The 57671-nt window shown below is 43.7% G+C and carries 43 protein-coding genes, 1 tRNA gene and 2 pseudogenes (1 of these 46 running past the window's edge); 23 read left to right on the top strand and 23 right to left on the bottom strand.

Annotated elements, in window-relative coordinates:
- Positions 1-5717, bottom strand: a 5717-nt coding sequence (locus C8N29_RS10480) for a YDG domain-containing protein (RefSeq protein WP_107866018.1), incomplete at its 3' end; no start/stop codon positions are given.
- Positions 5718-6217: 500 nt separating this feature from the next.
- On the opposite strand from C8N29_RS10480, the gene C8N29_RS10485 reads away from it, so the two are divergent.
- The 4 genes from C8N29_RS10485 (at position 6218) to C8N29_RS10500 (ending at position 10415) form a co-directional block, all read left to right on the top strand.
- Positions 6218-7945 (top strand): thiamine pyrophosphate-binding protein, encoded by a 1728-nt coding sequence (locus C8N29_RS10485; RefSeq protein WP_204509327.1) that lies wholly within the window; start codon positions 6218-6220, stop codon positions 7943-7945.
- The gene (locus tag C8N29_RS10490) at positions 7945-8766 is read left to right on the top strand and encodes a citrate synthase family protein (RefSeq protein WP_107866019.1); all 822 of its coding nucleotides are present in this window, start codon (positions 7945-7947) and stop codon (positions 8764-8766) included. The genes C8N29_RS10485 and C8N29_RS10490 overlap by 1 nt, the downstream gene beginning before the upstream one ends.
- Positions 8763-9563, top strand: a complete 801-nt coding sequence (locus tag C8N29_RS10495; RefSeq protein ID WP_107866020.1) for a citrate synthase family protein — start codon at positions 8763-8765, stop codon at positions 9561-9563. Before C8N29_RS10490 ends, C8N29_RS10495 begins: the two co-directional genes overlap by 4 nt.
- 96 nt (positions 9564-9659) lie before the next feature.
- On the top strand, positions 9660-10415 hold the full coding sequence (locus C8N29_RS10500; protein ID WP_107866021.1) for a glucose 1-dehydrogenase: 756 nt from the start codon (positions 9660-9662) through the stop codon (positions 10413-10415).
- Positions 10416-10457: 42 nt separating this feature from the next.
- Here the strand turns inward: C8N29_RS10500 and C8N29_RS10505 are convergent, their stop codons facing one another.
- The 3 genes from C8N29_RS10505 to C8N29_RS10520 all read right to left on the bottom strand — a co-directional run bounded on the left by C8N29_RS10505 (position 10458) and on the right by C8N29_RS10520 (position 13664).
- Positions 10458-12617: a TonB-dependent receptor plug domain-containing protein gene (locus C8N29_RS10505; RefSeq protein ID WP_204509328.1), complete on the bottom strand. Its 2160-nt coding sequence runs from the start codon at positions 12615-12617 to the stop codon at positions 10458-10460.
- Between the two features lie 481 nt (positions 12618-13098).
- Positions 13099-13174 (bottom strand) — tRNA-Phe (locus tag C8N29_RS10515).
- Between the two features lie 100 nt (positions 13175-13274).
- The gene (locus tag C8N29_RS10520; protein WP_107866023.1) at positions 13275-13664 is read right to left on the bottom strand and encodes a GNAT family N-acetyltransferase; all 390 of its coding nucleotides are present in this window, start codon (positions 13662-13664) and stop codon (positions 13275-13277) included.
- An 85-nt stretch (positions 13665-13749) separates the two neighbouring features.
- Here C8N29_RS10520 and hisB point away from each other — a divergent pair, with 85 nt between their 5' ends.
- The 5 genes from hisB to C8N29_RS10545 all read left to right on the top strand — a co-directional run bounded on the left by hisB (position 13750) and on the right by C8N29_RS10545 (position 18747).
- Entirely contained in the window at positions 13750-14343 is a 594-nt protein-coding gene (gene hisB, locus C8N29_RS10525) for an imidazoleglycerol-phosphate dehydratase HisB (RefSeq protein ID WP_107866024.1), read from the top strand.
- Positions 14343-14975, top strand: a complete 633-nt coding sequence (hisH, locus tag C8N29_RS10530; protein WP_107866025.1) for an imidazole glycerol phosphate synthase subunit HisH — start codon at positions 14343-14345, stop codon at positions 14973-14975. The genes hisB and hisH overlap by 1 nt, the downstream gene beginning before the upstream one ends.
- Before the next feature lie 87 nt (positions 14976-15062).
- On the top strand, positions 15063-15794 hold the full coding sequence (hisA, locus tag C8N29_RS10535) for a 1-(5-phosphoribosyl)-5-[(5-phosphoribosylamino)methylideneamino]imidazole-4-carboxamide isomerase (protein ID WP_107866026.1): 732 nt from the start codon (positions 15063-15065) through the stop codon (positions 15792-15794).
- Between the two features lie 143 nt (positions 15795-15937).
- Positions 15938-16702: an imidazole glycerol phosphate synthase subunit HisF gene (gene hisF, locus C8N29_RS10540; protein WP_107866027.1), complete on the top strand. Its 765-nt coding sequence runs from the start codon at positions 15938-15940 to the stop codon at positions 16700-16702.
- 62 nt (positions 16703-16764) lie between these two features.
- On the top strand, positions 16765-18747 hold the full coding sequence (locus C8N29_RS10545) for a DUF4116 domain-containing protein (RefSeq protein WP_107866028.1): 1983 nt from the start codon (positions 16765-16767) through the stop codon (positions 18745-18747).
- Between the two features lie 52 nt (positions 18748-18799).
- Here the strand turns inward: C8N29_RS10545 and C8N29_RS10550 are convergent, their stop codons facing one another.
- The 5 genes from C8N29_RS10550 to C8N29_RS10570 all read right to left on the bottom strand — a co-directional run bounded on the left by C8N29_RS10550 (position 18800) and on the right by C8N29_RS10570 (position 23532).
- Positions 18800-19951: a hypothetical protein gene (locus C8N29_RS10550; RefSeq protein ID WP_107866029.1), complete on the bottom strand. Its 1152-nt coding sequence runs from the start codon at positions 19949-19951 to the stop codon at positions 18800-18802.
- Between the two features lie 156 nt (positions 19952-20107).
- Positions 20108-20563 carry a type II toxin-antitoxin system VapC family toxin gene (locus tag C8N29_RS10555; RefSeq protein WP_170106961.1) on the bottom strand — a complete coding sequence of 152 codons (456 nt, stop codon included), beginning with the start codon at positions 20561-20563 and terminating at the stop codon, positions 20108-20110.
- Positions 20560-21279 (bottom strand): hypothetical protein, encoded by a 720-nt coding sequence (locus C8N29_RS10560; protein WP_107866031.1) that lies wholly within the window; start codon positions 21277-21279, stop codon positions 20560-20562. The genes C8N29_RS10555 and C8N29_RS10560 overlap by 4 nt, the downstream gene beginning before the upstream one ends.
- A 109-nt stretch (positions 21280-21388) precedes the next feature.
- On the bottom strand, positions 21389-22027 hold the full coding sequence (locus tag C8N29_RS10565) for a GNAT family N-acetyltransferase (RefSeq protein WP_146164452.1): 639 nt from the start codon (positions 22025-22027) through the stop codon (positions 21389-21391).
- Complete coding sequence (locus C8N29_RS10570; protein WP_107866033.1) at positions 22009-23532, bottom strand: S41 family peptidase; 1524 nt, start codon at positions 23530-23532, stop codon at positions 22009-22011. The genes C8N29_RS10565 and C8N29_RS10570 overlap by 19 nt, the downstream gene beginning before the upstream one ends.
- Before the next feature lie 272 nt (positions 23533-23804).
- On the opposite strand from C8N29_RS10570, the gene C8N29_RS10575 reads away from it, so the two are divergent.
- Both C8N29_RS10575 and C8N29_RS10580 read left to right on the top strand, forming a co-directional pair.
- Entirely contained in the window at positions 23805-24326 is a 522-nt protein-coding gene (locus tag C8N29_RS10575; RefSeq protein ID WP_107866034.1) for an adenine phosphoribosyltransferase, read from the top strand.
- 2 nt (positions 24327-24328) lie between these two features.
- Positions 24329-24913, top strand: coding sequence for a 5'-methylthioadenosine/S-adenosylhomocysteine nucleosidase family protein (locus C8N29_RS10580; protein ID WP_107866035.1), 585 nt, complete (start codon positions 24329-24331; stop codon positions 24911-24913).
- Between the two features lie 134 nt (positions 24914-25047).
- Here the strand turns inward: C8N29_RS10580 and gpmI are convergent, their stop codons facing one another.
- Both gpmI and C8N29_RS10590 read right to left on the bottom strand, forming a co-directional pair.
- Positions 25048-26583 (bottom strand): 2,3-bisphosphoglycerate-independent phosphoglycerate mutase, encoded by a 1536-nt coding sequence (gpmI, locus tag C8N29_RS10585; RefSeq protein WP_107866036.1) that lies wholly within the window; start codon positions 26581-26583, stop codon positions 25048-25050.
- Between the two features lie 338 nt (positions 26584-26921).
- A complete protein-coding gene (locus C8N29_RS10590; RefSeq protein WP_107866037.1) occupies positions 26922-27461 on the bottom strand; it encodes a PadR family transcriptional regulator in 540 nt (179 codons plus the stop codon).
- Between the two features lie 116 nt (positions 27462-27577).
- Between C8N29_RS10590 and C8N29_RS10595 the strand changes: the two genes are divergently transcribed.
- From C8N29_RS10595 to C8N29_RS10605, 3 genes are all read left to right on the top strand, one after another.
- Positions 27578-29605 carry an NADPH-dependent 2,4-dienoyl-CoA reductase gene (locus tag C8N29_RS10595; RefSeq protein ID WP_107866122.1) on the top strand — a complete coding sequence of 676 codons (2028 nt, stop codon included), beginning with the start codon at positions 27578-27580 and terminating at the stop codon, positions 29603-29605.
- A gap of 8 nt (positions 29606-29613) precedes the next feature.
- Complete coding sequence (locus tag C8N29_RS10600; RefSeq protein WP_239987090.1) at positions 29614-30039, top strand: nuclear transport factor 2 family protein; 426 nt, start codon at positions 29614-29616, stop codon at positions 30037-30039.
- 166 nt (positions 30040-30205) lie between these two features.
- Positions 30206-31276, top strand: a complete 1071-nt coding sequence (locus C8N29_RS10605) for a YheT family hydrolase (RefSeq protein WP_107866039.1) — start codon at positions 30206-30208, stop codon at positions 31274-31276.
- Positions 31277-31334: 58 nt separating this feature from the next.
- Here the strand turns inward: C8N29_RS10605 and C8N29_RS10610 are convergent, their stop codons facing one another.
- The 3 genes from C8N29_RS10610 to C8N29_RS10620 all read right to left on the bottom strand — a co-directional run bounded on the left by C8N29_RS10610 (position 31335) and on the right by C8N29_RS10620 (position 34495).
- On the bottom strand, positions 31335-31697 hold the full coding sequence (locus tag C8N29_RS10610) for a hypothetical protein (RefSeq protein ID WP_204509329.1): 363 nt from the start codon (positions 31695-31697) through the stop codon (positions 31335-31337).
- Positions 31698-32143: 446 nt separating this feature from the next.
- On the bottom strand, positions 32144-33301 hold the full coding sequence (locus C8N29_RS10615) for a fatty acid desaturase family protein (RefSeq protein ID WP_107866040.1): 1158 nt from the start codon (positions 33299-33301) through the stop codon (positions 32144-32146).
- A 126-nt stretch (positions 33302-33427) separates the two neighbouring features.
- Positions 33428-34495 carry a ferredoxin reductase gene (locus C8N29_RS10620; protein WP_107866041.1) on the bottom strand — a complete coding sequence of 356 codons (1068 nt, stop codon included), beginning with the start codon at positions 34493-34495 and terminating at the stop codon, positions 33428-33430.
- Positions 34496-34840: 345 nt separating this feature from the next.
- On the opposite strand from C8N29_RS10620, the gene fabR reads away from it, so the two are divergent.
- The 3 genes from fabR to C8N29_RS10635 all read left to right on the top strand — a co-directional run bounded on the left by fabR (position 34841) and on the right by C8N29_RS10635 (position 39555).
- Positions 34841-35500 carry an HTH-type transcriptional repressor FabR gene (gene fabR, locus C8N29_RS10625; RefSeq protein WP_107866042.1) on the top strand — a complete coding sequence of 220 codons (660 nt, stop codon included), beginning with the start codon at positions 34841-34843 and terminating at the stop codon, positions 35498-35500.
- Between the two features lie 253 nt (positions 35501-35753).
- Entirely contained in the window at positions 35754-37076 is a 1323-nt protein-coding gene (locus tag C8N29_RS10630; protein ID WP_107866043.1) for a porin family protein, read from the top strand.
- Positions 37077-37092: 16 nt separating this feature from the next.
- Positions 37093-39555 (top strand): FecR domain-containing protein, encoded by a 2463-nt coding sequence (locus C8N29_RS10635; protein WP_170106962.1) that lies wholly within the window; start codon positions 37093-37095, stop codon positions 39553-39555.
- 52 nt (positions 39556-39607) lie between these two features.
- On the opposite strand, the gene C8N29_RS10640 is transcribed toward C8N29_RS10635, so the two are convergent.
- The 4 genes from C8N29_RS10640 to C8N29_RS10655 all read right to left on the bottom strand — a co-directional run bounded on the left by C8N29_RS10640 (position 39608) and on the right by C8N29_RS10655 (position 42092).
- A complete protein-coding gene (locus tag C8N29_RS10640; protein ID WP_107866045.1) occupies positions 39608-40216 on the bottom strand; it encodes a glutathione S-transferase N-terminal domain-containing protein in 609 nt (202 codons plus the stop codon).
- Between the two features lie 135 nt (positions 40217-40351).
- Positions 40352-40963, bottom strand: a complete 612-nt coding sequence (locus C8N29_RS10645) for a thiol:disulfide interchange protein DsbA/DsbL (RefSeq protein ID WP_107866046.1) — start codon at positions 40961-40963, stop codon at positions 40352-40354.
- 167 nt (positions 40964-41130) lie between these two features.
- Positions 41131-41781, bottom strand: coding sequence for a c-type cytochrome (locus C8N29_RS10650; protein ID WP_107866047.1), 651 nt, complete (start codon positions 41779-41781; stop codon positions 41131-41133).
- A gap of 17 nt (positions 41782-41798) precedes the next feature.
- Positions 41799-42092, bottom strand: a complete 294-nt coding sequence (locus C8N29_RS10655; protein ID WP_107866048.1) for a c-type cytochrome — start codon at positions 42090-42092, stop codon at positions 41799-41801.
- A 225-nt stretch (positions 42093-42317) separates the two neighbouring features.
- Here C8N29_RS10655 and yihA point away from each other — a divergent pair.
- Positions 42318-42992: pseudogene (yihA, locus tag C8N29_RS10660) on the top strand (ribosome biogenesis GTP-binding protein YihA/YsxC); the annotation flags it as partial.
- A gap of 110 nt (positions 42993-43102) precedes the next feature.
- Here the strand turns inward: yihA and C8N29_RS10665 are convergent.
- A complete protein-coding gene (locus C8N29_RS10665; RefSeq protein WP_107866050.1) occupies positions 43103-44083 on the bottom strand; it encodes a DUF5666 domain-containing protein in 981 nt (326 codons plus the stop codon).
- A 6-nt stretch (positions 44084-44089) separates the two neighbouring features.
- Positions 44090-44968, bottom strand: a complete 879-nt coding sequence (locus tag C8N29_RS10670; protein WP_107866051.1) for a DUF6502 family protein — start codon at positions 44966-44968, stop codon at positions 44090-44092.
- Positions 44969-45133: 165 nt separating this feature from the next.
- On the opposite strand from C8N29_RS10670, the gene C8N29_RS10675 reads away from it, so the two are divergent.
- Both C8N29_RS10675 and C8N29_RS10680 read left to right on the top strand, forming a co-directional pair.
- Complete coding sequence (locus C8N29_RS10675) at positions 45134-46714, top strand: hypothetical protein (RefSeq protein WP_107866052.1); 1581 nt, start codon at positions 45134-45136, stop codon at positions 46712-46714.
- Between the two features lie 281 nt (positions 46715-46995).
- A pseudogene (locus C8N29_RS10680) lies at positions 46996-48079 on the top strand (RNA-guided endonuclease InsQ/TnpB family protein).
- A 52-nt stretch (positions 48080-48131) separates the two neighbouring features.
- Here the strand turns inward: C8N29_RS10680 and C8N29_RS10685 are convergent.
- Positions 48132-48374: a hypothetical protein gene (locus tag C8N29_RS10685; protein WP_107866053.1), complete on the bottom strand. Its 243-nt coding sequence runs from the start codon at positions 48372-48374 to the stop codon at positions 48132-48134.
- 238 nt (positions 48375-48612) lie between these two features.
- The gene (locus C8N29_RS10690; RefSeq protein ID WP_107866054.1) at positions 48613-50430 is read right to left on the bottom strand and encodes an acyl-CoA dehydrogenase C-terminal domain-containing protein; all 1818 of its coding nucleotides are present in this window, start codon (positions 50428-50430) and stop codon (positions 48613-48615) included.
- Positions 50431-50833: 403 nt separating this feature from the next.
- Here C8N29_RS10690 and C8N29_RS10695 point away from each other — a divergent pair, with 403 nt between their 5' ends.
- Positions 50834-51487 carry a class I SAM-dependent methyltransferase gene (locus C8N29_RS10695; protein WP_107866055.1) on the top strand — a complete coding sequence of 218 codons (654 nt, stop codon included), beginning with the start codon at positions 50834-50836 and terminating at the stop codon, positions 51485-51487.
- Positions 51488-51522: 35 nt separating this feature from the next.
- Complete coding sequence (locus C8N29_RS10700) at positions 51523-52665, top strand: acyl-CoA dehydrogenase family protein (protein ID WP_107866056.1); 1143 nt, start codon at positions 51523-51525, stop codon at positions 52663-52665.
- 104 nt (positions 52666-52769) lie between these two features.
- Here C8N29_RS10700 and C8N29_RS10705 read toward each other — a convergent pair whose 3' ends face one another.
- Entirely contained in the window at positions 52770-56765 is a 3996-nt protein-coding gene (locus C8N29_RS10705) for a calcium-binding protein (protein ID WP_107866057.1), read from the bottom strand.
- Positions 56766-57441: 676 nt separating this feature from the next.
- On the opposite strand from C8N29_RS10705, the gene C8N29_RS10710 reads away from it, so the two are divergent.
- Positions 57442-57671: the beginning of an SRPBCC family protein gene (locus C8N29_RS10710; protein ID WP_146164453.1), read on the top strand. It continues 487 nt past the right edge of the window; the window shows 230 of its 717 coding nt (coding positions 1-230); its start codon is at positions 57442-57444; its stop codon lies beyond the right edge, outside the window.

Genomic DNA, 57671 nt, shown 5'->3' on the forward strand with positions numbered 1-57671 from the left:
TTATCACTGAACTGACCTGTGCTGCTTAGCTGTACGTCATCGCCCGCAATCACATCCAATAAACTGCCGCTGACCGTGGCATTCGTTTTTCCGTCATAGACTTTGTTGTCTGCCGTCACCGTGCCGCTAATCGTTTTCACCGTGATGTCGGCCGTTGCCGTATCATTTAGCTGGATGCTGTAGTTACCGAGGTCATTGCCCGATAAACTGTTCGTGAGTGTTACGAGCTTGTCGTTACCCACGTGTTTATCACTGAACTGACCCGTACTGCTTAGCTGTACGTCATCGCCCGCAATCACATCCAATAAACTGCTGCTGACCGTGGCATTCGTTTTTCCGTCGTAGACTTTGTTTTCTGCCGTCACCGTCCCGCTAATCGTTTTTACCGTGATGTCGGCCGTTGCCGTGTCATTTAACTGGATGCTGTAGTTTTGTGCATCTATCCCTGAAATGGTATTGCTTAAGGTAACGATTTTATTGCTTCCGACATCCTTCGTGGCAAACTGACCTGTGCTGCTTAACAACACCTCATCACCCGCAATCACATCCAATAAACTGCCACTGACCGTGGCATTCGTTTTTCCGTCATAGACTTTGTTTTCTGCCGTCACCGTCCCGCTAATCGTTTTCACCGTGATGTCGGCTGTTGCCGTGTCATTTAACTGGATGCTGTAGTTTTGTGCATCTATCCCTGAAATGCTGTTGCTTAACGTGACCGTTTTTCCTTGACCAACCTGTTTATCACTGAACTGACCTGTGCTGCTTAGCTGTACGTCATCACCCGCAATCACATCCAATAAGCTGCCGCTGACCGTGGCATTCGTTTTTCCATCGTAGACTTTGTTTTCTGCCGTCACCGTCCCGCTAATCGTTTTCACCGTGATGTCGGCCGTTGCCGTGTCATTTAACTGGATGCTGTAGTTACCGAGGTCATTGCCCGATAAACTATTCGTGAGTGTTACGAGCTTGTCGTTACCCACGTGTTTATCACTGAACTGACCTGTGCTGCTTAGCTGTACGTCATCACCTGCAATCACATCCAATAAACTGCCGCTGACCGTGGCATTCGTTTTTCCGTCATAGACTTTGTTGTCTGCCGTCACCGTCCCGCTAATCGTTTTTACCGTGATGTCGGCCGTTGCCGTGTCATTTAACTGGATGCTGTAGTTATTCAAGTCGGCACCGCTGAGTTGATTCGTCAACGTGACCGTTTTATTGCTTCCGACATCCTTCGTGGCAAACTGACCCGTACTGCTTAGCTGTACGTCATCACCTACAATCACATCCAATAAACTGCCGCTGACCGTGGCATTCGTTTTGCCGTCGTAGACTTTGTTTTCTGCCGTCACCGTCCGGCTAATCGTTTTCACCGTGATGTCGGCCGTTGCCGTGTCATTTAACTGGATGCTGTAGTTACCGAGGTCATTGCCCGATAAACTATTCGTGAGTGTTACGAGCTTGTCGTTACCCACGTGTTTATCACTGAACTGACCCGTACTGCTTAGCTGTACGTCATCACCCGCAATCACATCCAATAAGCTGCCGCTGACCGTGGCATTCGTTTTTCCGTCGTAGACTTTGTTGTCCGCCGTCACCGTCCCGCTAATCGTTTTTACCGTGATGTCGGCAAATAAGGTCTCATCAACAACGTCATAATTCAGACTGTCTGTGCCATCCAAACGATAATCAGCCGCCACTGCTTTGCCAGTACCCACCTGTTTGCTGTCGAATGTACCCGTCGCACTGAGGCTAATATCATCGCCAACAATGACGCCATTTACACTGCCAAGATTAATTTGAGCTTGCGTATTAGCATCATAAACTTTGTCAACCGCGCTACTGCCTTTAACAATGAGGGCTTTAGGGGTAATAGCCGCATGTAGCGTGTCCGTGTTCGCTGCTAAGACATAATTTGTTTGGTCATTACCCGTGAGGACATAATTCACGCTGATATTTTTATCTGCACCCACGTGTTTATCGGCAAAGACCGCAGTATGACTTAAGCTAATATCGTCGCCTTTAATCACATCTAAGAGTTCGGCGGTGATACTGGCAGTCACATTCCCATCATAGACTTTGTCAAATGCAATACTGTTGGCTACCGTTAGCGTTTTGGGGTCAATGGTTAACTGTCCAGCCTGATATTCAATATCATAGCCTTGCTGACTCGAATAAAACCCTCCCGCATCAATACGATAAACACCTGCATTGCGAGCACCTTGTGCACTGCCGCCATAACTTACTGTCCCTAAAAGTAAGTCTGAACTGGGGTCAGTGATAGAATAATTCACACCATTTCCGCCACTAAACTGGCTACCATCGTAGGTTTGTTGCTGATTATTTGCCGTGACGACTATGCGTGTTAAAAAGTTGCGTAATAAGGGGGCGGTTTCACCTTCATAAATGCGCCAAATATCGGCACTCCCGCCTTTGCTAGCAATCTGCCAACCCGCCTTTTCAAAGGTAGACGCGTTAAAAAAATCGGCTTTAGCCATACCGTATGCCGAACCGTTATCGGTTAAGCTCAAGTCATAAAAACTGCCGACCACACTAGAGCCACTGTCTTCTAAGCCAATCAAACCACCTACAAGGTCGAATCCTACGACCTCATTACGCGCATAACTGTTCTCAACCAAACCATAACTGTGTCCAACCAGACCACCCACCCGCTGGCCACCAGTTACTGTTCCTTCCGCATAGGTGTTAGCTATTTTAGCAGAACTATTATTTAGCCCGACTAAACCACCTGTTGCCACATTGCTATTGCCACTGTCCGCCCCTTCAACTGCGCCTGCAAAGTAACTGAGGGAAATCACCCCATCATTTTGCCCAACCAATCCACCGACAATCGCAGGATTACTGTTTGAATTATCACTGTGTTGTACAAAGGCATAGGAATAACTTTCACTAATCGTACCAGCAGCCGTGTTATAACCGACTAACCCCCCAACATAATTTGAACCTTGAATCCATCCTGTCGATGCACTTTGTGTGACTTTACCATTGTTATAGCCCACCACACCGCCAATATACGACGCGTTAGCCAATACCCCATTGGCATCATTCAAACTGACTGTTGCATCAGCCTGTTGAATTGAGCCGCTATTACTCCCCGCAACACCACCAATAGAAGAAATAAAACCACCTAACAGGCTATCGCCAAATACAGAAACACTGCCATAGACATTAGTGAGCTGCCCTAGTGACGCATTACTGCCCGTAATTCCACCGACATTGCTGATAAAGCCATTGGTGGTGCGATTATCTACCGTGACCGAAGCGCTATAAATGGCATTATTTAAGGTGTAGATTTTGTAGCGGTTTTCACCCACCATACCGCCCACATTAAAAACGAAACTGCCTGAGGTACTGGATTTTTCGCTGGTGGCAACACTGACCGCACCGTTAGTCGTATTGGTATTAATGCCTTGTAGATTAAGAATGCCTGTATTCAAGCCAACTAAACCACCGATGGCATTCATGCTATAGGCGTCCACACCCGTTATGCTGACATCGCCCGATGCCATACTATCAACAATCTCACCTGCATCTGTAGCGGCGGCTGCGGCAAAGGCTGCACCACCACCGATAGTGTCGTTTCCTGCACCACGATTTTCACCGACGAGTCCGCCAACACTATACACACTCATTTGCTGCCCTAAGACAGAGACATTGACGGTACTGGTGCTCTGTGTGATTAGCGCGTTATTAAAACCGACCAAGCCACCCACACCGCTCACATTTCCCCCTTTTGTGAGGGTGATATTAAGACTACCTGTGGCACTAGACTGACTCACTGTGCCTGCATTATTACCCACCAAACCACCCACGCTGGTAAAGTAACTCGTGACCGATGGCGCATTGGCATGAAGGACAATGGCCGATTGACTATCACTGATATGGCCTTGGTTATAACCCACCAAACCACCCACATTCAGCAAGTCAAAATTCACATCATCCGTCACTAAGGTGAGCGTACCATCGACGGTAGTTTGGTTTATTTTTCCTGTGTTAGTCGCCGATAACAAACCGACATGGCTTGCACCGGTGATATTGGCTTTAGTCAGTGTGAGATGTTGGATTGAACCTGCGGACTGCGCAAACAGACCAATCTGATTATTACTGGGTCGGTCAATCGTTAAGCCACTGACGGTATGTCCTAAGCCATCCAATATCCCTGTAAACGCCACATCCGACCCGATGGGATTAAAGCCTAGTCCTCTATTCCATGTACTGGTACTGCTGGCATCAATAGACTGTGCTAAAGCATAGAATCCCGTGAGATTCTTTGCGATATTTTGTAGGTCATCTGCGTTATAAATCAGGGTATACAGATTGCCATTTATTTTTAACAGGGCACTCGTACCCGTTAAGCTAATTGCTGTACCACTTTTTAAGGTATAGTTGCCGTCTGTGCCCGTGGTTAAAATCAGCCCTGCGCTAGTACCTGTCGCTGTGATATTGGCATTGATGTTGATATTACGGTCAGCCATTAATTCGAGCTGGGTATTTGCCCCCCATGACACATCATCGTCGACATGAATGTCGCCATTACCCGCTGTTTTACCTAAACTATTTTGAATGATGATATCTGTTTTTTCTAAGGCTGCTGACAAGGTCGCGCCCGTGACGTCACCCCCACTAGAAGCAATCGTAAAATCAGTAGGGTCAATTAACCATGTTCCCGTCTTGCCTTGTGTGGCTTGTGTAGAAACCGATACCTCATCAGCGATATCAATATACGCGCCCGATGTTTCGATAAAACCGCCGTCACCCGTTGCGGCTGAGGCGTCTAACTGACCTGCAACCTTTACCGTCCCTACCGACATATCCGCTAATAAACGAATTTCACCTTGATGATTTTCAACGGTTTGTGCTTCTAAGACACCTTCGTTGTTGACCACTGCTTTGGCTAAGTGGTCAACCGCGTCAGCCGTCAAGAAAATTTGCCCACCATTAGCCTGAATCACGCCTCTATTTTCGGCCAAGGCATCTAAACTGCCTTTCTCTACATGCAAGCCCACTAAAGAACCATTGGCTAACTGCACCGTTACCGCATTGGCTGCGGCTAACTGTACGCTGCCTTGAGGCGCAATGATGTGGCCTTCATTACGTACTTGTGCCGCCATCAACGCAACATAGCCGCCTTGTGGTGTCAGGATTTGTCCTTGATTGTTGACCGTCGCTTGACTCAAACCTGTAAATTGATAATGACCTGTTAAAAAATCGGCGTTACTGAGATGGAGTGTAGAGGCTACTAACCCGCCAACACTGACTTGGGCACTAGGGGCAAATAGTACGCCGTTAGGATTGAGCACAAACACTTGGCCATTGGCTTGTAAACCGCCCAAAATTTGACTGGGGTCTTGGGTAGTGACTCGATTTAGCGCAATGGATTGGGTACTGGGTTGAATAAAACTGACGGTTTCGTTAGCGGCAATATTAAAACCTTGCCAATCAATCGCTAATTTTTCCGTTTGCTGCGCAATCGTCATCTGTTGAGTATCTGGCAGAATCACACCCTCACCTGCGGTGATTTGCCCACCTGTTGGCAACGCAAGTACGCTATTTGCGCTCAGTAATAGGCTACTGGCTAAGGTTAACACGCGGCCACGCTTACCACGACAACGTACGCACTCCGCCACGGGTATCCATAATTGGCGAATTTCGTCCCATACCAAACGATAGGCACGATTTAAGCTGGCATGACGACTCATGGTCAAACTCCCTTTAACTTATAATGGTATTTTCGAGGACAATGGAACCTTGTGTAGGATACGTTGTTATCATCTACCCCAATTGTATTGTCTAACTCTGACAATCAAACTAGTCATTTAGTATAGCTTAAATTTAGGCCAGTTGATGCGTTGATTATGGACGATACACGACTTATTGTTGGGGCTGCTGGCTTGCGTTTCTTGTTTGATTCACTGCCCCATAAACAACCCACTGTCAAAGCCAAATAATGTACAAAAAATCCATTAAACAACAATAACATACTATTCTATTCAACATGTTTTACAGGTTATGCAATCGTTTTTTTTCAAAAGCCCGATTCAGTACACAAAAACGGCATGAAAGTATGTAAATGTATTGTACATTTGAAAAAAAACACGCTACAAACAGCGCACACTTTCCAGCATAGATAACCCTAAACCCTCTACTTAACCACAAGGACTGCTTCACCTTTGAGTCTTTTTAGAATTATCGGGGAACGATGATGATTGAAAATGGTGATTTGATTCTCAGCTACCTACAACGACTCGGCGTAGAGTTTGTCTTTGGCGTACCAGGCGGCAGTATTGAACCCTTCTATAATGCCCTCGCTCGCAGCGAACGCCGTGGCGGCACGCGTGCGATTATTGCGCGTCATGAAACAGGCGCTGCCTTTATGGCAGATGGTTATACCCGCGAAACAGGTAAAATTGGGGTGTGCTGTTCGACGGCGGGGCCAGGCGCAACCAATCTGATTACAGGCGTCGCCTCTGCTTATGCCGATGGTATTCCCATGTTAGTGATTTCAGCACAAACGGCCATTGAAAAATTTGGCCGTGGCGCACTTCAAGATGGCTCGTGTACAGGCATTAACACCCTAGAAATTTTTACCCACTGCACACGGTTTAATACCTTAGTCTCACACAGCGCGCAAGTTGAGCATAAACTGTTACAAGCGATTAGTTATGCCATTAGCAATCGACCTGGCCCTGTACATTTAAGTGTCCCACTCGATGTGATGCGTGACACGATTGAAGACACAGAGCAAAAAGCTACCTTACGCGCTTTCATCAATCACGAAGTCGTCCCCAGCCAAGAGGCTATGCATTTAGTGCTTAAAGAATTGGCCGACAAGAATAAAGTCACGGTTGTGATTGGCGAAGGGGCAGCAGGCGCGATTGATACGATTATTGCGCTCATTGAGTCACGTAACTGGCAATTTGTCACCACGCCACGCGCCAAAGGCCTAGTCAATAATTTTCATCCCTTATACCGTGGCGTTTTTGGTTTTGCTGGTCATGAAAGCGCCCGCGATGCCTTATTGCCCGAAAATGCTGAACGTGTCGTAGTGGTTGGTACCGCGCTAGATGAAGTATCGACCAGTGGCTGGGATAGCAGTGCGATTATGTCACGCCGCTTGATTCACCTATCGAGCAACTCCGAACACCTCAGCCGCTCATACATGGCCAAATTGTGTATTTTAGGCTCTATTGAGTTAATGCTAAAACCGTTTAGTGCTCTACTCAATCGACATCCACTGCGTAAACAAATCAGCCGTCAATTTAACACGGACGGCTTGCCTAGCAATATTCAATTTGCACACCCCGAAAAATGCTTCAGTGATGACAGTCCCATCAAACCACAAGCCTTGATGACCTATATGAGTGCGGTCTGCCCTGACGATACCCGCGTTTTAATGGATAGTGGTAACAGTTTTTTATGGGGGATTCATTATTGGAACTGCAAACGCCCACACCCTTTTAATCCACACAAAAGTCTATTTCACATTGGTATCGGTTTTTCGTCGATGGGTTGGGCGATTGGTGCGGCGGTTGGCATAGCGGCAGGAGCAAAAGGCAAACCCGTTGTTTGTTTTACGGGTGATGGCAGCATGTTAATGAGTGGTCAAGAAATTACTACCGCTTTGCAAGAACGCTTAAACGTCCTGTTTATTGTGTTGAACGACTCCGCGCTTGGTATGGTGCGTCATGGGCAACGTATTGGCGGCGCAGAACCGATTGGTAACGAGTTGCCTTCTATTAACTTTGCACAAATGGCGCAAGCGATGGGTGTGGAGGCTTATCGTATTGAACACATGAGTGACTTAAAACAACTGGATATACAGGCACTGTTAAATCGTCATGCCCCCTGTTTATTAGATGTGGTGATTGACCGCGAAGAAGTGCCTCCGATGGGTGCACGTATGAAAGTGCTGACAGGAGCCGCGTAATGACCGAGCCCGTTTATCACAGTGCTATATGGCATGAAGAAGCTGCACCAGATAATCCTTTTGTTGCCCAAGCCTGCTATTGTCATGGTTATGATGTCTATGGCGACGTGATTCAACATGCCACGTGGGCAGAATACTGGCTGTTATTGTTGACGGGTCAACAGCCCAATAAAAGACAAGCACAACTACTGGAAAAGCTCGCGCTCATTTTTGCCAATGTCGGAATACGAGATGCCAGTACCCGTGCTGCCATGAACGCAGGTGTCAGTGGTGCAACCCATGCGGCCATCTTGATGGCAGCCCTTGGTGTTGGATCTGGCCAATATGGCGGCAGCCAAGAGGTTTATCTGTTGATGCAACGTTGGCATCATTGCCAACAACTCCCCGTCGGTGACTGGCATCAGCAGTTAACCGCCCCTGCAACCATCAAAGACACTGCCGATATTTGGCCAACTATTGACCATATTATGGGTTTTGACCCGCATCAAACACAGGCCTCACTGCCAGTACAACAAAGCCTACAGTTATTATCGTCATTAAGTACAAACGCCGCATTGCCTTATTTAAGCCAACACTTACAGCAACTCGAAAATACTGTTGGTTATGGCCTAGCGTTTACCAGTCTAGCCGCGGCCACTTGCCATGATTTAGGCTTAACGCCCGACCAAGGTGCGCTGTTATATCTGATTTTACGTTTACCAGGCGCAGCTGTTCATGCCCTTGAACAACAACAACTTGGCTGGCGTAAATTCCCTTTTTTTGGCAAACATATTCATCTCTGTGATGACCCTGCCGCTTCAACAGGAGAGCAACGGTCATGAGCTTAATGGAATTATTAGCTGCCGAAAATCATCTCGACACTACGATGGGTAAAGCCTTTTTATCGGAGCGGGTCGTGGTACGCGGTCAGGACTTACACCGTGACCTTGGGCATTTAGATTGGTTTGCCTACCATATTTATGGCATTACAGGCCGTATCTATACGGGCAACCAACTGGCGATGCTCAGCTATTTATGGGCATCTACCAGCTATCCAGACCCCAGTATTTGGCCCAATAATACCGCCGCTTTAGCAGGCTCCGTGCGCACTACCGCTTGTTTAGCTCTCAATGCAGGCTTAGTGGGGTGTGAGGCTAATTTATTTGGGGTAAAACCTCTGAAAAAAGTCCATGACTTTTTACTTCGTTGCCAACAAAAACAACAACAAGGCCACGTATTGGCAGACATTATTGAGGCAGAAATTGCACAGCAAGGTCTTATTTATGGTTATGGCCGACCTTTAGCCAGCATAGATGAGCGTGTGCCACATACCCTACAAAAAGCAACAGAGTTAGGTCTTGCAGACGGTAACTACCTAAAACTCGCCTTAGCTATTGAAAACTATTTAATTCACAGTCGACAAATTCGCATGAATATTGCAGCCTTAGATGGCGCAATTGGTGCAGATTTAGGCTTTAGTAATGATGAATTTCATCTGTTTATGAATTTAATTGTCTATGCGGGTTTAGCGCCTTGTTATATGGATGCAGTCAAAAAAACCGTAGGCACATTTTTTCCCATTCGCTGTCGTAGTATCGTTAATCAAGATGTGAGCAAACGACAATGGAAAAAGACATAATCTCAGGTTTATGTCGTATGAATTGCTATCTTACATCCCCACCACAAAGCCGATAAGGTTGGATAGGTTTTGATGATTTTTCAATAGGAGCAGATTATGCGTTATCAAGATAAAGTCGTTTTAGTGACAGGTGCAAGCTCAGGGATTGGTCGTCAAACCGCCCTCGCCTTTGCCAAACAAGGAGCTAAAGTCGCGGTGGTTGCTCGCCGTGCTGAGTTAGGTCAAGAAACAGTGGCCTTAATTAAAGCGGCAGGCGGTGAAGGCTTATTTATTCAAGCCGATGTTTGCCAAGCCAACCAAGTACAACACGTCGTTGATACGGTGCTCAAACAGTTTGGACGGTTGGATTGTGCATTTAATAATGCAGGTGTGGCTGAACCGATTTCAAATACCGTAGACCTGAGCGAAGAAGACTTTGACAGAGTCATCAATACCAATCTCAAAGCCGTTTGGTTATGTATGAAGTATCAAATTCCTGCCATGCTTAAAACAGGTGGTGGCGCTATTGTCAATATGTCCTCAGTATGGGGTATCTTAGGAACAGCGATGGGTGTACCTGCGTATGTGGCCAGTAAACATGGGGTCATCGGTTTAACGAAGGCGACAGCACTCGAATTTGGCAAACAAGGGATTCGTGTCAATTGTATTAGTCCTGCATGGGTGCCGACTGAAGCAAATGCCCCTGTGTTGGATAACCCAGACTTACACGGTATGATTTTGGCGCAGCACCCAATTGGACGTTTGGGTGACACCCAAGATGTGGCACAAGCCGTGATGTGGTTATGCTCCGAAGAGGCTGCGTGGTACACCGCCCAAAACTTAGTTTTAGATGGCGGTTATTCTGTACAATAATAACAAGAACTGACGGTTACTCACGTAACCGTCAGCTTAGACTTAAAATAAATAGCTTAACTCTGCATATAGACTTCGTCCTGCCATAGGAAAGTCATTAGGGATAGACCCCGTATGCTCATTGGTGGGTAAAGATGAGCGGGGACTTGGCTCACGAATGTCGGCATTAAAAGCATTACGAATAGACAAAGACATATCAAAACCCGTCAATATATCGTGTTTGCGCAAGGTTAAATCAACCGTTGTATAATCACTGACAGGGTCACGCATATCGCCTAAGACCCGTTGTTGTTTACCTACCCACGTCAACTGTGCATCAAAAAATACACCAGAAGCAACCGTCCATTCATTACGTAGATATATTTGATGATTTGGCGCTTCACCGACATCGGCATCCGTGTTTTGGTCAATGGATTTTTGATAGGCATAATTTGCTAAGATGCGCCAATTTTCTAGGACAGAGTAGTCTAACTCCAACTCTAAACCATGCCCTTCAATATTTCCTAAATTTTGTGCTTGATTGACACCGCATGCGCAACTGGTTGGCACAAAACTAATAAAGTCGTTGATACGGTAATGATAAATATTGGCCGTATACAGCATGTCTTTAGACAATTGATGCGAAAATGCTAACTCATAGGTATCAATCGTTTCAGGCGTTAAGTTGGGGTTTCCTAGTGCAATCGGATTACTCGTGACAAACAACTCACTAAAAGCAGGTGCTCTAAATGCTTTACCATACAACAACTTCGTAGTTATTTTTTCGGTTGCCGCCCATACTAAGGCTAAACGCGGGTTAGTCGTATCGCCAAAGTCCGAAAAATGGTCATAACGTACACCCGTTGTGGCTTGCCAATTGGGTGCGAACTTCCATTCATCTTGTATAAAAAAGTAATAGTTTTTACGTTGGCTTTCAGGCAGATACACTTCGGCGGTATCACTGACATCATCTATACCATTAGGACGTGGGGGAAATACAGGTGCCCCACTAGGTAAAAATGCCACCATAAAATTTTTGGTTTCGGTGACTTCAAACATATCATCCCATGTAAAACCCGACCCAACCCTGAATAAATGGTTATCCATCCCTTTGTACAAAGCACTCAAGTCTATACGGGCATTTTCTTCTAAGTAGCCTGGGTTACCAATAAATCCTTCTGGAAAATCACCACCGAATGCACCTTTAGGGTACAGTAGAATATTTGCTTTTACTTCTTGCGTATTACGGTAATAGCTGGTGCGGATATCTACATCTAACTGCGGGGCTAATTCTTTTAAACTATAACTATAATCCACATTGTAGCGCTGGCTGTTAATATGTGAACTGGGGTCTAAGGCCTCGGCGTAACCTACACTAGACTCTACGTTATAACGGCCCTGATAGCCCAAACGTAAACGTGCATTGTCAGACGCAATATCTAGACGCGTATCCAGCATATCTTTAGCAGTATTGATTGTGTTTGGCGCCAGACTGGCCTGAGTCGCTAATAATTTATCTAACACAGTTTGTGCATCGGTATGAACTGTTTTTTTCCAACCGTCAGTACGTTGTGCTTCTATCACGAATCCAAGCTCTAAACCGGCATACTGGCCACCGTGTGCCACACTGACTGCTTGTGTATTAAAACTTCCTACCCGTACAGTTGCTTGCGTATCTTTTAAGTCTTTTCCATTTTTAGTCACAATGTTAATGACACCCGCAAAGGCATCCGCACCATATAACGCCGAACCCGGCCCACGAATGACTTCAACACGGGCAATGGCTTTAACAGGCATACCGCCCCAAATATTGCCACGATTCCCTGTAAATAAGCTGGTGACAGGCACACCATTTATCAACACTAAGGCTTGTGGATTATAGGTAGACGTAATACCACGAATAATATAACGACCTGCATAGGACTGTTGCGAACGCGTGACATGCAAACCTGGTACAGTTTCTAATACTTCATCTAAATCTGTGGCACCCATAGCCTCTATATCTGCTGCGGTAATCACCGTGGCCACCGCTGAGGCTTTGTCTAAGGGTGTAGCTGTACCCGACGCAATGGTGGTCACACGTACCTTACCTAACTCTTCTAGAGACAAATCCCAGATATTGGTTGAGGCTTGTGCCAGCGTCCCCTGTAATACACATAAAGCCAATGTCATTTTACTTAAACGATGCTGCACTACTGGCAATTTTCTCTGTGTAATCGTCATGATTATGCTGCCTGTAATAAAAGATTTATCAACCGACCGTGTACTTCAGCATAAAAAGCCGAATACAGTGCATACGAAAAATGTCATCTTCTTTCCCCTTTATTATTACTATGTGGGTACAGACCTTGGACAAAATATGGGCATCTATAAAACTGATAGACGAGACAGGAAGGGTTAAACCAGCATCCTGCATAGTATGTGTACGGTATAGCCCTTAATTAGCCGTAGCGCTTGTGTATGGCAACATGCTGCGTCAATATTACAAGCTATCGACAAGGACTACATCAAGCATAGACCGAACGTGGCAAGTTGTAACAGTTTTTTTGTGAGTTTGACAAGCAAAAAAAGACAATATGATTCAATAATATGCCGTTTTTTTTAATTATTTTTTATGCTAACTATAGGCTCTATTTCGATTAACCATCATGAGCCATAGTGCCAATAAAAAAGCCAGCTATAAAGCTGGCTTTTTATAATTTAGTGGTGGCCTGGGCCGGAATCGAACCGGCGACACAAGGATTTTCAGTCCTCTGCTCTACCGACTGAGCTACCTGGCCACGTCGGAGGCGCGTATTAAAACGAAAAGCCTCGCATTCGTCAAGACTTTATTCACGATGTATCACAAACAAATATGCATTTGATTATAAAGTAAACTATTTAGCCCGCTTTATGCTGACGCGCAGCGTCAATACGTAATAAACGTGCAATTGCCGTACAACCTGCTACCAATTGTGTACTGCCTCGCTCACGTTCTAAGCGGCATACCTCACTGACTAAACGGTCGGCAATGCCTCGCCCACGATTTGCGGGATGAACCACAATATTATGTAATAAGCGACTATTTGCCAAACCACTGGCCATGATGGCGGCAACGGGTTTGGAATTAAACCAACCTAAATATAACAGACCGTCTTGGCGGGTGATTTGCTCAACCTTATCAATCGCCTCTACACCTTGGCCAAATTCAGGGCTACTGTCGTAGAGCTTAATGATACTTTGTTGCCATTCCGTTTTAATTTGAGATTCTGCAGTCACAATTACTGGCATGATAACGCCTCTATCTTAAAAATTTAACATCCACCATAGAAGCACGTTATAATCGCTTTTTACTGATTTAGCAAAGGCAGAAAACATGACAGCGCGCCAAGCTGAAGTGGTTCGTAATACCAAAGAAACCCAAATTACCGCAAGTATCAATCTTGATGGTACAGGTCAAGGCCAACTTAACACAGGTATGCCCTTTTTAGACCATATGTTAGATCAAATTGTTCGTCACGGGCTAATTGATATTAACATAACTTGTCAGGGTGATACTGACATTGATGATCACCACAGTGCCGAAGATTGTGGCATTACCCTTGGTCAAGCCTTTGCCAAAGCGATTGGCGATAAAAAAGGCATTCGTCGTGTGGGTCATGCTTATGTGCCATTGGATGAAGCCTTATCGCGTGTTGTTATTGATATTTCTGGCCGTCCACATCTTGATTTTAATGTCGAATTTACCCGTGCCAGTGTGGGTGGTTTTGACGTTGACTTGTTTTATGAGTTTTTCCAAGGCTTTGTCAATCACGCACAAATTGGCATTCATGTCGATAATATTCGTGGTCGCAACACTCACCACCAAATTGAAAGTATTTTTAAAGCCTTTGCCCGCGCATTGCGTATGGCTGCTGAGTTAGACCCACGTATGGCTGGTCAAATGCCCTCAACCAAAGGTAGCTTATAATGACTACCGTTGCAGTTTTAGATTATGGCATGGGTAATTTGCACTCTGTCGCCAAAGCCTTAGAACACGTTGGCGCGAGTAAAGTCATTATTACCCATGACCCTGCTTTAGTGCGTGCGGCTGACCGTGTGGTTTTTCCGGGTGTGGGAGCAATGCGTGATTGTATGGCAGGCATGAAAGCGGTTGGTGTTGATGCTGAGGTACGTGAAGCAGCCAGCCAAAAACCTGTGTTAGCCATTTGTGTCGGTATGCAAGCCTTAATGGAACACTCCGAAGAAAATGGCGGTGTTGATTGTTTGGCGATGTTTAACGGGAAGGTTAAATTTTTTGGCAATGATTTGGTTGAAAATGGCCAACGCTTAAAAGTGCCACACATGGGTTGGAATGAAGTAAACCATACTATTGATCATGCGTTATGGCGAGATATTCCACAAAACAGCCGTTTTTACTTTGTTCATAGTTTTTATGTCGACGTTGCTGATAGTCAATTAATTGCTGGCCGTAGTCATTATGGTTTGGACTTTACCACCGCCATTAGCCACGACAACTTATTTGCCGTACAGTTTCACCCTGAAAAAAGCCAAAAAATGGGCTTACAGTTGTTAAAAAACTTTGTTGAATGGCGTGTTTAGCTCTTCGACTCCGCTCAGGGAACGAAGTTGGCTGAGCGGAGCGGAGTCGAAGCCATTAACCACCGCCAACATTAAATTGAGAATTTTATGTTAATTATCCCTGCAATTGACCTTAAAGATGGTAAGTGTGTACGTTTGCAACAAGGCCGTATGGAAGATAACACCGTGTTTTCCGATGATCCTGTTGGCATGGCCACACATTGGGTAGAACAAGGCGCACGTCGTTTGCACCTCGTTGATTTAAATGGTGCTTTTGCAGGCACGCCCATTCACAGCGAAGTGGTGAAAGCCATTGCTAAAAAACATCCTGCGCTGCCAATTCAAATTGGTGGGGGTATTCGCTCATTAGAAACGATTGAGACTTATATTAAAGCAGGCGTGACTTGGGTGATTATTGGCACTAAAGCCGTTAAAGAGCCTCAATTTGTGATTGATGCCTGTCGTGAGTTTCATGGCCGTATCATTGTTGGCATTGATGCCAAAGATGGTTGGGTGGCAACGGATGGTTGGGCTGAAGTTTCTCAAGTAAAAGCCGAAGACCTCGCTAAAAACTTTGCTCAAGTGGGTGTTAGCGCCATTGTTTACACCGATATTGCTCGTGACGGCATGATGCAAGGTGTTAATGTACAAGCCACTGCGGCTCTAGCACGCGCCAGTGGTTTACCTGTCATTGCGTCAGGTGGGGTGACTAACTTAGATGATATTCGTCGCTTAAAAACTGTTGCGCATGATGGTGTGATTGGTGCAATTACAGGTCGTGCTATTTATGAAGGTACGATTAACGTTGCTGAAGCCCAACAATTAGCGGATGCTGAATAATTCTACTCCTCCCCCTCATCAGGGGGAAGTCGGGAGGGGGTCAACCTCACCCCAACCCTCTCCTTATTAAGGAGAGGGAGGATACCCCACCCTAGCCCTCCCCTAATTTAAGGGAGGGAACATATTATTGACAGGTTGTTACCATGACTCTCGCCAAACGTATTATTCCTTGTTTAGATGTTGATAAAGGCCGTGTGGTCAAAGGTGTCCAATTTTTAGATATTCGTGATGCTGGTGACCCTGTTGAAGTGGCCAAACGCTATGACCAACAAGGTGCAGACGAAATTACCTTTTTGGATATTACCGCCAGCCATGAAGGCCGTGACACGACCTTAAAAACCGTTGAACGCATGGCTTCCGAAGTGTTTGTGCCGTTAACAGTGGGTGGTGGCATTCGTAAATTGGAAGATATTCGTAATTTACTCAATGCAGGTGCTGATAAGGTCAGTATTAACTCCGCAGCGGTGACTAACCCTGATTTTGTCCGTGAAGCGGCTGAGCGTTTTGGCTCACAATGTATTGTGGTTGCCATTGATGCCAAAAAAGTTGCCGATGGCCGTTGGGAAATTTTTACCCACGGTGGCCGTAAACCGACAGGCATTAATGCCGTTGAATGGGCGGTAAAAATGGCCAACTATGGGGCGGGTGAAATTTTATTAACTAGTATGGATGCTGATGGTACTAAAAATGGTTATGACTTAGGCGTTGTACGTGCAGTGAGTGATGCCGTCAATGTACCAGTCATTGCATCAGGTGGTGTGGGTAATTTGCAGCATTTGGCCGATGGTATTTTGCAAGGTTGTGCTGATGCGGTGTTAGCTGCCAGTATTTTCCACTTTGGCGAATACACCGTGCCTCAAGCAAAAGCTTTTTTGCGTGAGCAAGGGATTGTGATGAGAGAGGTTTAAATTGAAGCTTTTGCAATCAACTAGGTAGAATATTCTCTTTATTTTATAGGGACATAATAATTATGAATTATCAACATCGTCAAGAAGTGATTAACCTTGTTCTTGAAACTCCCGCACAATTTCAATTTCTTGATTCTACATGGCGAGGCGAAAAGTTAGTCGCTCTCGCTGCGGTTAGTATGTATGGTAAAGCCTTAGAATATGCCTCGCTTGATTTACAAGACGATAGAGATGTGGTCTTAGCCGCCGTAAAACAAGATGGCGAAGCATTACGCTTTGCTTCGAATAACTTACAAGATGACCGCGATTTGGTACTTGTTGCCGTAAAGCAAAACGGTGATGCCTTGAGATCTGCATCACTCCGTTTACGTGCTTATGTCCCTGTTGTCGAAGCCGCTCTAAAAAATGATGGCTATGCCCTTAATTGTGTCTGTCCTGAACTACAAGACAATTACGACATCGTGATGATGGCTCTTAAAACTGATGGTGATGCCTTACAATATGCCTCAAAACGCCTTAAAAACAATAGGCAAATTGTGCAGGCTGCGGTGAAAAAAAGTGCTTATGCCTTAGAATATGCTTCCGAACGACTGAGGGCTGATAAAGACATTGTACTATCCAGTGTTAGCCGTGACATTAGTATGATGAAATATATAGCCACGGAATTAAAAAATGATGATGACATTTTAAGAGCTGTTATTCATGCGGCAGGAAAACCACAACATGAGTACGATATTAACCATGCTATGCTTTTAGGTGAAGTATTAAACCTAGCACATGCCTCTCACACACTCCGTTGTGATACAACATTGATGATGGTTGCTATTACAAAGAATTATCATGTTTTACGCCATGTCTCTGATGAGATTAAAAACGATAGAAGCATTTTTTTTGCGGCTGTCGCACATAATACTAATGCACTATTATATGCTTCTGAACGTTTCAAAAATGACCGAGAACTTATCTTAATGGCGGTTCAACAGAAAGGTTGGTCATTAAAATATGCGTCAGAAGCTTTGCGAAACGATAAAGAGATTGTTTTAGTTGCCGTCCAACAGCATGAAGATGCTTTTAAATATGCCTCTCCCACCTTACAAAACGACCCCCAAATTATACAAGCAGCACTACAACACAATACAGGTGTTGAAGCTTTAGCCTCTGTATCTGATGCCCTTAAAAATAATTTCAACTTTATACTCGCTGTTGTTACACAACAAGGTACAGCTTTAAAATACGCCTCAGAAGACCTTAAAGCCAATATTGATATCGTCCTTGCTGCTGTAAGACAAGACGGTTGTGCCTTGCAGTTTGCAACAGCCACACTACAAGCTAATAGAGACATTGTATTAGCCGCCTTATTAAATGAGGGGGGAGCGTTACAATACGCCTCTCGTGACCTGCGTGATGACCGCGACATAGTACTGGTTGCAATAAAAAACGTGCATACAAAGCGAGCTTGGCCTATTTTAACACCATTAGCTAGCGTATCTGAACGCTTAAGTGCTGACCGAGAGTTGGTACTGATAGCAGTCAAACACGATGGGCTCAGCATATTATACGCAGATACAACATTACGTAATGATAGAGAAATCATTTTACATGCGGTTAAACAAAATGGCTATGCCTTAAGAAGTCTCTCAGAAGAGTTACAAGCAGACCGTGAAGTCGTATTAGCCGCAGTCCAGCAATTTGGTAAATCAATCCAATATGCTCATCCTTCTTTTTGTAGTGACAGAGACATGGTTCTTACTGCCGTCAAACAATATGGACGAGCATTGCTTTATGCAACAGACGAACTCAAAGCAGATCGTGAAGTGGTAGTAGCCGCGCTGACAGAAGATGGTTATGCTTTATTATATGCAGCAGAGCCCTTTCAATTTGATCGTCAAATTGTTTTATTAGCCTTAAAAACATGCCCTTATGCCTTACAATGGGCAGACTATAAATTCAGAAAAGACCCCGAAATTAGAAAATTTCTTCGTGAAAATCATGCAGATGTATTGGCAGAGTTAGACTCTCCAATTGTTACTATTAAAGGGTGTTAATGCGTAGTTTTATTCTTAAAAATTAAAGCCCGATTTAATCGGGCTTTCTTCTTTATAGCTTCGCGTTTAAATCATAACCTAAACGTCTAAATAACAAAATTGCTGCTAAGGGAATTAAGGCAATCAAAAACAAACACACTTTAGCAACTAATTGATAATTACCACGCGTCTGATTCACGTTTTCTAAAATATCTCTCACCGTGCCATCGCCAAAAGGACTAACTGTTAACACGACATTATCTAAAAATTGACTTTTTTGGTAATACACATCCAATAATTTGGAGTTGAGCGAATCTGCCAAAATCAAATTATTTTGGCCTAATTTGGTCATACTGATAGGATCAGTATTAGGCGTTTCAACGGTTTGAACACGTTTGCCTTGAGCATCATATTGGCGTAAAACGCCTTTATCTAATACTGTGCCACTTTCTAATATCCACCATGAACCATCAGCCATTTGCTCAAAAAAATAAGGCTGATTATAAAAAGTAGCTGCCAGTGCCTTCCCTATTTTTTGTGCATCTTCTGGCGTAATCACTCCCATAGGTTGAGGCATATCCATCGTTGCTGTTTTTACCACTAATTCAGGTGGAGCGGTAAAATTAGGGATATAGCTATTTTTAAGATATGGCCAACGCATTAAACGAAAACCCCCTGTATCGGCCTGAACAAAACCTTGTTCGGTAAATAATGCTCCATTAGGATGATTTAATCTTGTACCTGTAGATTGAGCCAATATTTTACCTTGGCCATCCAACACAAAAACTTGCCCTTGCCAATTATCTGTTAAAACAATATTGCCATCACCACGACTGGTCAATTTGACATATTGCATTTTATCAACGCGTGGTACAACTTCTATTTTTTGACACTGACTAAACGAGGTACATTTATATAACTGGCCTTTTATATCACGTAACCACATTTCTTCTGGTGTACGAAAAGCTAAATCAGCAACTAAATGTTTAAGCCCTAAACTATTGGTATCTAATTGTTTAATAACACTGCCTTGAGTATTAACCACGACTAATTTATCAGGCACCGCTAACCATAGCTGCTGTTTTTGATCTGTAACTACAGCACCAATTCTTGTATCAATGGCTAATTGAGAAAAATAACTACGCAGATATAAAAAGGTAGCCATTAATCCTAACATGGCAAAAATTAAGGCAAAGGCACGCGTATCTAAAGCTTTTTGTTTCATAAATCGTTCCATGTATGGAGCTTAAATGATTTTTATTAAAGTACTACTTAAGCTCTTGGTTAATGAAACGAAATTATATGGGCAACTAACACTGTTGTACAAAGATTTTATAATAATGATTATAACTTGTTGTTTCTACAATAGAACTAAGAACGACTATTGGTCAAATAAAGGAAGGGCTTTTGGCAAATCAGCAATAGTTATAACATCTAACTGCTTTAAAGCTAAGCTGCTGATAATATCGGCAATATCAGTGTCTTCAGTTAAAATCTTTTTCACTTTCATGGCTAAAGCAATCGCAACTATTTGTAAATCCACTTTCACTTTTTGCTTACTAGTGGCACTTTCTTTTGCTTTTCTTAATTTACATGCTAATTCCCCACAAATTATTGCTGATTTTTGGTCAAATGGCACAATTTGAGAACGTGAATTTTGCATCGTTGAAAAAAATTTAATATAACGTTGACTGTAATCGTAAGCCAAGAACTCTGCAAGAACAGGTGTTGGAATTAATAAACTCGTGTTTTCTTGTTGAAAATAAGCACTTAACTTATCACTTGCTGCTCTATCCGTTAATAATTGAACAAGAACATTATTATCTATCAATATCACGAATGTCGCTCCTGCAACCACTGTTCAACAGGGTTTTCAAACTGTGACCATCCAGTTTGACCATCTCCAATAAAATCTTTTAGCCATTTTCCCATGCTGACATTTTCAAGCACGATAAAATGATGAGCGTCAAAACTATCCAAATGAATCTCATCAAAATTGATATAACGATATTTAGCTTCGCCTGTGACTTCTAATAAACGGTTATTTTTCCACTCTACAGATAATTTTTTAGACAATTCCTCCGAACAATTCATGTGAATGATATTACCATTGTCTGTTATCAAACTAATATGATCCGTCTTATCTTTGCCTACTAATAATCGCGTCAAATGGCCACGTATTGTTTCAGTCTGTTTAAACACAAATCCTTTGGATTCAGCATGAAAAGTATAAATATTCTCATCATTAGCTGCGTGGCTAGTTTTAATATTTACTGTCCAATCTTGATGTTTATTAACTAATAATTGAATACCTTTAAAACCTTTTGATTTTGTACTAATAGCCTGTTGTAAATTTAGATTTTTTTCTGACCAGTATTGTTCGGGAGTTTTTAATTTGATAAGCACTGAACCTGATTCAATAATATCAAACGATAAGTCTTTTTCCCCAAGCATTTTACTAAAATGCTGCATCAATAGACCAAGCTCCAAGGGGCTGATTTGGTTTAGTTCTGTCCCTGATACTTTTAGAGCAAAAATAGCGAATTTAGACATAATTGCTCCTCCTATTTATAAACATCATTTGTACTGTTAAAATTTTAGCATGTCTTTTAAAATATAGACCATGACTTATTAGGCCATTCTCTAAACACAACGCCACAAGCTAACGCGCCTCTCTCCACATCAACCATAACTTAACATCTTTATCAACAACAACCTCTTCGGTTACTTTAAAACCAAAATGCTGATAAATTTCGATATTTTGTTCTTTAGAGTTTTCTAAATAGGCTGGCGTTTGGGTACGATCACAAATATCTAATATTGGCCTTAACAACTTGGAGCAATAACCTCTACCCTGCGCTTCAGGTGCAACCCCCACCGCCATTAAATACCAATGAGGCACATGTGGATGTTTGGCTTGAATTTTATCCACCGCTCGCCAACGAGAATACAACTGACTTAGACCTGTTACGCCTAGCCAATCAGGCAAAAAGGCTAATTGTTGCGCTAAGCCCAATTGCCAACAATTGGGTGGTGACCACAAAGCTGCTCCCAAACGGTCTTCGGTTGTCCAAATTTGCTCATACGGCCATGCAAATCTGTCCCAATAAATTTCAAAAATACGCCGAAATCTCGCCCCTAAATACGCATCTTGTTTGGCCAACCAGTTATACATCGGGTCATCCCAAAAAGCGCGGGTTAAGCTATCCACAAGAATCTCTCGGTCATCGCGCTGAGCCTGTACCACAGCACACATTTTGGGTGCAACGTCTTCATCCTCTCTCATGGTTTCGCCTGCCAAAAAGCAGCACCTTTTAACACGTTTAAGGCGGCATACAACACATAATCATCCTCAGCAAGACGTTTTTCGCTAGGAATTTCATCGGCTTTCGTTTGGTTTTTATCCTCCGCCACAGGCGGGGTGACATCGGTCACTGTTTCAGGCTCAGGTGTTTTAGGCGCATTTTTTGACGTTTTAGACTTAGATTTAGATTTTTTATCTGTTTTAGCAGGTTGTTTACTGTCAGACGTTGGCTCGACTGTTTTTTCTCCGTCCACTTGCGGGTCAGGGCTGTCAACAGGCACAAATGTATTGGTTGCCTCGGCTGCCTTTGCTTCATTAGGATTGGCCAAATGGCCTTTTAAGTCTGCTTCCTTAAAGTCCTCACCTGCTTTAGCAATTTCTAATTTAGCGGGTTCAATCGTCACATCGGGCTTAATGCCTTCAGCCTGAATAGAACGTCCATTCGGCGTATAGTAACGTGCCGTTGTTAATTTAATGGCTTTATCTTCTGCCAAGGGTAAGACTGTCTGTACCGAGCCTTTACCAAAGGTTGGCGTGCCTGCAATAATGGCACGTTTATGGTCTTGTAGTGCGCCAGCCACAATTTCGGATGCTGAAGCAGAAGCCCCATTCACCAAGACCAATAAAGGAATATTTGGCAAAATTTGGCCTTCGGTGGCTTCGTATTTTTCGATACTACCCTCTGTACGGGCTTTAGTGTAAACCACTAAGCCTTTATCCAAAAATAAGTCTGCGACACCAATCGCCCCACCCAATACACCACCTGGATTATTACGCAAATCTAAAATCACGCCTTTGATATTGGCATTTTTTTCTTTGAGCTGTAATAAGGCTTTTGTTAAATCACGGGCGGTATGATTTTGAAATTGGCTGATGCGCAATACCGCATAATCGGGTGCAATCCATCGACTTTTGACACTGGAAAATTCTATCTTGGCACGAATTAAGGTCAAATGACGCAGTGGCTCACCTTTACGTTGAATGGTCAATTTGAGCGGCTGACCAATTGAGCCACGCATAATATCGACCGCTTCACTCATGGTCATGCCTTTCACGACTTTGCCTTCGAGCTTAATAATGTAGTCACCTGCTTTAATCCCTGCTTGTGAAGCAGGCGTATCGTCAATCGGGCTAATGACACGCAAAAAGCCATCTTCCATACCAATTTCTACACCAATGCCGCCAAACTCACCTGTGGTTTGTGTTTTTAGATTTTCATAATCATTTTTGTCTAAATAAGTAGAATGTGGGTCTAAGGCCGACAACATGCCTTTAATGGCGTTTTCAAATAAGGTTTTATCGTCTACAGGGTCTACATAACTTTGTCGAATACGCTCAAACACATCAACAAAGGTACGCAAATCGGTTAATGGCAAACTCTTGACCTCTTCGACTTTGGTCTGTTTTGAATCTGTGGTAGGTGTTGAAGGCAGGTCTTCTGCCCAAACTGTGGGTTGCGCGAGCATCATCGTCCAGAGTGCAAGAGGCCAAATTTTTTTCATACCATATCCAAACCATTATTTACTTAAGTTTTTGTTGCGATGCGCGTTTATATGTTCGCTTAGCATACTCTATCTACACTATCACGCAGTTGGGTCTTTGGGCAGACTACATGTAGTGTTATCTTTGCAATAGGCGCTAAGAGTAACAATCTTCCTGTAGGCCGTCATGCGTGGATAGTCTACTGCATGGTTGCGTTATTGTTATTTTGTCTACTTCTTGAGACACCTGATTGATGTTGCCATCATACTATCTGTTGGTTAAGGAATTTATAATGTCTATTGCGACGCTTGAATCTTATATTCGTTGTGTACCCGATTTTCCCAAACAAGGCATTTTATTTAGGGATATTACCCCACTGTTAAATCAACAATTGCCAGCAACCATTGATGCGTTAGCAAACTTATTAACGGATGAAGAATGGAGTACCATTGATGCGATTGTTGGCATTGAGTCACGCGGTTTTATTTTTGCCTCGGCATTGGCCTACGCTAAAAATAAAGGCTTTTTAGTGGTACGTAAACCCAATAAATTACCCCCTCCAGTTCATCAGGTTAGCTATGACTTAGAATATGGCCAAGATCGTTTGGAAATTTCTAGTCAATTTCAACCACAACGGGTGTTGATTGTTGATGATGTTTTAGCAACAGGTGGCACATTAAATGCTGCTTGCCAACTTTGTAGCTTAGCAGGACATGATATTCAACAAACCATGACCCTCATTAATTTAGCTGATTTAAATCAATTTTTATGGCAAGGCCGCAAGCCACGTACGTTGTTTAGTTATGGAGCTTAAAAGTGTCTAGACCGATTTTATTGGTATTAGCCTTAGAACAAGAAAACCATCAACAACAACTCAATGGTTTTGCTGATGAGGTGTTATATACAGGTGTGGGTAAAGTGAATGCTACCTTAGCACTCACCCACAAATTAGCACAAATGGCTGAGAAACCCTTGGTGATTAATGTTGGCTCAGCAGGCTCGCATTTGTTTGACGCAGGTCATGTGGTTTGTGCCAATCGTTTTGTGCAACATGATATGAATGCTTCTGCCATTGGATTTGCCGTAGGGCAAACGCCTTTTGAAGCTGATATTCATTTAGAACATGGTTTAAGCGTGGCACATCTACCACAAGCCACTTGTTTTACAGGCGACAAATTTGTCACTGAAGCGCATCCGCATTTTGAGTTAGAAGTGATTGATATGGAAGCGTATGCGTTGGCCAAAGTTAGCCGTCATTTTGACACGCCGTTTTTGTGCCTAAAATTTATTACTGATGGTGCAAATGGCCAAGCCGCAACTGATTGGCAACAAGCCGTTAAGCTATCGGCTGAAAGGTTATGTGAGGCGTTAACGGTTACATTGCCAACACTAAGTTATTAAAATTGCCCTTCGACTCCGCTCAGGGCGCATTTTTGCGTTGACTGAGCGGAGTCGGGGTGGTTGAGCGAAGTCGAAACCAAGTCAGCAAAAATTGCTTAACTGGATAGCATTATGCATGACTGCAGCTTTTTTAATTACTCAAAATCAATCAACACTTTACCTGTCATTTCGGCAGGAATTGGTAGCCCCATTAAGGTTAATAACGTGGGGGCAACATCCGACAACACGCCACCTTGTTTAATCGTCGCCTTACGACCCACATAGGCAAATGGTACTAATTCACAGGTATGTGCAGTATGGGCTTGACCTGTTTGGTTATCCATCATTTGCTCAACGTTACCGTGGTCAGCGGTAATAATCATTTCGCCACCGACTTCTTTAATAGCCGCATACAAACGACCTAAACACATATCTAAGGCTTCAACCGCTTTCACTGCCGCATCAAACACGCCTGTATGCCCGACCATATCGCCATTGGCATAATTACAAATTAAGGCATCAAATTCACCCGACTTAATCGCTGCCACCAATTTGTCAGTGACTTCATAGGCACTCATTTCAGGTTGCAAATCATAAGTTGCCACTTTGGGAGATGGCACTAAAATACGTTGCTCACCAGCAAATAAGTCTTCACGGCCACCACTAAAGAAGAAGGTGACGTGGGCATATTTTTCGGTTTCAGCAATACGTAATTGGGTTTTGCCCAAGTTAGCCAAATACTCACCTAAGGTATTGTTTAAATCTTCAGGTTTATAAGCCACAGGTGCTTTGATGCTGGCAGAATATTGGGTCAACATGACAAATTCGGCTAACTGCGGACGGACACGACGTTCAAAACCTGTAAAGTCTGTATCAACAAAGGCTTTGGAAATTTCACGCGCACGGTCAGCACGGAAATTCATAAACACAATCGCATCACCATCATTAATTAAGGCAGCCTGCTCACCTTCGCCAATAATCGCGGTGGCTTTAACAAACTCATCACTCTCACCCGCTTCATAAGCCGCCGTTAATGCTGCCATTGCAGTGGGTGCAGTACGCTCAGCAACACCTTCAGTCATTAAACGATAAGCTTGTTCAACACGCTCCCAACGATTATCACGATCCATGGCATAATAACGACCAATAATCGAGGCAATACGACCTTTGCCTGTCGCACGTAAGGCAGCATCCATTTTTTCTAAGGAAGGCATTGCGCTTTTGGGTGGGGTGTCACGACCATCTAAAAAAGCATGAACATAAACCTGTTGTGCGCCACGCTCAACCGCCAATTTGACCATGGCATGTAAATGATCTTCGTGGGAATGCACACCACCTTCGGATAATAAGCCCCAAATATGCACCGCTTTTTGCTGAGCAACGGCTTTATCTACGGCAGACGTTATGACAGGGTTAGTAAAAAAATCGCCATCACGAATTGACTTGGTGACACGGGTAAAGTCTTGATAAACAATACGTCCTGCACCCAAATTCATGTGGCCGACTTCGGAGTTACCCATTTGACCATCAGGCAAACCGACGTCTTCGCCAGAACCCGAAATTAAACCATTGGCGTTTTCTTGTAAAATTTGTTGCCAGTTAGGCGTATGCGCCGCTTTAATTGCATTGGAATCGGAGGTTTCGCTGTGACCAAAACCATCCAAAATAATTAACACATAAGGCTTACGCATAACACCACTCTCATCAGATAAGACTTACGCATTTCATCGAAATTAGCGCGTTTTGTGAACATAAAGGCATTAAAAATGCCTGCAATGCGAACAAATAAGCGATAACCGCGTAAGTCATAAAAAACCAAAAAACTTGCTCGACGCATTACATCGTAATTAGCGCGTTTTACAAGCATAAAGCCGTTGGAAACGGTGAAATGCGCGTAAATAAGCGATAACCGCGTCAACCCTAAAAAAGAGGCGTATTTTAGCAGTGTTATAGGCTAAGGACTTAGGCAATTATGACAAATTTGGCTGTATTTTCAGCAAAAATCCGACTTTGTTTTGGCTTAAAGCCTTTAACTATCGAGTTTATTCAGTAACGCTAAGCCCTTTTCACATAATTCGATTTGACTCGCCTCAGCCACTAAACCCGACTGTAACACCAAATATTGCAATTGTTCTGCGCGCGACAACTCACGCCCTGCAAAATCACGTTGCTCAATTTCTTGATACAGTGCCAATTTTTGTTTGTGTGTGGCTAAACGATAGTTCAAGTCATTGACTGCGCCAGAGTTTGCCCCCAACACTGCTTCGGCACGCAAACGCACCATTAACGCATCACGTAATGGCGTGGGTTCTTCGGTGTCAGCCACCCAACGTAATAATTCTGTGCGTCCTGTGGGTAACACCTGATACACACGTTTTCTGCCTCTTGCCCCCTCCTCTGCGACTGATACAACCCAACCTAGCGACTCCAATTTGCCTAATTCTTTATAAATTAATTGATGGGAAGCAGGCCAAAAAAAGCCGATTGAGCGTTGAAAACGCCGCGCGAGGTCTAAGCCCGAACAAGGCTTCTCTAGTAAAGAGGTTAATAAGGCATGAGCTAAAGACATTGACTGTACATCTTAAAAACAATGACCAAATTATAGCTCTATTATGCAATTAGTTGCAATTTATAAAGGAGGCTGCTATAAATATGCAATTAGTTGCAAAATATAGGCAGTATCCCATGACATCAACCTTATATCCTCACCTTCTCAAACCCTTAGACCTCGGTTTTACTACCTTAGCCAATCGGGTACTGATGGGTTCTATGCACTTAAATTTGGAAGAAGCCGAACAGGGTTTTGAACGGATGGCCGCTTTTTATGCCGAACGTGCGCGGGGTGGTGTAGGTTTAATTGTCACAGGTGGCATTTCGCCCGATGATTATGGGGCTGTTTTTCAAAACGCGACCAAATTAACCACCACCGAAGAAGCCGAGCATCACCGTGTCGTCACTGAGGCGGTACATCGGGAAGGTGGCAAAATTGCGCTGCAAATTTTGCATACAGGTCGTTATAGTTATCAGCCCAATCAAATCGCGCCCAGTGCGGTTAAAGCGCCCATTAATCCTTTTACGCCACGCGCCCTCAGCCACGAAGAAATTTTACAAACCATTGATAACTTTGCACGTTGTGCCGCTTTAGCCCAATATGCAGGTTATGATGGCGTTGAAGTGATGGGTTCGGAAGGTTATCTCATCAATCAATTTATTGCCGCGCGCACCAATCACCGTGAGGATGAATGGGGTGGTAGTTATCAAAATCGTATCCGTTTTCCTGTCGAAATTGTCCGCCGTGTGCGTGAGCGTGTTGGCACAAACTTCATTATTATTTATCGTTTGTCGATGTTGGATTTGGTCGAAGGCGGTTCAACCTTTGACGAAGTGGTGCAACTGGCCAAATCGATTGAAGCGGCAGGTGCAACCATTATCAATACAGGCATTGGTTGGCATGAAGCGCGTGTGCCGACCATAGCCACCAAAGTACCGCGTGCAGGCTTTACGTGGGTGACACAACGGTTAATGGGACAGGTCAACATTCCGTTAATTACCACCAATCGTATTAACACCCCCGAAATTGCCGAACAAGTATTGGCTGAGGGTCATGCCGATATGGTGTCAATGGCGCGTCCCTTTTTGGCTGACCCTGACTTTGTACGCAAAGCTGCCGAACAACGTGCCGATGAAATCAATACCTGTATTGGCTGTAATCAAGCCTGTTTAGACCACACCTTCTCACTCAAAATTACCAGTTGTTTAGTCAATCCACGCGCTTGCCATGAGACCGAAATTATCATTCGTCCAAGCGAAGCCAAAAAACGGATTGCCGTGGTAGGTGCAGGGCCTGCGGGTCTGAGTTTTGCGGTTACTGCCGCGCAGCGTGGCCATGCAGTGAGTTTATTTGAAGCCAGCCATGAAATTGGCGGTCAATTTAATATTGCCAAACAAGTACCCGGTAAAGAAGAGTTTTACGAAACCATTCGTTATTTTAATCGCCAACTACAAGTGACAGGCGTGGATTTACATTTGAATACACGAGTTGATGCTAATTTTCTCATCAATGAAAACTATGATGAAGTGGTGTTAGCCACAGGTATTATGCCACGTACGCCACCCATTTCAGGTGCAAACCATCAAAAAGTGCTGAGTTATTTGGATGTATTACGCGATAAACAGCCTGTTGGTAAAAAAGTAGCGGTGATTGGTGCAGGTGGTATTGGTTTTGATGTTTGCGAATACTTAACCCATGAAGGCGTGAGTGGTAGCCAAGACCGTGACAAATTTAATCGTGAATGGGGGATTGATAGTTCTTACCGCCATGCAGGAGGTTTAATGCCCACCGAAGTCGAAGACTCACCACGCGAGGTGTATTTGTTACAACGCAAGACCAGTAAAGTGGGTGAAGGTTTAGGCAAAACCACAGGTTGGATACATCGTGCAGGTTTAGCAAGTCGTAATGTGAAAATGATGCCTGCCGTCACTTATGACGCAATAGATGACGCAGGTTTACATATTCGCGTTAATGGTGAACCACAGTTACTTGCGGTTGACCATGTGGTGATTTGTGCAGGCCAAGAACCACAACGTGAGTTATTTGCCGCACTTAACGAAGCTAATGTCAAGGTACATTTAATTGGTGGTGCTGATGAAGCAGCCGAGTTAGATGCCAAACGTGCGATTAACCAAGGCGTGCGTTTAGCCGCTACTATTTAAGGAAAAACATGATGAATACTCTTGCTGTCAGCCCTGCTGTTGCCACGTCACTCGCCCAATGGCACACCATGATTAGTCAAGGTGATTTTACAGGTTTGTTAGAGATGACACGACCCGATGTAGTGTTTCGTTCGCCCGCCATGCACAAACCCTATCACAGTGCGCCAGTCCTCAATTTTATTCTCAATACCGTGATGCAGGTTTTTGAGGACTTTAACTATCACCGTGAATTTGCCTCAGAAGATGGCCTGAGTGTGGTATTGGAGTTTAGTGCGCGTGTTGGTGACCGCGAACTTAAAGGCATTGATATGATTCGTTTTGATGCCGAAGGTAAAATCGCCGAGTTTGAAGTGATGATTCGTCCGCTCAGTGCCTTACAAGCATTGGCTGCCGAAATGGGCGCACGTTTTAGTGCAGCTCAAGCCCATACTTAACAGTTAAAAACAGCCTCCTCCCTTCGACTCCGCTCAGGGGGCATTTTTACGTTACTTGCCTTTCAACTCGTTCACGGAACAGAGTAGGGATAGTTGAGCGGGGGTCACTGAGCTAAGTCGAAGTGAGTCGAAACCAAATCAGCAAACCTGATAGGATAGCCAAAACATGCCTCAGCATCTTCGGTCTCATCATCATAAACCGCAAGTGATTTACCACGACACCCCACATAACCGTCACGTTATCGCTTCGTTGCCACTGTTACATAAGACCTTTAGACCGACTCCGTGGTTGTTTAATGCCCACACCCAACTGATTTTCCATAGTTTACGCAAAGGTAAACAAAAACTTGGGCGACACAGTGCATCGCTTTATGACCACCACGAACAACTGACGATGCGAGACGGCGGCTTAACCGCACTGTATTGGCTTGGTCACAAACTGCCTGCAAATACACCCACCATTGTTGTCATGCACACCATTACAGGTAGTCCAGACAGTATGGCCGAATTAATACAAGACTTACATCAGGGGACAGGTTGGCGGATTGTGCTTTGTTTGCGTCGGGGTCATGGTCATCTACCGTTAAAAACACCACGTATCAATTTAATGGGCTGCACGGAAGATTTACGTGAGCAGCTTAACGTGATTCGCGAGAGATTTCCGCAATCCTCACTTTATGCGGTTGGCTCATCGGCAGGGTCTGGTTTGTTGGTGCGTTATTTAGGGGAAGAAGGCGACAATGCGCCCTTTCGTGCCTGTTTTGCCTACTGTCCGGGTTATGATATCGACCAAAGTTTTGACGTGGTACATCCTTGGTATAGTCGAATGATGGCCAAAAAGTTGGTTAAACAATTTATTTTGCCTAATCAAAGGCATATTGCTCACTTTAAGACCGCTAAATCCCTTGTCGAAGTACAAAACTTAGCCACTCTCTATAAAACTTTGTACGAATTTGCAGGCTACTCAGATTATGCCGCTTATAATGCAGCTAATAATCCGATGTATGTTTTTGATGCCATTAAAACACCGTTAATGGTGCTCAATGCCGAAGATGATCCTGTTTGCCGTATAGACAATCTTAAACCGTGGCTACACACCATTCAAACCATGCCGAATGTGCTTTTAGTGACCACCAAACACGGTAGCCACTGCGCGCATTATGAGGGGTGGTCGGCTCGCTCTTGGTCAGCGCGCTTGATGAGTCAGTATTTTTTGCTGATGGCCGCTCAAGCCTAAACGTAAACCCCTATGTTCATGTGATTGAACATAGGAGGGTCTATGGATGAGTCTACGTTTAGACGACTTTCGATGTTGGCTCAACCGCGACAGGTGATTCAATCACTTGTTTTTCTGCATCAGCATCGCTAATATTTTTTTGAATAATGATTTGGTCTTCAATGGTTTCAAAGGCTTGGCTAGCTAACTCACCGACTTCTTGATTAACACGGCGAATCGCTTCGTAGACCTGACCAAAACTTTTATCCCACAACTCATCACGTTTATCACTATCTATATCCAACAAACCTTGTTTTTCTAAAACGGCTAGGGGTAAGGCAGCAATAGTTTTATGGATTTGCTCTACAGAGGTCGCGCCCGTATCAATGGCTTGCTGAACTAAATCTTTGAGTGCTTCTAAACGGGTTAAGGCGGTTTTCATGTCTACTTTCCTGAATGAACATGGATATTGAATTGGTACATAGTGTGATGACCATTTTTATCACAGCACACTCCTGACTGTTGTAAGATTACTTTCCAGTCTCATGGCGGATAAAAACTGACTCAGACAAGGTACAAAACATCTTTAGCCTAGCACATTTAGAAATATTGGCCAGCTCCGTGGATAACCAGATATCAACATGCTCCACTGCCCAGACTTGGTTTAAGCCCGACAAGGGCTTTCGGAAGCCAAAGCCAAGTCTGTTACTCATGTCGAATTTAGGCCTCAACCTTAGCAACAACACAGACACGTTTTGTCACTCACAACAGATAGAATTGCTGAATATCTGCTTGCCAAGACCCAAATCATCTTTTACGGTTTATCCACAACGTGCACCAAGACGACGACCACACAATAAGCACGCGAGCTAGCCAAACCTGAGTGCCTTAAGCGGCAATTCCTTCGTTCATTTTTGGCGTTGCTAATGGTACAACCGTTGCGCTAGGTACAGCCATGGGTTTCGCTTCTGCCTTTACTTTGAACGGTAAAGCGTATTTGAAAATACGACCTACAACCGTCGAAAACTGCTTAGTAAATGAGCCCGTGTTATAGTGTTGACCATAACGAGCCGCAATCTCTTGCACTTTTACTGCCATGTCTGCATAACGTACACCGGGCACATCTGGAAACATATGATGTTCAATTTGATGGCTTAAGTTACCTGTCAACAAGTTGAAAATTTTGCCGCCTTTTAAGTTACTCGAACCGCGCAATTGACGTAAATACCATTGGCCACGGGTTTCATTTTCTAACACAGACTTATCAAAGGTTTCTGCATCTTCAGTAAAGTGACCACAGAAAATAATGGCAAATGTCCAAAAGTTACGAATCAAATTGGCAACAAAATTACCAGCTAATACAGGCAAAAACATGGGACCTGCAATTAACGGGAAGAAGATATAATCTTTCGTAAATTGCTTACGCATTTTTGCTGCAATGGGTTTAAATTGTTGACGCACTTCTGCCCATGTTTTTTCGCCACTGATGACTTTTTCTAGCTCTAAAGATTGTAAAGCCAAGGTCCACTCAAAAGTAACCGCCAACATGGTCGCCATAATGGGATTGGCTAAAAAGCGAGGCTCCCACTTTTGCTCACCAAAAATACGTAGTACGCCATAACCAATATCATGATCAACTTCACGGACATTAGTGTAAGTGTGGTGCATATAGTTGTGCGTGTGACGCCAGTTATCGGCAGTACAAACGGTATCCCATTCATAACTATTACCTCTTAAAGAAGCATCATTCATCCAATCGTATTGGCCATGCATGACGTTATGGCCAAGCTCCATGTTCTCAACAATTTTAGAAACACCCAACAAAGCCGTTGCACCCAACCAAACTGGTGGCAACCAGCCTAAAAACATTAAGGCGCTACGACTGGCAATTTCGCTATAACGTACAAAGTTACGTACACCATAAATGTAATCGGCTTCTTTTTTGCCTAAAGAGGCCATTACCTCTTTGCGTAAAGCATCTAACTCTGCACCAAAGGCATTGATTTCTTCTGCGGTCAACTCACGGCTTTTGCTGATAGTACCCATAATCTTTCTCACTTAATCTGAATTTGGTTTGTATCTTCCTCCCCCTAAGTTAGGGGGAGCTTAGGAGGGGGTAATATGACAACCCCTCCCTAGCCCTCCCCTTAACAAGGAGAGGGAACAGAAAACTTAAATATCTAAGGTGACGGGCGATAATGGCTCGGTCACACAAATACGAATTTGCGTGTTGGGTTGGTCGTCAATCGCGCCAGTAATCAAGTCACGGACAACCCCCGACACTTTGGTACAGCTACAGGTTTTACACATACCAATGCGACAACCGTAAACAGGACGTGCTCCTGCTGCCTCTGCACTCTCCAACAAACTGGCTTTCGTATTGCTTAAGACTTGTTGGCTACGGCGCAAGGTAATCTCTACCTCTTTGACAGCACCCTCAGGATTCGCCACTGCAAAGCCAAACATTTCTTTAACCAGTTGCTGACTAATGCCTTTTTCTTGCCAAACTTGGCTAACAGCATTCATTAAACCTTGTGGACCACACAAATACGTCAAACGTTCACTGTAATCGGCATAGGCACTCGCTAACTGTTGTTCACTAAAACGACCACTCACACCTGTTTCTGCTAAGGCATAGGTCAATTTTAATGAAGGATATTTGACCGCTAGCTCAACTAACTCATTGGCAAACGCCAAATCTTTATCTGTATTAGCGTAGTACATCACCGCAATATCTAAGTTGGGCTGACGCTTTAAGGCTTCCACGACCAAACTATAAACAGGCGTAATACCGCTACCACCTGCAATTAATAACAACTTAGTTGGCAACCGTGCAGGCAATACAAATTCCCCGCCCACATCACCTAACTCTAAAACATCGCCTACTTTCAATTCATCATGTAACCAGTTAGACACTTTGCCATTAGGTTGACGTTTTACTGCAATTTCAATGACTTGCTCAGTTGGCGCACTGACTAAGCTATAGCAACGCTCACGATAACTACCGTCAATCATCACCTTAAAAGAAACAAATTGACCTGCTTCAAAACCGCGCCAGTGCTTGTTTGGCTTAAAAACAAAACGCTTAATATCCGCTGTTTCGTTATGAATGGTCACCACACGCGCCATCACGCGGCTCACTGTCATCATCGGATCAACATGCGAAAATACAAAATCGAGCCAATCTTCTTTTACAGCTTTACCAACAACACGACTGGCGATAGGGCTAAGTGCTGACATGACCAAACTCCAAACTCATCAAAGTGAACATCTGTACACTTAATATAGCAGTCCGCAAAAATTAGTCAACACTTGTTCACTAATTTTTTTATATATTTTCCGAACAGTCGGAGGGCATGGTGGCAATAAAATAAATAAAATATTGTTTTATAAAGAAAAAATGATTTTTTATGTGTCATAATCAAGTGTACACACCATGTTTTTTATTCTTTTACCGTAAACAGTTGCTTTTTGTTTGTCTAAAGACCTCGTTTTTTGCTAGGATTAGTGTACACATGTAACATTCTAGGCCAACGCCATTTGGCTGTCTTAATCCGTTCTGCCCTGCTATTTTGAAAGACAACTATGACTATTCGTGATGAACGCAAACAACAGACTCGCCAAACCTTATTGGATGCCGCCCTCAAGTTGATGAGTGATGGTCGTAGCTTTGTCAGTATTAGCTTACGCGAAGTGACCCGCGAAGCAGGCGTTGTACCCACAGCGTTTTATCGTCATTTTCGCGATATGGATGAATTAGGATTGGCCTTAGTCGACGAAGTGTGTCTTAGCTTACGTCGTTTATTGCGCGAAGAACGCTTAAAAGCACACGGCGCAGGTCATATTGCAATTCACAGCTCAGTGATGATGTTTTTATTATATGTACGTCAAGAAGCACGTTATTTCGACTTCTTAGCACGCGAGCGGCTGAGTGGCTCCGCCAAAATCAGAGAAAGTATTCAGCGCGAAATCAATCATTTTTCCTCTGACTTAACAGCCGACTTTCGGATGTTTCCCGACATGCAAAATCTGCCTACCGAAGATTTACAAATGATTGCTAATCTGGTCATCAATACTGCCATCAACTGGTGTGGTGAGATTTTGTCATTACCTGCCGAACAAGTACGCTTACAGTACGAATTGAGTATGCGTGCGGTCAAACAATTACGCCTTATTTTTGTCGGCGCAATGCACTGGCGCAGCGATAAGGGCGAGTTGATAAGCGCAACGACGCCTACCAGCTAATTCAAGGGTAAACTATTGACATAAGCAATTTGTCGATTACTTGGCACAAAACCGTTTATCTAGTTAATTCGCATCCTGCTATATTTTCTATACACTACAAGATAGTGTATAAATAGCGGCAGTTTTTAGGAGTATTTTACTCCGTGACCTCAACTTCAGTCACACACACCCACAAGTACTGACGATAATAGGGTTTGTTGTCATGGTCTGAAGTTATTAACTGCGATAACGATACTACTCAGGGAAAGGCTCTATGCGTTTTCAAGCTCTTTTTTTTGCGCTTATGCTGGCGACAACGCCCACACTGGCAGACGATGTTCTGCAACAAGCAGATACGCTCATTCGCCAACAACAAGCGCTACAAGCTTATAATTTACTTGCACCTCTCGAAGATGAGCGTGCAGGCGACCCTAAATATGATTATTTGTTAGGTTTGTCACTATTAGAAAGCGGCGACCCGAGCAGTGCTATTTTTGCCTTTGAGCGTTGTTTGACCATAGAACCCAATAATGGTCCTTGCCGTGTTCAAATTGCACGCACGCATTTAGCAATTGGCGAAACACCCAATGCACGTGCAGAGCTACAAACCATCCAAGAGTATAATCCGCCTGCGGAAGTACAAGCCTTAGTCAGTCAGTTCTTGGGTACTATCAATACCATCGAAAAACAACAAAAACGACAAATTACTGCCTATGTACAAGTCGGTGGGGGTTATGATAGCAACATCAACAATGCACCTGCCGATGCCGAAAAAACCGCAGCTGCACTGCCCCCGATTTTAGGGTTATTCAAAATTTCGGCCTCTTCCATTAGTACCGCCGAAGAAGCCAGCTTTGCCAATATTAACGCGGGCGCGGGCGTGCAATATAAAGTCAATCCCAAACTCACCGCCTTAGCCGATATTGCGCTACAAAATCGCAGTTATATCGACCATAATGAGTCCAATTATCAAAGTGCCGATATCAGTACGGGTGCAGCTTATAGTGTCAATCGCTCGCAATGGATTGGCAAAATCAACTACCAAAATATGTGGTTAGATAGTGAAAACTATCGGGATGTAGTTGGCTTACTCGGACAATATCAGTATGCCCTTTCCGACTTGTCACAATTAAGTGCTTATGGCCAATACAATCAAATTCGTTTTGACCAACTGAGTGCCCGTGATGCAGACCGCATGACGCTGGGTATAGCGTATTCACGCGCCTTAGAATGGCAATATACTCCCGTGTTTTACACTAGCGTGTATGGTGGTAGTGAAAACACCAAAGATAGCGCTGCTGACCAATATAGCCAAGACTTTGCAGGCTTACGTGCGGGTGGTGCCTTACAGTTTAATAAACACTGTAAACTGACTGTGGGCTTGAGTGTTGAACAACGTGACTTCCAAGCCAACTTTGGTCTATTTAATATGCCGCGCGAAGAAACTCAATACGATATTAGTATAGGCTCTGCCTATAAAATGGCGAATCGCTTTAGTTTACAACCAACTTATACCTATAGTCGTAATGACTCCAATATTGCCTTGATTGATTCTACTCGGCATGTGGTGGCTTTAGACTTGCGTATAGACCTGTAACATGGAGGAACAGTGTATGTTTAGAACCGCGTTATTATCCCCAAAAGGCTTGCTCAGCGCGATGGTGGCAGCTTTTGTTTCTGGCCATGCCCTAGCAGATGTTGCAGGACGTGTCAATTTTGTCAGTGGCGAGGTCAGTGCCGTTGCCAGCGATGGTAGCCGCCGTAGTTTGGCTAAAGGCGATTTAGTCAACAGTGGCGAGCGTTTAGAAACGGGTAAAGGCCGTTTACAAATTCGCTTTACTGACGGTAGTTTTTTATCGCTACAACCCAATACCGTTTTTGGCTTAGAAAGCTATAGTTATGCCAAAGACAAACCCGAACAAGGCTCGCTATTATTTAATTTTGTACGCGGTGGTATGCGCACGGTCAGTGGTGCTATCGGTAAAATCAATCGTGCTAACTACAAAGTCAAAACACCCGTCGCAACGATTGGTATTCGTGGAACAGGTTATGCGGGAACGATGTCAAATGGGGTATTGGTTGTCAGTGTCAACAAAGGCATTGTCAATTTAACCAATGACTTTGGTAGTAGTAATGTCAGCGCAGGTCAAACTTTCCAAACTCAAGACGGTAAAGCACCCGAGCCTGCACCATCAGGGGTGAGCGCCCAAGCACGTGCCGATAATCCTGATAACACCACGCAGGAAGATAAAAAAGAAGAGCGGCAGACTGAACGTCAAGAAAATATCGGCAATAACATTGCCAAAGATGATAGCAGCACCAATCCTAATCTAATTGCTGGGGTTGATAATCCGTTAACTGAAGACGATGTGACTGACCCCGTTGACCCAACGCCATTATCGCCCCTCTTTCCAAACTCTCAAATCAGTTTAGATGTAGGCCAAGGGACAATTTCACCTTTTTATGCGATGGCAACTCCTAAAATACGCGAAGCCACAGATACTCTCTCGACAGGCCAAGTTGGTGTGCAATTCAAAGATACCACAGGCACTGACCGTAACGCGGTGACCAAAATTGAAGAAATCAATGCCAGTAACCCAGACAGTCTAGCCACAACGACTACTATTTTTGATATAGGCACACTCAAAGCGGTCAATATTCAAACTAAAGGCGGGTTAACCTTTGGGGAATGGACAAATGGGACTGGCAAATTCGAAGGTGCTAATTTTAGCCTCACTAGCAACCAATTTTTACCGTATATTGTGGGCTTACAAGCCAATACGAATAACGAAAATACCCGCGTTGTCTTTCAGTTAGATGGAGCGAGTGCCGCACGCAATGGCAGTAACGCAGGGACATTAGACCGCTTCAATTTGGCGGTGAATTACGCTCAAGGCTTGATTGACATTGATTTACAGGTTTCTATTAACAATAACGTCTATGTTGTCAACGAAACAGGTATCCATCGTTTTAATATTGATAGCGTCGGTGGGGCGGATATCAGTAATTTACTCGCCAAAAATACTACCGATTGCCAACAAGGCTGTGCCACCTCGATTGGCTTTATGTTTGCAGGCGTCGGTGATGGTAAAGGCAATGTCTTTAGTTCACAAGTTGGTGCGGCCTATCAAATTTTGTTAGCCAACCAAACTAGCATTGAGGGTGTGGGTGCTTTACTGCTCAACCCATCACAAACTAGTACGCCCACAGTCAGAGACAGCGTTAACCAAATAAGCAGCAATAATGATGCCGTGTTTGCTGCCAGTTTTGTAGGCAACAACGATGCGCTCTTATTAAGACAAGAAACCGCTATCAGTGGCAAGTTTGACCCCACCACAGGTGAGTTGCTGACTGCGACCACAGCCGATGGGGCTAGTTATGGCCGCGTTGATGACCCCAATTCCGTTATCACAGCTAATGCAGGCAGCTACAAAAAAGTATTAGCATGGGGGCAATGGACTGCCAAAACCCCTACAGGGTCAAGCAATTTAGTCAGCTTTAACGGAGCAGCGACGAATATTGGCAACTTGGGTTTAGATGTCCATTATATTATCGGTACCCCCACCACAGACATGGCGAATACCCGTGGGGTTGTGACCTATAATATGGTAGGTGGCTCTACCCCTCAAGGACTCATTAATGGGGCTAACGATAGCTTAACCCAAACAGGCTTTGTAATCGTCAACTTTAGTGGTTCTGGTGGTTTAGGTACTGCCTCTTTACTCGCTTCTGTCACGGGCTTTGATAATAATAGTGCTGGTCTAGCTGAATTAAATTTTACTGGACAAACTGATTTAACAGGCACGAGTCAATTAAACTTTAATCAGCTCAGCGTCACAGCCGCCACAGGCAACGGCTCTGGTTTAGTTTGTACAGGCTGTAGCGGCTCAGCCAGCGGTATATTTGCAGGCAATTTGGTCACTATCAATACCGCAACCGTTGTGCCTACTGCGATTGGTTTAGGTTATCAATTGACGGGTACCGCAAATAATGTAAATGCAGGTACTGCAACGAACTTTGATGTGAGTGGGGCTATGGGCTTGGGTAATCCTGTGGTTAATCTACCTAGCTTATAAAACATCATACTATTTGATGATAAAAGCGCGGCTTAGTAAGCCGCGTTTTTATTTATAACACGGGGACAGTTGCCTGAACGCTTGCACGACTATTTGTTGCCAACATAAATGTAGCTAAATTAGGGTATAACTCCCGCCAATGGAGATGATTAAAGCGCAAATCCAAATAGCCTAAACAGCAAATAGCCGCAATATCAGCCAAACTAAAGTCCGTCCCAACCATATAACTAGCCTCACCCAACTCTTGAGCAAGCGCGGCAAGACCTAAATCAATTTTTTGTTGCTGTCGGTTAATCCATTCTTCACTTTGTAAGTTTACAGGACGTCGACGCTCAATAAAAATAGTAGCCGCCGCATCAGCAATACCGTCTGCTAAGGCTTCGACTTTTTTGACTGCAATATAGAACTCAGGTTGCGTGGGGATTAAGGCGGGTTGAGGGACTAAACATTCTAAATAATCCACAATTACCCGTGAGTCATATAGGTTCTGCGCTTGCGGTAATACGAGGACAGGCACTTTCCCTAAAGGATTGGCTAATGGCACTTGCGTCTCTGCATGCCAAGGAATATCGACCACTAACTCAAAAGGAATGGCTTTTTCTGCCAATACCATACGCACTTTACGCGCAAATGGGCTGGTTAAGGAGGCAATTAGTTTCATCGTGACACCCAAACTCTTTAGCACATCATAACAAAAAAGCCTGTCGTGAGATGCGTACAGGCTTTCGAGTCATCTTGGTAATATAGCACAATGAATGTGTGAGCTGATGGTTAAAACCACTCACGTGCTTGGCTATTATTTTTTATTACGTTCTTTATCAATTAAGAAGTTGGTGACTTCAATCACTTTTGCACCATCGCCAGATACCATGTATTTGCCATTCACAATCACAGCAGGTACACCTTCTATTTGATACTTTTGTGCCAGTTGTTTAGCCTGAGACACTTTGGCGTTCACAGGAAAGGAATTAAACAAGCTACGGAACTTCGTCGGGTCAACACCGTAACGTTGATAAAAACTGGCTAAGCTGGCTTCATCAAAAATACGTGCCTGTTTTTCATGAATCGTATTAAATAAGGGCGTATGTGTTTTTTCAACCATCCCCATCATTTCAATAGCATAGTAACCACGTGCGCTACCTTCCCAAACAGGATTTAACGCTGCGGGGGTACGTACAAAATTGACATCTTTGGGTTTAGTTTTTAACCACGTATTCAGGAAAGGGTCTAAGCGAAAACAGTGCGGGCAACCATACCAAAAGAACTCGCGTACCTCAATCACACCTGGTGTGACAGGGGTAGGAGACGCTACTAATTTATAATCTTTCCCCTCCACAAAATTAGCCGCTAAGGCTAAAACAGGCATAAATACCGTAGTCATCAAAACGACAGCTATTTTTTTTAACATAACATCCTCTACCTAGGTATGGTTATTGGCATCACGCCAGATGCCTGTACATAAGGACATAGCATAACGCAAAACATGTTAATGTTGCGTGTCTGAATGTATGGTTTATTTTTTGCCACCAAAAACAAACGCCCTGATTATCAGGGCGTTTTTATCACTGTCAGGGTTTAGTGTAAACCTGACACATAATTTGCTAAGGCATCAATTTCTTTATCTGATAACTTAGAGGCAACCATTTGCATAATACCGATATCCCCTTCTTTAGCCGCATCATTAACGCGTTTTTGGTCGGTGTTGTCGTCACGACCTGCCGCACGGAATGCAATTAACTGCGCTTTAATATAATCAGCATGTTGTCCACCTAACTTAGGAAAGGCAGCGAGGGCATTCCCCTTGCCTGCTGGCCCATGACAACCCGCACACGGCGCAACACCCGTTGCAGGATTACCGCCACGGTACAAACGCTCACCTTTGGCCAAAAGCGCAGGGTCGGCCAAACTCACACCACTTTTTTGTTGCGAGAAGTACACCGCTAAATCTGCCATTTGCTGGTCGGTTTTATCGGCCGCCATTGGCATCATTAAAGGGTTATTACGACGTCCTGATTTGAAGTCATGTAATTGCTTATAAATATATTTAGCGTTTTGTCCTGCTAAACGCGGAAACGTGGGGGCGGCACTATTTCCATCAGCACCATGACAAGCCGCACATTGTGCAGCTAAGGCTTGGCCTGCAGCAGCATCGCCTTTAGGCATACTACCCGCATGAACAGCCGACATGGACACAAGAGCAACTAAGGCAGCAAAAGACTTCTTCATAACAGCTTCCAACTAGCTTATTGAGACATGAATTTTATCAAAGCGATGTAGTCAGCATCACTACAATCGTTACACAAACCTTTGGCGGGCATATTTTTGTAGCCACTACGAATGTGAGAGAGTAAGGTATCTGTGCCTTGCTTTAAGCGTGGTGCCCACGCTGCTTGGTCGCCTGTTTTAGGTGCACCTAATGCGCCTGTACCATGACAAGTCACACAGGCTTTGTTGTACTTGTCTTCGATGCCCGCAGCATGCATATTACTGCTAATTAATACACCAAAGCAGGCGACAACAGCCGCTAACTTCTTCATAATTCTCTCCCACGGTTCAAACCGTTGCGCGATTATATCGTTATCTGTTACGAACTGTAATACCCTTATACAATATAGGATTTAACACGTTTGATGATTATGCGCTAAAGTATTTGTCTTCACTTTAGCAAATCGCATATTTTTACTTAAAAAACAAAGTGTTAAATACAACCCTTTGTCAGCAACCCTCCTTGATGACTGAATATGAGCTCGCAAAATCCTGTTTTAACTTTGCTCGAAAAAGCACAATTTATGACCAGCGCCCCACGTTTATCGGCCTGTCCACCCAATATTGGCTATGAAGTTGCCTTTGCTGGGCGCTCAAATGCAGGAAAATCCAGTGCCATTAATGCGTTAACCCGACAGCGCCAACTTGCTAGAGCGTCAAAAACACCTGGTCGCACACAGCTCCTTAATTATTTCAGTTTAGACGCAGAACGACGACTCGTCGACCTACCCGGTTATGGCTACGCGGCCGTGCCACTGGCCATGAAAGAAGCATGGCAAAAAGAATTAGAAAACTATTTAATCAAACGTGACAGTCTACAAGGCTTAATTGTGTTGATGGATGTACGCCACCCTCTACAAAAATATGATGAAATGTTACTCAATTGGGCACAGCGTCGTCAGTTACGAGTACATATTTTGTTGACTAAAGCCGATAAACTGAACCGTAGCCCTGCCCTTGCTGCGTTGCAAGCGATGAAAAAGCAATTAAAAGCCAAAAATATCATTGCTAGTGTACAACTGTTTTCAGCCTTACAACGTATGGGTTTAGAGGAGGCGGCTGATGTATTGGGACAATGGTTAAACTATCCACCCATTGCCAATACGGAAGACGCGATACAAGCGGAAATAGAGCCTTCTGAGTCTAGTAATCATCTATCGTCCAGTGTTTGATATAAGCCATAGAGGCTGTTGGCTATCCATAACACGAGACACATCCATGCTCATATCGCGTGTGCCTGAGTGATGAATAGTATCTGGCGGCTCTCAAGCCTGTGTTGCATTTAAGGCTTATCCGTTGTCAATGCTTGGATATACGTGGCTTGGATACGGCCACTACTGTCTGCTGTACCATACACTTCTATCAAAGCAGAGCTTGGCAGCTGCTCAGACTGAATGTTTTTCCATTGGGTCGCTGCTGTGGTGTATACCCTTTGGCAACCAAACATATACTCGCCTTCCGTTTTCGTGGGTATCAATATATTTTGTCCCAAAAACTCACCTTGATTGACGGTGTGCCAAAACTGCATCTGCAAGACAGGCCATGTACTACTGTTGCGTTGGCGTGCGCCTAATTGTAAACGCACACATTGGGGAGCAACTTGTGGGTTAATCTCTCCATCTGGCATATAGGTTTGGTCATTTAAGATAAAGTCTGTAAAACCCGTACTCAGTGTACGTGTTTCCGCATCATAAGTATCCATAGATACGCTAATCACACGCACTGTACTATCGGTATTGCGACGAATACGTTGTGCGATTAAATGTCCTGATGGTTGTAAATAACCATCAACGGCGACCGCTTGTGCTAATACATTATTGGCCTGTAAACCATCTAACCATTGTGTTTGTTGGTTAAATATCACTTGCGTATCGTACATGGTGAATATGTTTAAATCCTCATCGACTGCCTCAACTACCCCTTGTGCTGCCGCGCCTGCTGCATAAAAATCAATCGTATTGCTCGCTTTATGCGTTCTTAACCATAGTATCTGGCCTGTTTGTGCAGGCTGTTCTGTTAATCGTTTGCTGTGTGGCGTTATCAACCAATTTTGTTGTGCCGCTTGCAAGCTATCTAAGGTCTGCGCTTGTAGTGGTGCAATCACGGTCAACGCGCCTTTACGAACAGGGTTATAGCCCGTCCCTCCAGAACCTGGTAACTGGGCTGTTTGGGTATCCGTATTACAGGCCATTAAGGACAGACACAAGGACATTAGCCCTATAGTGGCTAAACGATATCGTTGCTTAAGAATAACGCCACGCATAAGTGATTACTCTATTTGGGATATCTTGAGCGCACTCTCACTCGCATCCTGTGGAGCGGGGTCGTCTGCTTGCGCGGTATGATAACAATAAGCGCCAACACGCAGTCGGGCTAAAGGCTGTGTGGGGTCTTGTTGAATACGCTGTTCGGTGTTGTATTCGGCTTTGGTGAGTAAATCGAGTAACTCTGCTTCTAATTTTTGCCAATATTGACGCAGTAATTGTTGTGCCTGTTCGCAATCTTCTGGACGAATTTGTGCCGAAAAAACTGCTTGTTCAAAAAAGCGTGGCATCACCCCTAATACATTTGCCGTCATCGCTTGTAAATGGTCGTGACCGTTATCGGCAGCAAAACTCATCATCCATTGTAAATCTGCACTCGGAACAAAGGCATCTTGTAATAAATACACCTCGTCCCCCTCTTCTCGGACTAATTTAAGACGCAATAATTCATTCAACACTGCACGATGATGTATTGTACCTTTACTCACCAAACGCGCCAAACCAGCAAAGCTCGGCTGATTCTCATCGGCACTGGTGAGTGGTAAACGCTGTTTGGATGCGTCTTGTCGCACCCATTGTCGCCATTGACTAAACACCTGAACAGGCCATGAGCGTTCTGTTTGTGCATCATAGGCAACAGGCATGAGTAGACGCTCTGTTAAGTCTTTTCGTTGTAAGCCTGTTTTGCTGGCCATCTGGCTAATATTGATTTTTTTGCCCTGTCTGGACTCGCGCATGGCTTCTTCAATAAATAGGCTTTTTGTCAGCTCAGTAAAATCTTGATATTTGAGGCCATAGCCTAAACACACACGCACCACTGGGCGTAACCACGCTTGGCATAAGGCACGGCAGGCATCCAGTGTCGTTGCTGGCTTGTTTAACATAAACCACGTCACTCAGCGCATTAAATGGGAGTTGTCGGTGATTCTAGTCGATATTCAGGATTTAATACCAGTCAAAAAATGTTCTTTTTGTGCATTTACATAAAAACATATTCAAGCTAAGATAAAAATGTTCTTTTTATGCATTTTTACTACAGGACGACGACAATGGTATTCAAACACGGCGTATTAGCGTTTGCGGTCAGTGCTGCTTTGGTCTTAACAGGATGTGGAGGCTCGTCTGATAACACAGACAGCAGTCAAAATACGGGTAATACGACTACGGTGGTGCAAGCGATTAATGCTCAACACTACAGTATTAGCCGTGTAGCTAATGCGTCTATTGGTTTAGATGGCTTAGTCGACCCTGCGGCGCTGGCTGTCAGTACAACAGGTGATGTGTTAGTTGCGATTGCCGAACCGATTGATGGAAATACCTACTTTAGCTTACGTCGCTGGTCTAATGGTCAATGGCAAGACATTACGACAGGTACCGATTTAGCGGCACGCAGTCTAAAAATTAGCGCAGATAATCAGGGAGGGTTTAGTATTGCCGACCTGCATCCCGCAGCGGATACGATTCGTTTACGTCATTTAACGGCCAACAGTACCAGCTTAACGACTGGCATTAGTCATAGCATGAAAGGCGTACAGCATATTGCGTTGACACATGCCAATGGTCAGGATGTTGTGCTCGCCTACAGCTTTGAAAGTGAAGCGGATAGAGCCGCTGTGCTCAGTACCGCGCGAGCCTCTGCGGTTGTAGCGCCTGCCGAACCCATTTCTTATCATGTATTAACCGCATTATCCGCGAATCGTAGTCAAACCAGCTTTACGGAGACTGAAATCTCCGCACAAGCCACGAGTTACAGCAATAGCAGTCAATTCATGCGTATGAAGGTAGTGGTAGATAATCAATCAAACATCAATGCAGCATGGATATTACGTCGTACTCTTTCGGGTGATGGGACACGTTCGGAGTTGTATGCCGCTGCGACCGCACCTAGCCAAGCACCTGTCGTACAAACCTTATTGACTAATCAATATCAATTAGAAGACCTACAACTCGCCTTAGCAGGCGATAACCAAGTCTTAGTGGCCACTCAACAAGTCGCTAATTCAGCCGATGCACGCCCAGTTGTTTATGCACAGGCGATTGCTCGCAGTAATGCCGCCACAGTTGGCTCGGCCTTTACGAGTCTACCCTCTACAGAATGGCCAAGTTTTAACATGCAGCGTTTACATAATGGGGACGTGCGCGTGGCTTTTGTCAATAACACAACGGCCTTGATAGATACGACGTCTAAAAATGTCAGCAATATTTATTTAAGTACCTATCGTCCTAACTCACCACAATTTGATGCGCCTCAGTTTGTGCCAAACTCACGTTTTGAAGGCAATATGAGCCAACAATATCAACACGTTGCCTTAAGTGTTAATCGTGCAGGAGAGCAATTAAGTTTTGCGAAAGACCAAGCCCTACAAGCAAGTTTTAGTTTGTTGGGCAGCAACACAACGCCCGCTTTAATTCCACAAACCCTAGCGACAGCCGATTTTGGTCAAGTCACACAGCCCTCTAATGTTCTTGCTGCTGCGAGTCTGGATAGTTGTACATCCGCCTTATTATGGACTCAACAGACTAGCAATGCGGCAAGCGCCGTTTCAAGCGCAAAAGCAAGTCCAACGCTAACAACCAGCTATTATGTTTCTATCTTAAAAGTCCCTAATGCTAGCCATGCAGGGTGCTAAATTCTGTCAGAGTAAATGAGGGGCGAGGGTTGTATAAACAACTCTCGCCCTTTTTATCAAACTCGCCGTAAAACCTCGCGCCTTTAGGCCGAGGATATAAGGCGGTGACACGACGGCTTATCAATACTTCGGCTTCACTCAGTAACCATGCGATTTGGCACAAATCAGTAAGGTTGATAAGTTGGCAAGTGTCACTTAGGGTTATTGAGCGAAGCCGAAATACAGAATAAGGCCTTAAGAAAGTATTTGTTTTAACGAGGAATGACTCTTAAAATCAAGGCATGAAAACACTTAAATTACGCATAAAAGACAAACATTGCAAGGTGCTAGACCAACTCGCATCCGAAGTGAACTTTGTTTTGAATTATGTCAATGACCTGTGTTTTAAACATCTTCAACGAACAGGAAAATTCTTTTCAGCTTTTGATATTGCTAAATATACCGCAGGCGCAAGCAAAGCAGGCTTAAATCTGCATAACCAAACGATTCAAGCCATTACTGAAGAATTAGTGTTAAGACGCAAACAATTCAAAAAAGCCAAACTCAAGTGGCGTGTCTCCAATCCTAACTCGGCCAAAAAATCACTCAGGCTGGATACCTTTCAAAAAAACAGCCATCAAATACCAATACGGCCAAATCAAATACGGCAATCACTGGTTTGGTTTGTGGGATAGCTACGGATTAAATCAATACAACGTTAAAACAGGGGCATTTGTACAAGATAGTCGTGGCCGTTGGTATGTGTGCTTAGTGGTTGATTGTTCGACTACGCTCACTAACCTAACACCTAACGCGGTCACTGAACGCAGTCGAAGTGTTGGCATTGACTTGGGTTTAAAAGACCTTGCCACACTCTCCAATGGTCAAAAAATAGAAGCACAGCGTACCTATAGAAAATACGAACAAAAACTAGGCATCGCCCAACGCGCCAGACATAAAAAGCGTGTTAAAGCCATTCATGCCAAAATCAAACAGATTAGAAGTAATCACTTACACCAAGAAAGTACCGCGTTAGTTAAAAATTACGCCGCAATATTTGTTGGCAACGTCAATGCAAAAAGTCTAGCCAAAACTAAACTGGCAAAGTCGGTCTTAGATGCAGGCTGGACGCTGTTTAGAACCCTACTCAAGTATAAGTGCGAGAACGCAGGGGTATGGTTTGAAGAAGTGAATGAACAATATACCACCCAAACTTGCTCGTGCTGTGGCTCACGCGACAGTAGTCCGAAAGGTAGAGCAGGACTTGGAATAAGAGAATGGACTTGTGTGCAGTGCGGTACACTGCATGACCGCGACATCAATGCCGCTAAGAACATTCTCGCGCTCGGACATGAGCGTCTTGTAGAAGGAATCCCCTTGCTTTAGCTAGGGGAGGATGTCAATCTCAATATTGATGTTCTAAAGAAGTAGGCAAGTCTCAGAATGACTCACAGGCTTGCACTTTGTCTCGTTTTTTTAATCTTTTTAATGCTTTCCATGAAGCTCTTGGACAAGCTGCTGCCCTTTTGCTCGGCATACACCATACGCTATAGATATCGATATTTTTTTCTTGCAAGCAGAGATTAAAATCTTTAATCGCTACATATTTGGGCGGTGTTGCCGCAAACGCAGGGCTGAGTGTCATCCACAACAAGATGCCTAATACCAAGGTGCGATTCATTCTATTTAGCCTCCAGTGTGAGCGACTTTGAATACTCGGATTAACATTTATCGGTATTTTTGCCTGCAACAGCAACGGTTTTAGCAAGGTCTACCTCAACCATGGGCGGTTAATATTTCCATTTCAGTCCATGAAATCTAGATTTTACTACTTAATCGTTATAGAAGTGATAAGGTTGAGAGTTATGAATACCATAAAAAAGGGGAGCTTATGCTCCCCTTTTTACTTTAGCTGGCTATTAACCAAATGCAAAAGCGTCTTTATCTAACTGCATTAACGACTTCGATGGCGACAACATGCTACCTGCATGACCCGCCGCGCGTGGTAACAAACGCTCAAAGTAGAATTCTGCCGTTTGAATTTTTGCTTGATAAAACTCGGCTTGCTCTGCGCCACCGTTAGCTAGTTTTTCATAGGCTACGGCGGCTTGTAATGCCCAGAAATAGGCCATAGTGACATAACCTGAGTACATCAAGAAGTCATTACAGGCGGCACTGACGATGTCGCGGTCTTTGCGTGCTGTTAACATAATACGGGTGGTGAGGTAGTTCCATTGTGCACACAATTTGGTTAAATCCCACACATAACGACGCATTTGTTTGTCACGGGCATGACGACCACAAAACTTGAGCACATCTGCGGTAAAGTCACGGACTGCTTTGCCTTTGCTTTGTAATAATACTTTACGACCCAATAAGTCTAAAGCCTGAATACCCGTTGTGCCTTCGTACAAGGTTGCAATACGCGCATCACGGGCAATTTGTTCCATGCCATGCTCTTTGATATAACCATGACCACCAAACACTTGCATACCGATGTTAGCAGACTCTAAGCCCAACTCGGTTAAGAAGCCTTTGAGAATGGGGGTAAAGAAGCCTAATTTATCATCCCAATATTCGTATTTCTTTTGGTCATTTTCGATGATGCCGTTGGTCATATGGTCTGCGTATTGACTGGCATAATAAATCATCGCACGGCCACCCTCAGCAATCACTTTTTGCGTTAATAACATGCGGCGCACGTCAGCATGATAAATCAACGCATCAGCGATTTGCTCAGGCTCTTTTTTGCCCGATAAAGCGCGCATAGAACGACGCTCTTTAGCATAGGCTAACGCACCTTGGTAGGATAACTCTGCATGTGCCACCCCTTGAACAGCCGTACCAATACGCGCTGTATTCATAAAGGTGAACATGGCCTCTAAGCCTTTGTTGGGTAAGCCAATCAAATAACCTATGGCATTATCAAAATTCATGACACAGGTTGCAGAGGCACGAATCCCCATTTTGTGTTCGATAGAGCCGCAACTGACGGAGTTACGCTCACCAACATTACCTTGCGCATCAGGAATAAATTTTGGCACGATAAATAACGAAATGCCGCGTGTCCCTTTAGGGGCATCGGGCAAACGTGCTAACACGATGTGTACGATGTTTTCGGTTAAATCGTGTTCGCCCGCAGAAATAAAGATTTTAGTACCTGTTAATTTATACGTACCGTCCGCTTGTGGCTCGGCTTTAGTTTTAATTTGACCCAAGTCTGTACCACATTGTGGCTCTGTCAAACACATGGTACCAGACCAGCGACCTTCAACTAAGGGTGGCATATACACATTCTTTTGCGCTTCGTCACCATACTGCATAATGGTGTTCATGCAACCCAAACTTAAACCAGGGTACATGGTGAATGACCAGTTTGCTGTGCCCATCATTTCGGCTTTGATGAGATTTAAGGACATTGGCAAACCTTGACCACCGTATTCGGTTGGGTGCGATAACCCTTGCCAACCACCTGCAACATATTGGTCATAGGCATCTTTAAAGCCTTTAGGTGTCGTCACGACAGAATTATCAAAATGACAACCCTCTAAGTCACCAGACAAATTGATAGGTGCTAAAACCTCTTCACACAGGCGTGCACATTCGCCGACAATGGCATCTACCATATCAGGCGTTGCGTCTGCACCATTACTTAACGTGGTATAGTGTGCAGGAAAATCAAACACTTCATTCATCAAAAAGCGCATATCGCGCAATGGAGCCTTATAAGTCGGCATAAAACACCTCAAAGCGTGGTTATTAAACATAAAATCATCTGATTTTATGGGATGACGCAAGGTCACCGCTTCAGCGTGATTGAATACAGCGGGCAAAACGGTTTTGCTCAGAAAATCCGTTCCGATTAGTGTAAATAGTCTAAAGACTTTTTTATAAAAACCATTGACAGAAGTTGACAATTTTAGCGGCAGTTTGGTGAATATTTCACGCCTGATTGTCTAGGTTTTGTCCCATTAAGACTGATATTGGCCTCAAATCCTCTTTTAGCCGTCAAAAAAATACGTTATATCTGTACGATTGTATTGTAAAAATAATTCCCCTATAGTCAGTAACGTATCCGCTAATCACGCAGTTTGTGCATTAATAAACTGTTTTAAGCCCCCATTCGAGACGACGTCATCTATGGCATTCCATCCCCAATCACAGGCAGGTGCTGCCATTTATACGCCCAGCATACTCAAACTGTATGATTGGTGGGTGCATGGTTTTTCTAATCATTATTTGTGGCAATACCCTACGCAACAGCTACTTGCCACCTATCAACAATATACCAGTCATAACCATCTCGAAGTGGGTGCAGGCACAGGTTTTTTTCTCAAACAAGTACCATTTAGTCTGCTAAACCCCCGTTTAGTGTTAATGGATATCAACGAGCATACCCTACAAGCCGCAACACAGGCGCTCAAACAGTATCAACCTGCGGGGGTATTACACGATATTTTGTTAGCCCCCCCCCTACAACTACCACTTTTTGATTCGATTGCCTTTAATTATGTATGGCATTGTTTACCAAATATCCCCGAAAAAGACCGTGTATTTAGACACTTAAGTCAGTTTTTGACGCCCAATGGCGTGTTATTTGGGGCTACCCTACTTGGACAAGATATATCCTTAACACTTGCCGCACGCACCACCATGCGGATGTACCAAAATAAAGGGATATTTGGTAATCAGCAAGATAATATCCGCCGTTTAGAACATGCATTAAGTCAAGGTTTTTCACGTTATCACATCAAGCAGTACGGCGCAGCAGCCATTTTTTGTGCTTGGCGCTAAGTCATTTTTTATCAACCCACTCTGAGGACTTTATAATGAGCGAATATAATTCTGAATTAGAACAATTCCGCGATATGGTACGTCGCTTTTTAGATAAAGAAATTAAACCATTTTATGAGCAATGGGAAAAAGACGGCATTATGCCGCGCGAAATTTGGCACAAACTGGGCGAAAACGGCCTATTATGTGTAGACCAGCCAGAAGAATATAATGGCATTGGCGCTTCTTATTTGTACGCTTGTGTCATTTTAGAAGAAGTCTCACGTGCTAATTTTGGCTCTTTAGCCACCGCGCTTTCTGTCAATTGTAATATTGCTGCGCCTTATGTACTGCATATTGCCAATGAAGCACAACGCCAATATTGGCTACCCAAAATGGTGACTGGCGACGTTGTCGGTGCGATTGGCATGACCGAACCTGGTGCGGGGTCGGACTTACAAGCTATCCGTACGACCGCCATTCGTAAAGATGACCATTATTTATTAAATGGCTCTAAAACGTTTATTAGTAACGGCCAACATGCGGATTTAGTGATTTTAGCCGCTAAAACCGACCCCGCTGGTGGTGCTAAAGGCGTGAGCTTATTTTTGGTCGATATGAAACTCGCGGGTTGTGCACGTGGCCGTAATCTCGACAAAATGGGCTTACACTCACAAGACACGTCCGAGCTGTTTTTTGATAATGTCAAACTTCCCTTAGACAGTTTATTGGGCGAAGAAGGCAAAGGTTTTGCTTATTTAATGAATGAGCTGCCACGCGAGCGTTTGAATTTAGCCGTATGTGCCGTTGCCTCCTCTGAAGGGTTATTAGCGTCTACTATTGCCTACACTCAAGAACGTAAGGCCTTTGGTCATCCCATTAGTAAATTACAAAATACACGCTTTAGTTTAGCAACGTGTCATACCGACATTGCTATTAATAAAGCCTTTACCGAGCAATGTATTCGTCAATATATGGAAGGTAAATTAGATGCTTCGACGGCAGCAATTGCTAAATTAGCCACCACCGAAATGCAATGCCGTGTTGCAGATGCGTGTTTACAGTTATTTGGTGGTTATGGTTATATGATGGAATACCCTGCGGCACGCGCCTATGTCGATGCGCGTATTCAGCGTATTTACGGCGGCACCAATGAAATTATGAAAGAGGTGATTGCCCGTACTTTAGTTGGACGCTAACACTCTACGTACCAGCTAGGCTGTTGCTAGGCAGCAGCCTGCTGTTTTAATGGCATAAAAAGAGCCATTTAGATACCCTTTTCATGACCAAGGTCTAAAAGGGATTAGCTCCAATTAGCTGCAATAACCCCGTCTAGTTGGCTATGCTGTGCCGTGGTTAAACTGGTTTGCCCCGCAGGTGGTGGCGTCATACCCGCCATTGCTGTAACTAAAGCCTCAACATTACTACTGAGTAAAGTTTTATTACCATCTATCGTCTTGATTTGCTCCGTATGATAAGACGAACCTAAATACCAATTATGAAATACAACTTTATCTGATGTACCAATAATACTGATCTCAAGATTATTGCCTACATGCTTGAACCACAACTGATCGTGCGCAACACTGGTTGCAAACAGCAATATGTCAGTATTACCTGCTGTTGCATCATTTTCAACAATCGTATCAACCGCACCACCACGACTAGCGTTATAAGTATCGCTACCTTTACCGCCAGTCAACACATTATTACTGCTATTGCCATTCAGTGTATCGTTATAAATAGATGCGGTGATTGACTCTATATTTGATATCGTATCTACACCATCTGCTCCTGATGATACCCCTGTTGCCAAATTCACAGTTACAGCACCCGTCGCAGCAGCATAGCTCACAGTATCCGTCCCCGTTCCACCATCAAGCACGTCATCTCCCAAGCCACCAGCCAACACATCATTAGCCCCCATACCATAGAGAGAGTCGTTGCCTGTGCTGCCAGACAATATATTAGCTAAGCTGTTCCCTATAATAGAATCAGCAAAAAATGAGCCAGTAATATTTTCGAAATTAATCAGCGTATCTGTACCATCACCCGAGGCTGTTCCTGCTCCCAAATCCACGACTACTGAGGCAGTAGCGCTACTAAAGCTGACTGTATCCGCACCTGCTCCCCCATTAAGGATGTTATTGCCCGTATTACCCGTAATGATATTGTTGAGTATATTGCCCGTACCATTGATACTTGATGAGCCTGTCAGTGTGAGGTTTTCAAGATAGTCACCAAGGGTATAACTAACACTACTTTGCACTGTATCTATACCACCTGCGTCCACATCCAAATCTTTGATAAAAACATCAAAACCATTTGCTGTGTGGTCATTGGCACTCAAATTATTCGCCTCGCTGGTGAATACCAAGCGCTTATTATCTGCCGAGAATGCTACCGTATATGAGTCATCATTCGCCAAGTTACCTAAACTGTCTGTACTCATTAAAGTTATTTTGCCTGTTTGCAAATCTTTAACAAATACATCTCGCTTACCATTCGTATCATTCGCTACTAAATTGGTAGCACTACTAATAAACGCCACTTTTGTGCCATCTGGCGACAACACCGCGTTCACACAAGAGGCATTCGCCGTTCCACTCTCTCCCGCACTGACACAAGTCACCACACCGCTATTTAGATCCTTCAAATAGATTTGCGATACCCCTGAGTTATCAATCTCATTCGGCGCACTAGAAAATAATATCTTGGTACCATCTGCACTAAAACTGGCACCTTGAACTGAAATATCTGTGTAGTTTTCACCCATAGGGGTAATAACCATCTCTGTATTGTTTGTTAAGTCTTTCAATACGAGTTTAGTATGTGTATAGACGTAATAACTGTCTAAATATTTTTGTGTATACAACACTTTATTGGTGCTAACGGGCGAAAATATCGCAGATCCCGATGCCAGCATTAGCGTTGTCAGTATGGGATGGTAATCATCTGTTGTCACCCGTGATACCGTACTTGTACTCAGGTTTCTGATGAAAATGCCACCATTCGTGATACTGTCGCCCGCAATTGCACTACTATCACTTCTAAACAACACTTCATTACCATTAGCCGAAACAAAAAACTCTTGGGATGCGTCAGACCACGGCATCACATAATCCAATGCCCCTGTACTTAAATTTTTTGCATACAAACCCGTGCTATAGCCTGCGACATTCTTAATTGCAAAATAGACTTTTATCCCATCTGACGAAAATTGGCCTTTCCCAAAAGACCCCAAAATAGGATTACCACTTGCAGAGGTGTTAACCAATGTATATCCACCATTTAGATCTTTTAACATAAGATTGGTCGAACCATTCGGCTGCCCTGCTTGCTGGAATTCATTGCTCACAAAAAGTACTTTTTGACCGTCTAATGTGAATTGACCTCCCCAACTACCTCCCCCAACAGATCCATTTTCAGTTACAGCTGTCGTTGAGTTAGTCGCACTCTTACGCTCATCAACCACATCGCCAACATTATCGACCACATAGGTATCGTTACCCGCTCCACCACGTAAGGTATCCGCACCTGCTCCCCCATTAAGGATGTTATTGCCCGTATTACCCGTAATGATATTGTTGAGTATATTGCCCGTACCATTGATACTTGATGAGCCTGTCAGTGTGAGGTTTTCAAGATAGTCACCAAGGGTATAACTAACACTACTTTGCACTGTATCTATACCACCTGCGTCCACATCCAAATCTTTGATAAAAACATCAAAACCATTTGCTGTGTGGTCATTGGCACTCAAATTATTCGCCTCGCTGGTGAATACCAAGCGCTTATTATCTGCCGAGAATGCTACCGTATATGAGTCATCATTCGCCAAGTTACCTAAACTGTCTGTACTCATTAAAGTTATTTTGCCTGTTTGCAAATCTTTAACAAATACATCTCGCTTACCATTCGTATCATTCGCTACTAAATTGGTAGCACTACTAATAAACGCCACTTTTGTGCCATCTGGCGACAACACCGCGTTCACACAAGAGGCATTCGCCGTTCCACTCTCTCCCGCACTGACACAAGTCACCACACCGCTATTTAGATCCTTCAAATAGATTTGCGATACCCCTGAGTTATCAATCTCATTCGGCGCACTAGAAAATAATATCTTGGTACCATCTGCACTAAAACTGGCACCTTGAACTGAAATATCTGTGTAGTTTTCACCCATAGGGGTAATAACCATCTCTGTATTGTTTGTTAAGTCTTTCAATACGAGTTTAGTATGTGTATAGACGTAATAACTGTCTAAATATTTTTGTGTATACAACACTTTATTGGTGCTAACGGGCGAAAATATCGCAGATCCCGATGCCAGCATTAGCGTTGTCAGTATGGGATGGTAATCATCTGTTGTCACCCGTGATACCGTACTTGTACTCAGGTTTCTGATGAAAATGCCACCATTCGTGATACTGTCGCCCGCAATTGCACTACTATCACTTCTAAACAACACTTCATTACCATTAGCCGAAACAAAAAACTCTTGGGATGCGTCAGACCACGGCATCACATAATCCAATGCCCCTGTACTTAAATTTTTTGCATACAAACCCGTGCTATAGCCTGCGACATTCTTAATTGCAAAATAGACTTTTATCCCATCTGACGAAAATTGGCCTTTCCCAAAAGACCCCAAAATAGGATTACCACTTGCAGAGGTGTTAACCAATGTATATCCACCATTTAGATCTTTTAACATAAGATTGGTCGAACCATTCGGCTGCCCTGCTTGCTGGAATTCATTGCTCACAAAAAGTACTTTTTGACCGTCTAATGTGAATTGACCTCCCCAACTACCTCCCCCAACAGATCCATTTTCAGTTACAGCTGTCGTTGAGTTAGTCGCACTCTTACGCTCATCAACCACATCGCCAACATTATCGACCACATAGGTATCGTTACCCGCTCCACCACGTAAGGTATCCGCACCTGCTCCCCCATTAAGGATGTTATTGCCCGTATTACCCATAATGATATTATTGAGTATATTGCCCGTACCATTGATACTTGATGAGCCTGTCAGTGTGAGAGACTCTAGATTAGCACTCAAAGTATAGGACACGGTCGCAAATACTTTATCTAACCCCTGATTCGAAGATTCAATAATACTATCGGTACTTTGATCGACATAATACGTGTCATTCCCCAAACCTCCAGACATCGTGTCGATACCCAAACCTCCATCCAGTGAATCATCGCCATTAAGACCATACAGAGTGTCTGCATCATGGCTACCAATTAATACATCATCTAAACTCGTACCATACAAAGTTGTCATTATTGCTTTCCTGATTAAATTTTAATTGCATGAGAGAGAAGTACTGTCAAGATAATGTGACAGGCTATCCCTTGCCAGTTTTGTGCTAGTATTTCAAAGAGGCTTTTTATTAAAAATCAATATTTTATAATTTTAATAGCAATTATCCTCTTCAAAATAAGAATATATTATAATAGATTTATTTGTTAGGCAAAATAACAAACTCTATCTTAACACTCCTATGAAAAAATAAACCAAAACTCTATCCATACTAAAATCCAAAGTTTGTTATATTTAAGATAGTATCTAGCTCAGTGCCTTATGAGAATCGTAGTCAAAGCTCAAATGATTTATGTCAACTTTCCCTAAATAATTATCACTGGTGAACACAATAAGGATTTTTAGTCTTATATGAAATTGCGAAGAATTCAACAGTAACTTTTTGTCTAAAAGACCATACAGAAGCCTAGACCCTTTTGTAAAAAAATCACTACAAACCAAATATAGCCTCATCTGCTTAATTGTCGTTTAGATAGGCTCGCAGTAAATAGCAGAGCCAATTACATAGGTCGGTTTTAGGGAAATTAAATCTCTATATCATCAAATGATTGCATTTGCACAAAACATCAGCAGATTTAGTGTAGCCGTTTCTCTATTATCCCGCTAAAGTAATCTCAACAAGAATAACGAGAGGTGTGTGATGCGTAGCTTGGCTTTCTCTGCAATCAGTCTATGCCTATTGCTGTTATGTACAACACCTAGCTATGCAGACGATGAGCTTTCCGAATTCCAATCCAAATTAACTAATGAATGGACCCTCGTTAAAAACGACCGCCTACGCAACATCAAAACCTATGCTAAACAAGAAGATGGCAGACGCTTTCGTTCGTTCAAAGTCGAAGCAACCATGAATAGCACAATGGAAAC

This window comes from Agitococcus lubricus, assembly GCF_003051055.1.
Lineage (GTDB): Bacteria > Pseudomonadota > Gammaproteobacteria > Pseudomonadales > Moraxellaceae > Agitococcus > Agitococcus lubricus.

What these genes read in the sequence shown, in the direction of transcription:
- C8N29_RS10570 (WP_107866033.1), bottom strand. Translation starts at nt 23,532, where the DNA reads ATGAAAAAAATTTGGCCTCTTGCACTCTGGACGATGATGCTCGCGCAA.
- C8N29_RS10590 (WP_107866037.1), bottom strand. Translation starts at nt 27,461, where the DNA reads ATGTCTTTAGCTCATGCCTTATTAACCTCTTTACTAGAGAAGCCTTGT.
- C8N29_RS10635 (WP_170106962.1), top strand. Translation starts at nt 37,093, where the DNA reads ATGTTTAGAACCGCGTTATTATCCCCAAAAGGCTTGCTCAGCGCGATG.
- hisH (WP_107866025.1), top strand. Translation starts at nt 14,343, where the DNA reads ATGACTACCGTTGCAGTTTTAGATTATGGCATGGGTAATTTGCACTCT.
- C8N29_RS10490 (WP_107866019.1), top strand. Translation starts at nt 7,945, where the DNA reads ATGACCGAGCCCGTTTATCACAGTGCTATATGGCATGAAGAAGCTGCA.
- C8N29_RS10630 (WP_107866043.1), top strand. Translation starts at nt 35,754, where the DNA reads ATGCGTTTTCAAGCTCTTTTTTTTGCGCTTATGCTGGCGACAACGCCC.
- C8N29_RS10560 (WP_107866031.1), bottom strand. Translation starts at nt 21,279, where the DNA reads ATGTCTAAATTCGCTATTTTTGCTCTAAAAGTATCAGGGACAGAACTA.
- hisA (WP_107866026.1), top strand. Translation starts at nt 15,063, where the DNA reads ATGTTAATTATCCCTGCAATTGACCTTAAAGATGGTAAGTGTGTACGT.
- C8N29_RS10690 (WP_107866054.1), bottom strand. Translation starts at nt 50,430, where the DNA reads ATGCCGACTTATAAGGCTCCATTGCGCGATATGCGCTTTTTGATGAAT.
- C8N29_RS10505 (WP_204509328.1), bottom strand. Translation starts at nt 12,617, where the DNA reads ATGACGATTACACAGAGAAAATTGCCAGTAGTGCAGCATCGTTTAAGT.
- hisF (WP_107866027.1), top strand. Translation starts at nt 15,938, where the DNA reads ATGACTCTCGCCAAACGTATTATTCCTTGTTTAGATGTTGATAAAGGC.
- C8N29_RS10605 (WP_107866039.1), top strand. Translation starts at nt 30,206, where the DNA reads ATGCCTCAGCATCTTCGGTCTCATCATCATAAACCGCAAGTGATTTAC.
- C8N29_RS10665 (WP_107866050.1), bottom strand. Translation starts at nt 44,083, where the DNA reads ATGCGTGGCGTTATTCTTAAGCAACGATATCGTTTAGCCACTATAGGG.
- C8N29_RS10545 (WP_107866028.1), top strand. Translation starts at nt 16,765, where the DNA reads ATGAATTATCAACATCGTCAAGAAGTGATTAACCTTGTTCTTGAAACT.
- C8N29_RS10650 (WP_107866047.1), bottom strand. Translation starts at nt 41,781, where the DNA reads ATGAAGAAGTCTTTTGCTGCCTTAGTTGCTCTTGTGTCCATGTCGGCT.
- C8N29_RS10610 (WP_204509329.1), bottom strand. Translation starts at nt 31,697, where the DNA reads ATGAAAACCGCCTTAACCCGTTTAGAAGCACTCAAAGATTTAGTTCAG.
- C8N29_RS10670 (WP_107866051.1), bottom strand. Translation starts at nt 44,968, where the DNA reads ATGTTAAACAAGCCAGCAACGACACTGGATGCCTGCCGTGCCTTATGC.
- C8N29_RS10550 (WP_107866029.1), bottom strand. Translation starts at nt 19,951, where the DNA reads ATGAAACAAAAAGCTTTAGATACGCGTGCCTTTGCCTTAATTTTTGCC.
- C8N29_RS10700 (WP_107866056.1), top strand. Translation starts at nt 51,523, where the DNA reads ATGAGCGAATATAATTCTGAATTAGAACAATTCCGCGATATGGTACGT.
- C8N29_RS10685 (WP_107866053.1), bottom strand. Translation starts at nt 48,374, where the DNA reads ATGAATCGCACCTTGGTATTAGGCATCTTGTTGTGGATGACACTCAGC.
- C8N29_RS10495 (WP_107866020.1), top strand. Translation starts at nt 8,763, where the DNA reads ATGAGCTTAATGGAATTATTAGCTGCCGAAAATCATCTCGACACTACG.
- C8N29_RS10620 (WP_107866041.1), bottom strand. Translation starts at nt 34,495, where the DNA reads ATGTCAGCACTTAGCCCTATCGCCAGTCGTGTTGTTGGTAAAGCTGTA.
- C8N29_RS10615 (WP_107866040.1), bottom strand. Translation starts at nt 33,301, where the DNA reads ATGGGTACTATCAGCAAAAGCCGTGAGTTGACCGCAGAAGAAATCAAT.
- C8N29_RS10500 (WP_107866021.1), top strand. Translation starts at nt 9,660, where the DNA reads ATGCGTTATCAAGATAAAGTCGTTTTAGTGACAGGTGCAAGCTCAGGG.
- C8N29_RS10640 (WP_107866045.1), bottom strand. Translation starts at nt 40,216, where the DNA reads ATGAAACTAATTGCCTCCTTAACCAGCCCATTTGCGCGTAAAGTGCGT.
- gpmI (WP_107866036.1), bottom strand. Translation starts at nt 26,583, where the DNA reads ATGCGTAAGCCTTATGTGTTAATTATTTTGGATGGTTTTGGTCACAGC.
- C8N29_RS10655 (WP_107866048.1), bottom strand. Translation starts at nt 42,092, where the DNA reads ATGAAGAAGTTAGCGGCTGTTGTCGCCTGCTTTGGTGTATTAATTAGC.
- C8N29_RS10520 (WP_107866023.1), bottom strand. Translation starts at nt 13,664, where the DNA reads ATGCCAGTAATTGTGACTGCAGAATCTCAAATTAAAACGGAATGGCAA.
- fabR (WP_107866042.1), top strand. Translation starts at nt 34,841, where the DNA reads ATGACTATTCGTGATGAACGCAAACAACAGACTCGCCAAACCTTATTG.
- C8N29_RS10485 (WP_204509327.1), top strand. Translation starts at nt 6,218, where the DNA reads ATGATGATTGAAAATGGTGATTTGATTCTCAGCTACCTACAACGACTC.
- C8N29_RS10575 (WP_107866034.1), top strand. Translation starts at nt 23,805, where the DNA reads ATGTCTATTGCGACGCTTGAATCTTATATTCGTTGTGTACCCGATTTT.
- C8N29_RS10695 (WP_107866055.1), top strand. Translation starts at nt 50,834, where the DNA reads ATGGCATTCCATCCCCAATCACAGGCAGGTGCTGCCATTTATACGCCC.
- C8N29_RS10645 (WP_107866046.1), bottom strand. Translation starts at nt 40,963, where the DNA reads ATGTTAAAAAAAATAGCTGTCGTTTTGATGACTACGGTATTTATGCCT.
- C8N29_RS10595 (WP_107866122.1), top strand. Translation starts at nt 27,578, where the DNA reads ATGACATCAACCTTATATCCTCACCTTCTCAAACCCTTAGACCTCGGT.
- hisB (WP_107866024.1), top strand. Translation starts at nt 13,750, where the DNA reads ATGACAGCGCGCCAAGCTGAAGTGGTTCGTAATACCAAAGAAACCCAA.
- C8N29_RS10705 (WP_107866057.1), bottom strand. Translation starts at nt 56,765, where the DNA reads ATGACAACTTTGTATGGTACGAGTTTAGATGATGTATTAATTGGTAGC.
- C8N29_RS10600 (WP_239987090.1), top strand. Translation starts at nt 29,614, where the DNA reads ATGATGAATACTCTTGCTGTCAGCCCTGCTGTTGCCACGTCACTCGCC.
- C8N29_RS10675 (WP_107866052.1), top strand. Translation starts at nt 45,134, where the DNA reads ATGGTATTCAAACACGGCGTATTAGCGTTTGCGGTCAGTGCTGCTTTG.